This is a genomic window from Planctobacterium sp. R6 (assembly GCF_055755215.1).
Window position 1 is genome coordinate 1 of the sequence record NZ_JBVTQY010000027.1, and the last position, 57,671, is coordinate 57,671.

The following is a 57,671-nucleotide window of genomic DNA, read 5'->3' on the forward strand; positions in this document are numbered from 1 at the left end:
CATAATTCTTAGTTATGCTTACTTAAGAGATAGCTTTCCTCTGACGTTTGCTGCAGTCACTTTCTCCTGCAGAATATTGTCACTTACGTGGGTATAGATTTCGGTTGTAGAGATGCTGCTGTGACCCAGCAGTCTTTGTACAAAACGTATATCAAGGCCTGAATCGAGCAGTTCACAAGCAGCGCTATGGCGTAGCATGTGCGGTGTCACCTTCTGGCTTATCTTAGCTTTTTCTGCAATATTTTTGATGAGCTTGCGTAAGAACTGAGTTGAAGCTGGTTTACTTCTGCTATTAATGAGGAAATTGTCTGTATCGGGGTTTAACTCTTGCCGCAATATAATATAGGTTTGCAACAATTGGTTGAGTTCGTCATCGGGTATGTATACGTAGCGCTCACGACTGCCTTTTCCTAAGATTTTAATTTTCTGCTTTGGGAAACTGATGTCAGCTATTTTTAAGCGGCTTAATTCGCCTACGCGGACACCAGTAGCGAGCATTACTTCAAGAGCGACTAATACGGTATAATCATTAAGCTCTCTCTTATGTAAACCTGTCAATTTTGTCTGTAACAAAGCATGATCATTTATTCTCAGTAAAGGACAGCGACGCCTGGCTGTAGAGATCATCTGTATAAGGTTATTGGCTTCGACATTTTTGGGAAGCAACCTTGGCAGTTTGATTTCGAGTTTAACCTTATGAAAGGGATTGGCTTCTATTGCCTCCTCCAATTCCAACCATCTGAACATGGCTTTGACGCAAGCGAGTTTTCTTTTGATCGACGTAGGGGAAAGTTCAAGTTCAATTAGCCAAATATGAAAACGTTTAATTTGCTCTTTGCCTATTGCTATTGTTAGTGCGTTGCTACCGATGCATGCTTTGAACTGTGCGAGATCAATTTCGTAGGCTTTCAGTGTGTGGGCGGATAGGTTTTTTTGCTTTTCACAGACTTTTAGAAACTGACTGCAGACACAGTTTAACGTTTTCATAGGTGATAGTGTTTTATAGAAAAACGCTATATTACTGTTTATTAAGAAGATTTTTCCAGTTTATAATTGTTGGGTCTGATAATTTACCGGTTTGTGGGGTTGCATTGGCAAAATGGCCGTCGTTGTTCTGAGAAGTTATTGATGGAGCAGTAACGCTATATCAGAAAGGCTTCCTGAAAGACATGCTGGAAACCTTTCATCAAGGTGTTTCAGATATCATTCAATATTCTGAATTTGCTCGCGCATCTGTTCGATTAGAACCTTAAGCTCAACTGCCGATTGCGTGATATCGGCGTTGATGGATTTTGAACCCAGGGTGTTTGATTCGCGGTTGAATTCCTGCATCATAAAATCCAGGCGTCGGCCACAGGCACCGCCTTTTTTCATGATTTTTTGGGTTTCTGCTACGTGAGCTTTCAGGCGATCCAGTTCTTCTGCAACGTCCAACTTTTGGGCCAGCATTACCATTTCCTGCTCTACGCGGGTTTCTTCCAGCTCTACTTTGGCCTCTTCAAAGCGAGCGATAAGTTTATCCTTTTGCCACTGGATCACTTCTGGCATGTGATTGCCGACTTTATCTACTTCCACCAAAATGGCATCAAGGCGCTGATTGATCATGGCGTCAATGGCTTTACCTTCACTGGCGCGAGCTTGCAGGAAATCTTGTAAAGCGTCATCCAGCCCTTGCAATAGCGTGTTTTGGATGGTGTCCATGTCTGCTTCTTCGGTGGCTACCACGCCGGGCCAACGCAAAATGTCTACGGGATTGACGCCGGTAGATTGACCGTGAGACTGCACCCAGTCAGCGGCTTTTAACAGTTGTTGCGCCAGGTCTTTATTCAGAGTGACATTGTTGACTGTAGCATCTTCGGTGCTGAAGCGCAGCGCACATTCTACCTTTCCGCGTGCCAGTTTGGCGCGAAAGCGTTCCCTTAAGATGGGTTCCAGTCCCCGAAACTGTTCGGGCAGGCGAAAATAGGTTTCCAGAAAACGCTGATTCACAGAACGAATTTCCCAAACTGCGGTGCCCCAGTCGGCTTTAATTTCTTTACGGGCGAAGGCGGTCATACTGTGGATCATGAGCTGAGTTCTTTACTGAATTGGAAAGCAGTCATGGTAACGTAAAGCGCTCTGCAGGCAAAGAGCTATTTTATGGAAGCCCTTGTTTTACAAGCTCTGCGGAGAAATGTCCTAATTTTTATAAAGGGTGTCTTTTTATTGTTATCCGTTGTCTGTACCATTGCGCTAGATTAAGGAATCATATCTATTTATACAGGAGTTTTGCTATGCGAAAGGGAATATATACAGGGATCGTGCTATTAATTCTGGCGTTGTCTCATCAGGTCATGGCGGTCTCGCCCGGGGACTTTGCCCGAGGGAATCAATATTATTCCGCAAAAGTTTCGCCAGACGGCAAGTATCTCGCCGTGGGAGTTCTGGAAGACACAGAGCGCAAGTTACTGGTACTGGATACTCAAACCTTTAAAGTAGTTGGCGGCGCCAACCTTCCATACCCCCGCCAGGTCGGCCCTTTTTATTGGGTAAACAATGAGCGCCTGGTCATCAAAATCCTGCAAGCCCGCACATGGGAAAGTGAACCACTCTATTATGGTGAGCTGTTTGCGGTGAATTACGACGGTGACAAGGCCAAAAACATTTATGGCTACGACGTAATAGAAAAGGCGGCAGGCAGCAATATTCGGCGCGGTACTGCCACCCGCGGCTGGGCGGAAATAGTCTACTTTTTACCGGATGATGAAGATCACATTCTGATCAGTTCAACACCCGCCTCGAAAGATTCGTCTCGTCCCCCTGAGCTGCGCAAACTCAATATCTACAATGGCAAACTAAGTTCGAAAATTGCGCGTTCTCCTCTCCCGGCAGGTGTTTTTGATGTCGACAGGGCAGGGCAGTTGCGTTTTGTCACAGGCGTGACCGAAGAAGGCGAAAAACAATTTTTCAGCTATGATGCGGAATCGCAAGAATGGCAAACCAACAGCGACATCAATATTGGTGACGGTTTTGCTACTTACAGTTTTGACGCAAACAATGAACACTTGTTTTATGTAAATGACGCCGATACCGACAAACAAGGGGTGTTTAAATACAACCTGAAAACCGGTGAGTCCAGTAAGGTTTATGTCGATCAAAAGGTGGATATTACCGGTGTTGCCATCACCGATGATAAAAGTGCCGTATATGGCATTCGCATCGACAATGGCTATCCTGAATATATTTTGTTTAACGATCAGGAAGATGACGTAGCGGTCTTTAAATCCTTGCTGGCGACATTTGTCGGGCAAGAAGTGACTATTGTTAGCAAAAGTCGCGATGAAAAATTCTGGGTGGTGTTTGTTAAATCTGATACATCTGCAGGAACCTACTATTTATTTGACCGCGAAAATGTGGCAATTCAGATATTGTTTGACGTATTCAATGCGGTGCCCAAAGAGCAAATGGCCAGCACGCAGCCAATCTGGTTTGAAGCTTCAGATGGTGTCGAGATTCCGGGTTACCTGACGTTACCTAAAAAGGCCTCGGGTAAAGTACCTTTGGTTACGTTAGTGCACGGCGGCCCGCATGGTCCAAGAGACTACTGGGGCTTTGACCCTGAAGTACAGATGTTAGCTAATCAGGGCTACGCGGTATTGCGTGTCAATTTTCGCGGTTCAGGTGGTTACGGGCAGGACTTTGAAAAGGCCGGACACCGCCAGTGGGGTGACCGCATCCAGAAAGACATCATTGAAGGAACTCGCTGGGCAATGGCGTTGGAACAGGTCGATCCGGAGAAAGTTTGTATTATGGGAGCCAGCTTTGGAGGCTATTCAGCCGTTCAGTCGGCCACGCTGGCCCCCGAATTATTTGACTGTGTGGTTGCTACCGCCGGGGTCTTTGATTTGCAAATGATGTTTGACGAGGGGGATATCCCGGAATTGTTTTTTGGTGAAAGTTTTCTGGAAAAAGTACTGGGTGAAGACGAAGCTGAATTAAAAGCCTTTTCTCCGGTCAATCGGGTTACTCATTTGCAGGCGCCGGTATTAATTGCCCATGGCAAGAAAGACCGACGGGTTCCAATTGAACAGGCCGAACAATTGCGAGATGCCCTGGAAGAGCACGATAAGCCCTATGAATGGTTTGTTCGTTCCAGCGAAACACATGGATTCTTTGATGAAGACAATCGTGCCGAGTATTTTGAGACCGTTGCAGGCTTTTTGCGGCAGTATCTGAAATAAGCTGCAACAAGTGGGCTAATTCATAATATTATGGCCGCTGCTTTTTGAACGTAAAAAGGAATATTTATCGTGCGGCTACTATTGTGTTTATGGGTGTTTTCTTCAGGTTTGCTGGCGGCCGAGCCTGTAAGACCTTCGGATTTTGCTAAAGACTACACAGTTTCCAACGTCAAAATATCACCGGATGGTGAACATCTTGCCGTTCGGGGAATTTTTGCGGGTGAGAGACAACTTGCCATGCTGAATAGCCAAACTATGGAAAAAGTAGGCTATCTCAAATTTCCCGAACCTCATCAGGTGGGCGAGTTTTTCTGGGTTAACAATGAACGCTTGTTAATCAAGGTGTTAGCTACATCGGTGGCCCAAGAGGAGCCGCTCTACTACGGTGAGTTATATGGCATCAACGTTGATGGCAGCAAGGGCGACCTGTTATATGGCTACCGCTTAAAGGGGGGCGCCGGTTCACTTAAGCTTACAGTCAAACGCAAGACACGAGGCTGGGCTGATTTAGTTCACATACTGCCAGATGATGACAAGCATGTACTGATATCTTCCGAACCATACTCCGATGATGGTTCCAGATTCGCTACTGTGCACAAGTTAAATGTATACAGCGGTAAAACCAGCGGAAATCTGGCCAGGTCACCTGTGCCAGGCGCGACATTCTTTTCAGATAGCACGGGGGCTGTGCGCTTTGTTCAGGGCACAAGTGAATCTAATGTCAGTGAGTTTTATCAGTGGCATGACGCTGAAGAAGACTGGCAGTTGATGCCACAATTTAGCGGAGATAACGCCTTTTTCCCGTTAGCCTTTGCTGGGGATGATCAGCGATTTTTCTACTTAAGCGAGGGTGACAGAAGTTCTCAGGGAATTTACCAGTGGGATACTAAAACCCAAACCAGCGCGCATTTGTTTACTGATAAGGATGTCGATATTACCCAGGTAATGTTTGCCAAGGACATGAGTTCGGTATACGAGTTGCGCGTGGACGTAAGTTACCCGGAGTACATCATTTTCGATAGCGAAGCGCAAGATGCCGCCATGTTTCGGGCGTTGTTGGGGGCGTTCCAGGGACAGAATGTTTCAGTGACCAGTCGCACCAGAGACAGCAAACTTTGGGTTCTGCGGGTCAGCTCTGATGTTTCTCCGGGAAGCTTCTATCTGTTCGACAAATCGAAGAAGAGCCTGAAAAAAATCTTTTCGATGTTTGATGCGGTACCTGCTGACGTGATGTCTCCGATGGAGTACATCACGTTCAATGCCTCTGATGGGCAAAAGATACACGGTTATCTGACTATTCCGGCTAAATCTGACAAACCTCCTCCACTGGTGACCCTGGTTCATGGTGGGCCTCATGGTGTCAGGGATTACTGGGGATTCGACCGGGAAGTACAGATGCTGGCAAACCAGGGGTATGCGGTCTTGCAGCTAAACTACCGTGGCTCAGGTGGCTATGGAACCGCATTTCAGGAATCAGGCTATAAAGAGTGGGGCAGACGCGTACAGCAAGATATCATTGAAGGTACGCAGTGGGCTTTGGCTCAGCCAGAAATAGATAATGATCGGGTCTGTATTATGGGAGCCAGCTTTGGCGGTTATAGTGCGGCACAGGCCGCTACGCTTGCTCCTGATTTATTTGATTGTGTAATCGCAACTTCAGGCGTATTTGATCTGAATATGATGTTTGAAGAAGGGGATATTCCAGAGCAATATTTTGGAGAAGAATTCTTAAAAATGGTGTTGGGGCTGGATAAATCGCTGCTCGATAGTTTTTCTCCGGCAAAAAGAGCGGCACTGATTAAGGCTCCGGTATTGATTGCGCATGGCGAAAAAGACCGACGCGTCCCGTTTGAGCAGGCTGAAGCATTCAAAACGGCGCTCACCCAATCCGGAAAAGAATTTCAGTGGTTTGTCAGAGCCACTGAGACCCATGGCTTTTACGGCGAAGACAACCGGGGCATGTATTTTGAAAAAGTTGCCTCGTTTTTAGAGCAACACTTAAAGTAGCACTTTCTGCTTTAAATATTCATAATTGACTGATCAAAGGGTAAACTACCTGTTCGAGGGCGAGTTTACCCTTTTTTATATTTACCTCTTAATAAACAGGAGCTTTTCAATGCGTCCAGGTGGCAGAACCGCGGGTCAAATCCGACCCATCACCATTACCCGTAACTTTACATGTCATGCCGAAGGGTCGGTACTGATTGAAGTTGGCAATACCAAGGTATTGTGTAACGCCACTGTGGAAGAAGGTGTGCCACGTTTTATGAAGGGCGAAGGCCGCGGTTGGGTAACAGCGGAATACAGTATGTTGCCACGAGCTACCCATACCCGTTCACAGCGTGAAGCTGCACGCGGTAAACAAGGTGGTCGCACCATGGAAATCCAACGTTTGATCGCCAGAGCACTGCGTGCTGCCGTGGATTTAAAAATGTTGGGTGAAAATACCATCACAGTGGATTGTGACGTGATTCAGGCTGATGGTGGTACCCGTACTGCTTCTATCACCGGTGCCTGTGTGGCAATTGCGGATGCACTGAGCTGGATGCGCAAAAAAGGCATCATCAATAACAACCCAATGAAATGCATGATTGGGGCGATCTCAGTAGGTGTTTACAAAGGTGAGCCGGTTGCCGATTTGGAATACATCGAAGATTCAGCCGCGGAAACCGATATGAATGTGGTCATGACGGATACCGGCAAACTGATAGAAGTGCAGGGCACTGCCGAAGGTGAACCATTCAGCTTTGAAGAAATGAACCAAATGCTGACCCTGGCGAAACAAGGCCTGGTGGAAGTATTTGATGCTCAGAAAAAAGCGTTAGCTTAATTTTCCGGAGGTCGATTAAATGCAAGCCTATCAAAAAGCCTTTATTGAGTTTGCTCTGGAGCGCAATGTGTTGCGTTTCGGTGAATTTACGCTGAAATCGGGCCGTAAAAGCCCTTATTTTTTTAACGCCGGGCTGTTTAATACCGGCCGTGATCTCGCCAAATTAGGTCAATACTATGCCGAGGCGCTGCTGGCTGCCAACATAGAATTTGATGTGCTGTTTGGTCCGGCTTATAAGGGTATTCCCATTGCAACGACCACGGCTGTGGCGCTGGCAGAAAAGCATGAGATTGATACGCCTTATTGCTTTAATCGCAAAGAGAAAAAAGAGCACGGCGAGGGCGGTAATCTGGTGGGCAGTCCACTGGAAGGTCGCGTAATGCTGGTGGACGATGTGATTACCGCAGGTACGGCAATTCGCGAGTCTATGGCGCTACTGGACGAATGCGGTGCGTCGTTAGCAGGCGTGCTGATTGCACTGGATCGTCAGGAAAAAGGTAAAGGTGAGTTGTCTGCAATTCAGGAAGTCGAGCGGGATTTCAATACTCAGGTGGTATCTATCGTCAGCCTGGCTGATCTGATTGAGTACCTGAAAGACAAGCCTGAGATGGCGCAGCATCTGGAAAATATCACTCAATACCGTGCCAGCTATGGTATCTGAAGTTCAACCAGCGCAGCTAACGGAAGCGCACAGTCAGAACGCCACTAAACACCTGGATGCGTTGGGGCTAAGATGTCCTGAGCCGGTAATGATGGTGCGTCTGGAGATCCGCAATATGCAGGACGGTCAAACCTTGCTGATCGATGCTGATGATCCGGCTACCAAACGCGATATCCCCAGTTTTTGCCGGTTTATGGACCACACTCTGGTGGCCCAACAAACTGAGCAAATGCCTTATCAGTTTCTCATTCAAAAAGGCCACGTCCAGGCATAATTATCAAGGGGGCAGCGTTGTGGCTACCTGTTCAACATTGCTGGCTCCCTGAAGGTTGTGACCCTGTGTTAAATGCCGGATAAAGGCGTTGACACTGTGGTTGTGGGTTTTTGGTTTAGTCACCAACAGAACGCCTACTGACAAAGCTAAATCTGTCATCTTAATTTCCGCAATTTCGCCGCTATCCAACTGAGACTGCACGGAGATTTTGCTGATCGCGGCGATACCGGTGCCACCTGCCACGCAGGCTTTTATTGCCTCGATACTGGTAAATTCAATCAAGGTACCGGTCATTGCACCGGCCTGAATCAGGGCTTTTTCAAATCGGTTGCGGTAATAACAACCCTGTTCGGTGAGTAGCAGGGTTTCTCCCGCTAAATCTGCCAGTGACACGTCGGCTTTGCCTACCAGCGGGTGTTTGGGGGAGGCCACCACTACGACAGGCTCTTCACCCAGAGCCTGTTGCTTTAACCCCGCCAGCTGATGGGTGGCACTGACATCCGTATCATCAAAGATCAGGGCAACGTCTATTGCTTCGTTCAAAACTAATTGCCTCAATTGTTTTACGGCAACAGGTTGCACCTGAATATGGGTATTGGGGTGAGTTTGATGAAAATTCCGGATAACCTCGGGCAATCGATAAGTCAGCAAGGTTTCGTAGCCGGCGATACGCACTACCGGTTTAACGACAGAATCGCCTTTGACTGCCAGTGTTGCTTCGTCCCGAAGGTTAAACAGCTTTTCGCAATACTGCTGTAGTTTTAGTCCGGCCTCGGTAAGGGCGACACCGCGTCCGGTGCGTTTGAACAGGCGGGTCTGTAATTCGTCTTCCAAAGCTTTAATCTGATTGGTAACCGCTGACTGCACATAGCCCAGATGAGCCGACGCATCGCTAAAGTTCTGAAACTGTGCGGCAGCTCTGAAAGTACGAAGTTTCTTAAAATCCACTATTGTTCGCCAATTTGTAATCTCTAAAAATGATATCTGACTTTATAAGATATTAATATAAATAAAATATGGGTTAGGTAATAATGCTTTAGCTCATCTAATAACGGGATCAGGATAATAATGTCAGACAGGCTTCAGGCGGCAATATTTGCCTCACTATGTGTTTTGTTGTGGGGACTTATCCCGGTTGTGGCAAAGACCGGGCAAATCGGGCTAACCAGTGAGCAGTTTCTGTTTTTTTCCAGTTTAACTTCCTTTCTGGTGATGTCAGGCGTGGCATTGCTTAGCGGGAAATGGCATCAGGTAAAGGTACTGAGGATAAATGACGGACTAAAAATAGTCGCCAACGGCCTATTAGGTACCTGGTTGTATTACTGGTTGTTGTATCAGGGATATTCGTTGGCTGATGGGATGGAAGTGCTGGTGACCCAATATACCTGGCCGGTCACCATCTGTGTTCTGTCGGTGCTGATCTTAAAAGAACAATGGCACAGGTATAAAAGTCTTGCCGTTATTTTTGGGTTTAGTTCCGTGGTGTTGGTTTTAACTAAGGGGAATTTAAACAGTGTTACAGTGAGCGAGCCGGTGGCAATCTTCTGGGTGTTTGTGGGTGCCAGTAGTTTTGCCCTGTTTTCCGTGCTCAGTAAATATTTTCACTATGAACCGATAACATTAACCACTCTCTACTTTGCCGTTGCGACAATCGCATCCGGGGTGCAGTTAAGTGTAACTGGCCAATGGGCATGGCCTGCTTCAGAAGGCTTGTTGCCGATAATTGTTAACGGGGCATTGGTCAATGGGATCTCATATCTGTTGTGGATATGGGCCATTAAAAAGGCCGATATGAGTTTCGCCACCACCTTCACTTTTGCCACACCCTTGATTTCGCTGCTATATCTGGTGCTGTTCTTCAATGAAGCTTTTTTAGCGGTTTATGGCATTGCATTCATACTGGCAACCCTGGCCGGCTTTTTTGCCAATAAAGGGCCGCCAACTCTACCAAAAAGCTCCTGACAAGCTACGTCAGGCTTTTTTTGACTGCAGTGCTACGACTTCGGCTTTTTCTTCTTTTAGCAGGGCGTCAGCTTCAACACCCTTAAACAACTTATTCAGATTGTCTTTGTTTTTTGACAGGGTGATAGATAAATCTTCCATCTGGCTTTCTTCCAGCTTGATACCTTTGGCTTCCAGATAAATGGCGAGATTGTCGGCCACTTCCAACATCTTGTCGTACTTATCCGCTTCTTTTTTGTCAGTCGTAACCAACTTTTCCACCCCTTTGTGCTCCACTACATATTTAGTGATTACCGCCATAGGTAAACCTCAACTTTGATACTGTTAATATATACAGTTATCAGTATGACCTTTAAGCAGATTTTTGCAAGTCTTTCTCTGATTGTTGATTTACTTTAAATTGTTCCCGATACCTGGTGGGGGTGATATTTACCAGGTTGCGAAAATGGTGGCGCAGTGTCATGGCATTGTCGAAACCGGCAAACTGCGCCACGCGCTCGATATTGTGCTGGGTTTCTTCCAGAAGTTGTTTAGCTAATGCTACACGCTGTTCAATTAACCAGGCGTTGGCGCTCATATTAAATGTAGCGCGAAATTTTCGGTCGAAGGTGCGCCGCGACATGCTGGCCTGTTGTGCCAGGGTATCAATGTCGAGTTTTTGGTCCAGGTTGGCGATGGCCCAATCCAGCGTTTCACTGAACAGGTTACGGCCCCGGTGTACCGGTTTATCCACGTATTGCGATTGACCGCCACTGCGGTGGGCTGCCAGTACCAGGCGGCGGGCGACTTTATTGGCAATATCATGACCATAATCCTGGCGGATCACTTCGATACCCAGATCAATGGCGGCAGAACTACCGGCTGAGCAGCCTATTTCACCATCGTATTGATACAGCACGTCGTCCACATACTCACAGTCGGGAAACCGGGACTGAAAAGCCGCTTTATACATCCAGTGAGTGGTGGCTTTGCGACCACGCAGCAGACCTAATTCAGCCAGTAAAAACGCACCGGAACAGAAGGTAAGTAATCGTTTACCCTGGTAATGCAGCTTCATGATGGCGCTTTTGAGCTCCGGGGAAATCTCTCTGGGCTGACTGCTCCAGGAAGGGATCACCAACATATCATAACCGTCCAGGTGGGTGACATGTTGGCTTTGCAGTAAGATGCCACCTGTAGCCAGCAATGGGCCCGATTCAAAACTAACGATATCCGTTTGATACCAGTTTTCAATATCGGGCCTGGGCAAGGCGAAAAGCTCTGTGGCACAGCCTAATTCAAATAATGCCTGACGACTGAAGGTTAAAATGGCTACGCGCTTCATAACAATTCCCACTAAGTGTTTGGCCAGATATTAACGAACTATTGTATATAAGCCAATTTTAATTTGTACGGTTTTTACTCATACTTTCCCGGTGTTTTTATCAAAGGAGAAATACCATGGCATCACCGGTAGCCAGAATACCTGCGGCTTCTTCCAATCGAGCGTTGGCGCACTTTGAGGCCTTACTGGAGTTTGAAACTGATTGTTGGGATGTGCACTTCGCCATGAGCAATCAGCGTCAGGACTTTGTTTTACTGGATGTCAGGGCCGAAAGTGTGTTTCAGTCCGGGCACATCAAAGGCGCGGTAAATCTGCCTCATGGCAAAATTAATGAACAGAACATAGCGGCTTATCCCGCTGAAACCCTGTTTGTCGTTTATTGTGCCGGTCCTCACTGCAACGCCACTGAAAAGGCTGCCATCAGGTTGGCAAAACTGGAGCGGCCGGTGAAGAAAATGATCGGGGGTGTTACGGGTTGGGTAGATGAAGGCTTTCAGCTACACACTTGTTGAGTGAACAGATAATGCTCATCCATAACTGTCACAAACCGTGCTGAGAAAGTGTTTCAGACTACACTGAGCGCTGGTGGTAAATGACTGGTCGGTAAGCTGAATATCGCTAAACCGGTCAAAGCGAAAATTGCGATAATTGTTGCGCAGTTCACACCAGGCCAGCAGTGTCCACTTGCCAAACCAACCGATAATGCCCAAAGGCCAGAGAATGCGTTCGCTCGTCTGGCCTTGTTGATCCTGATAGGTAACGGCAATTTTGAGCTGAACTTCGCAAGCCTTTCGCAGCAATGCATGAGTCTCACGGTAAGGGGCGTCTTCTTCAAAAATTGGGATGCAGTAAGGCTGTCGCTCTAATAGCAGTTTCGTGGATTCGGGTAAGACGGCTTTGAACTTGTCGGTGGCTTTCTGGGCAGCCAATGCCAGACTGGGATCGGTAAAGGCCTGAGTCATCTGACTTCCCACTAACAGCGCCAGCGCTTCTTCCGGGGTAAACATCAGTGGCGCCAGCTGATTCTGTCGCCCCAGCAAATAGCCAATGCCGGGTTCACCTTCAACATTGACTCCGGCAATTTGTAGCGAGCGGATATCTCTGTATACCGTGCGGATGGAGGTTTCCATCACATCGGCGATGGCCTCTGCGGTAATGGCGGTACGGCGGCTGGCTAGTAGTGTAAAGAGACTAAATAGACGTTCTGCTTTTTTCATGTGAGACGCTATGTTTCGACCTGTTGCGCAGAATCATACCTGGTTTGCGGTCAGAAATTGTCAGTAGTGTGTTTTGGTTAGTCATTTAGCACAATATCGAATTGAATGGCTGCCTGTCCCTGCCATTGAGATTCTGATTTAGTCACATTACCCTGCACCTGAAAATGGGCCAGTGTACCTTTAATCAGGCCAACCGCCAGATCTTCAAAGTGCCGGGAAGACTGGTAATACATTCGCAGATGCGTGTCCGATAGCTGTTCATGAAAAAACTTAGGAAGCTCTGCATCCGGATAAAGTTTTAATACTTCGACGTGAATGTAGCCGTCAATGTTGGACAAAAAGTCAAATGCGTCTCTGGCGTCAGCAAAGAACTGTGGATAGCCTTTCACAAACTGGCCCAGCAGGTGATTGCCAAACGCTTCCAATAACTCAGGTACAGCGATGTTGGTTTGTTCGCTCAGGGCCACCACCAGGCGCACAATTTCTTCATGATCATAAGTCCCTACGGTGGTGTAGGCTCCATCATTGGGGAGTTCTGCAGCATCGATAATGTCATCCAGTACTTCATCTGAGAATACCTCTTCCACCATATCCATGAACTCGGTAAAAACCACACCTTTCACTTTTGGCTCTCCTTACGCTTGTGTTGCGTTGATAAATGGCATTTCTTCATGGCCTTTCATTTGATGATATGCGGTAAAAAGTGCACAAGTTGTTTGCGCCACCAGGGCCAGTCGTGGTCAACATCATGACCCCAAAAATCCACCCAGGCATCTACCTGTTTTGCCGCCAGAATTGATTTCATTGTAGCGGTATCATCCATCATTTCATCTTCCCAGGCTCCCTGGCCGACACAAATGATGATTTTACTGTTCTGGTATTTGCCCAGGTACCAGGGGTCGTTCATATTGGGCAGATAATCCAGCGGAGAATTGAAATAAAGTTGTTCGGTGCCGTAATTGCGCCCCAGCACTTTTTTGATGTTGTACACACCGCTGAATGCCAGCACCGCATCAAAAATCCCCGGCTCTTTGAAAAAGAAATTTGCAGCATGATAAGCGCCCAAACTGCAGCCGTGGGTGGCGATGGCAATTTTGCCGCCGCATAGTTGCCAGATAAAGGGCACAACTTCGTCGGTCACGTAGCGATGAAATGCTTCATGTCGGCCACCGATGTGCTCATCGCTGGCTTGCTTATTCAGCCAGGTGTCTTTGTCTATGCTGTCAATGCAGATGAACTTAACCTCGCCGTTGTTGATAAACTCCGAGGCAGCAGCAATCATTTTGAAATCTTCAAATTCGTGAAATCGCCCGCCAGAGCTGGGAAATACCAACACCGGTTTACCATAATGGCCATATACCTTGAGTTCCATTTCCCGGCCAAGTCGTTCGCTGTACCACTTGTGATATTCAATATGCATGATGCTTAAACCTTCTCTAACATGGTGTGACAAATGGCCAGCATTTCTTCTTTTTCATGACAACAGAAAATATAGCAGTACTGTCCCATAGCGCGAGAAAATACCTGAGGGACATCGCCCTGATAGCGGATCAGGTGGCCAAATTTTTGCTGAATGTCCTGGTGACTTAGTGAATATTGATAGTGATGCTTGCGACCCACATAAGCACAATAATGATTAATGCTCAGGTGTTGCGTGGGGGCGTTATGACACAGGGCATTAGCCCATTCATCATAGAGATTTGCATCCATGGCGAAGTTAAACATATCCATCGCCCGTCCACCGGGCGGGCGCATGTTTACTTCCAGACAAATTAACTTATTGTCTTTGTAGCGCCGGAAAAACTCAAAGTGGAAAAACTGCATTCTGAGGTCGTATTCCTGCAGCACTTTTTTGCCTTCGACAATGAGGTCGTCGGGTATCTGGCGATCGTAATAGTAGTAAATGTCCAGATCTTTATTAACGATATCCATTACCCCAGAGGAATAGGTGCAGGACATTAAAAACAGTGGATTGCCATTGTAGTCCACCATGCCATCAAAGGTATAAATATCGCCTTCTACAAATTCTTCAAAAAAGAAGATTGCATCGCCTTTGATACGCAAAAATTCTTCCAGATCGCCGTGATTACTGATTCGATAGGTGCCCGATGCGCCCACACCTTTATCCGGTTTGGCCACCAGGGGATAGCCAAATTTTTCCACGAACGCATGGGCCTGTGCTGCACTGGCCACTACCGCCCCTTCAACAACGGAGCAGCCAGCCTGCCTGAAACGGCGTTTCATATCAGATTTATTTTTGACATCCGGCAGTATGCTTTGATTGATGCCAGGTATATTAAAATCGGTTCTTAAATGAGCTTCCAGTTCCAGCCAGTGCTCATTGTGAGCGTTAATCTGGTGAATGCGGCCATGTTTGTGAATGAGGGCGGCAACGGCGCGATAAACCTCGTCGTATTTTTCCAGCGAACTGACCTTATAGTAATCTGACAGGTTGGCTACCAACTGAGGTGGTAGACTTTCAAACGGCGCATCCGATAAACCGATCACATTGACGCCGCGTTTTTTAAGGCCTTCGCAGAATAAATAATAGTTAGGTGGAAATTGCGGAGACAGAAAAATAAAATTCATTGTAACCCCTCAGGTTCCGGTTAGACCTTGTGTTATTTGTGTTTGCCGAACATAAACGTGAGCGGTCGCCAGACGCGTTTTGCCCAGGCCGCTTCGTTATGCCATGCGCCTTCTTCTTTAAACCACATTAGATTATTTCCTTCCCGATAGCCACGTTCCTGCAACACTTTAAGCATGTTCAGACAGCCGGGCATCAGTTTGCGCTCTAAATCTTGTGTGCCGTTGTCCAGATACAAGCGGGCATTGAGCTTGTGTTTTGGGTTCGCCTTTACCATTTGCCAGGCGTTCACTACAACCGTGGTTTTGCCCCAAAATAGCGGTGACAGGCAGGCGGCATGACCAAATACAGATGGATAATACCAGGCAGCTAAAAAGGAAATGAGTCCACCCATGGATGAACCCATAACCGCTGTGTGCTTTTTGCTTTTTAGCGTGCGATAGCTGGCGTCAATCATGGGCTTTATTTCTTCTACGATAAACCGCAGGTAGTCCCGGCCTTTCTGGTTGTCGGCGTATTCTTCCAGTCTGTCTTCGGTGTTGTACAGGCCGACTATAATCGGTGGTGTGATTTGCCCCTGAGCGGCTAACGATTCAATGGTTTCATCCATGCGCCAATCGCTGTGTAAAAATGCGGTATTGGGGTCCACCAGGTTTTGCCCATCGTGCATATACAACACCGGGAACTTCCTGGTGGGGTTGTTTAAATAAGCGGTGGGCAGCCAGACAATCACTTCCCGCTCGCGAAAGCCCTTGCCGCTGATATGCCCCAGATAATCTACCTTGCCGAGTATGTGATCCTGCATAGGAGGCGGATTGTTGTGCCAATGATTTACCGATAAGTGTAGTTCCATATCGTCATTGGCTACTACCCGAAAGTTCTGTTTTGCGGCAATTTCGTTAAGAATGGCTTCATTTTCCCAGGTACCGTCGGTGATCTTGAATTCCAGGCCGGTGCCCCTGGGTACTTTCAGGCTATTTTTCCAGATGCCATTGTGATTGTGCAGTGGTAAACCTTCCGGTTGCCAGTTGCCAATACTGTGGTGATTACCGGTTACCCAGAGTGCAGGCCCCGGGTGTTCGGCCTCGACGGCAAAATTAATGGTGCTGGTGGCTGTCATTAAGCTATGCGGTTTCTTATTGATTGTGTATTGCATCATACTGATAATCAGCGCCGAACCAAGCACTCAAATGTCATTTAGCGATGATTGTCATTGATCCATTGTTGTATCAATTGTCGGTAGTGAGAAATAAATTGCTCCTGTTCATGTGCTGGAAATGTCTGCTGCACCGTGGATACGATAATCTGATCAAATTCCCCGGAGCGGGTAAAATGCCACATGACTTCGTCGAGATCCTTAAGCGCACTGTGACGAAACTCCCAATAGCGCTCGGTTTCCAGGTGTTGATCCGCCAGTTTGGCATATTCCCGCAGTTTCTCTTTGAAACTGCGCTCTGAGTCGGCAATCTCGTAATAGGGTTTAATATCCATAGTGACATGCATCGGCCGCTCAGTGGCGATGCAGAACATAGACCAGGCGTACAATGATGAAATCGCCCAGGGAAAATAATAATGCAGGCTGGTGAGGGCGATATCCGGGCAGGCATTGGCAAAATCCATCGGCCAGAGTTGCCCGTCTTTGTATATGGCTTCACAGGAATTAAAGTCCCAGCGGAAAAAGGCGTTGATCACTTTGGTGGTGAGCAGCGCTTCCTCATTGGTGTCATCATCCACCACCTTATCCGTCAACACATAGCGCAGATGTTGTGGTTGCGCCGGGTCGTATTTGAAGCTGCGCACATCGGGACCAATACCCAGGCAGCGCACAAACACATCAAAATTATCCAGCCCTTTTTGAATGTGCATCAACTCTTTCTCTGATGCGTGATATGCCGCCATCAATTCCTCTTCGTTATCCACCCGGGTAACCCCGCGCCAGCCTCCGCCATCGAAGGGCTTCATAAATATCGGATAACCGATATTTCGGGCAATCTCTGGTAAATCAAACAGATCGTGATAACGGGCGGCGGTGGCCGTGTATTTCTTGTTATCCGGACCCACTTTGGGGGGTAAAAACCAGGTTTCAGGGACATTAAAGCCCAGCCGCATCATGGTGCAGTAGGCACTGTGTTTTTCCATACTCTGAAAGGTAAACGGATTGTTGAGCAGGTACAGGTCGTTCATCAGCGCGGCTTTTTTCAGCCACTCTCTGGGCGTAAAGTGCCAATACGCCAGTCGGTCTATGACCAGATTGTAACTGGTACCGTGTTGCAGGCTAAAAGGATGTATACGCACCCGTTCAACGTCGATTGCGGTTTCCTTACCCTGCCAGTTACACTTTTGCCCCATCCAGCGCGAGAGTCCTTCGAACGCGTTGGGCCAGTCTTCCTCATCGCCTAACAAGAGTCCTAATTTTTTATGGGTCATATCCTGCTCACCGTGGCTGTGGTTATTCGATAAAGGTGTAGACGCTATTTAGGGGGATAGCAAACTGCAAACCGGATTTGTGGTACTGACTGTGCAAATAATAATCATGGACTGGTGACGACAGTTTCCCTTTACGTAAACTGAATGTCGCTGCAGCCTTTAAACTGTAAGGGATTGCCCCGTTAAAAAAGCGTTAACAAATGAAAAAATTGTGCGTATAGTCAAATTACCTTTGTTGTTGTGCGGCGCCTTTTTAAGCGAGTGCTGAGGCCTGAGAAAACACAACCAATGATTGCTGTTAAGTATTTGGTACGCATTAAAATCAGAGAAACAAGGAGGCTGGGATGGGCCAGCATGAAGTCAGTATAAATCGTTCCGCAGATGCGATTCGTTTGTTTATGCGGCATTTGCTCAGGGATATCCAGGCGCTGGAACAAATGCTGGAAAACGACATGTTCGAAAAGGACAAAAGTCGGATTGGTGCGGAGCAGGAATTTTTCCTGGTTGATTCTCATATGCGCCCGGCATCGGTGGGGCATGATTTATTGACCGCGCTGGATTCGGACTATTTTACGCCAGAGTTAGCCTTATTTAATCTGGAGGCCAACCTGGATCCGCAAGAGTTTGATGCGCTGAGTCTCAGACGCATTGAGACCCAGCTTAAAGATCTGACCCAAAAAATCCGTGATAAAGCCAATGAAATGGGCGCTTATGTTGCCCAGACCGGTATTTTACCCACCATCAGCAAGTCTGACCTCAATCTCAACAACATTACCCCTAAACCCCGCTATCGCATGATAAATGAGGTGCTTTGCGGTATGCGCGGTGAAGACAGCCGTCTGAATATTGAAGGCCTGGATGAATTGATGTTCACCCACGACAATGTCCTTATCGAAGCCTGTAATACCAGTTTTCAATTGCATTTTCAGGTAACACCGGAAGATTTTGCCACCTATTACAATATTGCCCAGGCCATCAGCGGCCCCTTGCTGGCACTGGCGGCAAACAGCCCCATATTGATGGGCAAACGGTTGTGGCATGAAACCCGAATCGCCCTGTTCCAACAGGCAATCGATACCCGCTCCGCCAACAAAGCCAATCGCGAGCAGGAACCCAGAGTCTGGTTTGGCAATCATTGGGTTAAAGAATCGGTGCTGGAATTGTTTCAGGAAGACATTGCCCGCTTTCGGGTGCTGTTTGCACAGGATATTGATTGCGATCCGTTCGATGCGCTGGAGCGCGGTGAAGTCCCTAAATTACAGGCATTGTGTCTGCACAACGGCACCGTTTATCGCTGGAATCGCGCCTGTTACGGGATCAGCAATGGCAAGCCACATTTGCGCATAGAAAACCGGATATTACCGGCAGGGCCAACACCGCTGGATACCATGGCAAACAGTGCCTTTTATCTGGGGCTGTTGTGTGGCTACAGCAAGGAAGTCGGGGACATCTCTAAATGTATGGATTTCTCCGATGCCAAACTGAATTTCAACAATGCCGCCAAGCATTCAATGGACACGGACTTTCACTGGTTTAAAGGCAAAAAATACGGATTTGAAGATCTGGTGTTGCAGGAGCTGTTGCCATTGGCGAAAGAAGGCCTGAGAGACAGGGGCATTGATTCCGGCGATATCGACAGATATTTGGGCGTGATCGAAGAGCGCACCAGACACAACCAAAATGGTGCCATCTGGATGTTGCGCAATTACAACACCATTCTGGATAAGGGGCTGAAAAAAGAAAACGCCTGCCGGGTACTGACCGCATCTATGCTGAACCGGCAATCATCCGGCGACCCGGTGCACACCTGGAACGACATTACGCCACCTGAGATTAGCGCCATCAAGCAACATAACCAGCTGGTGGAACAGGTGATGTCTACCGACATCTTTACCGTGCACCCTGATGACCTCATTGATTTAGCAGCGAAGATCATGCACTGGAATCATATTCGCCATGTTGCAGTGGAAGACAACGGCAAGCTGATCGGCGTTGTGTCCTATCGCAGTATTCTGCAGATTTATGGCAAATACGCCGCCCGCGGTGATGTGCATCTTGTGCCGGTACAGGAAGTGATGAGTAAAGAGCCTATTACTATTACGCCCACCCATACCATTGACGAGGCAATGTATCTGATGCGCACCCATAAAGTGGGGTGTTTACCTGTGTTGTCGAAAGACGGCCTGGTGGGCATGTTGACCGAAGCGGAATTGATGGATGAATTTTCCAAGTGGTTAGAAAAGGGCGGTTGAACAACACAACCCGGTACGGTTGACAGTCCGGTGAAAAACTGGACTTTTTTCCGGTTCATTTTTTCATCTGTCACGGTATGATGGCAGCAGTTTGAACATCAGGGAAAGATATGAAAAACACAAAATTGATTGCCCGCAAAGTGGCATTTGTTTGCTGCCTACTTGTTGCGATTCTGCTGATTGCCAGAGCCAGTTGGGCAGCGTTTGGACAAGGTATCAGCTTGATCATCCATCCGGAATACGTGTCTGGTTTGTTGCTGTTAATTGTCAGCCAGTTTCTTGCTCCGCCGGAAGCCACATCTGTAAAAAGTGATTAAGCTATTTTTTCAGCTATTGCAGGTCGTTTACTGATAAACTCCCATCTTCACAGAGGATGATGTTGGATATGTTGGAGTTTTTTTGGAACGGGTTTTCGCGGAATTAGATAGCGGTCAGCCAGGCCCCTTGATTATAGTGGTTGCCGCACTTCATGGTAACGAGCACGTTGGTTTTCGGGCCATGGAACGATTGGCCGTCACACTAAAAGCAACAGATTTTATTGGTAAAATTGTCGGGATAACCGGAAATCTTATCGCCGCAAATCGCAATGAGCGATTTATTGAGCGGGATCTCAACCGATTTTTTGTGTCTGACTACCTCAATGCCGCCCATTCAGATGTGCCCGAATGGCACGAAGCGCGACATCTTATCGATCATATTAATGGCTTTATCGATGCGCATCCTAAAGACCAGGAAGTGTATTTGCTGGACATGCATTCTATGTCTGGTCATGGCACACCTTTTACCTGTTTTCCGCATACTCAAAACAATGAACAGCTTGCCCAGCAATTGCCACTGCCGGCCATCGCTGATCTTGTGGAAATTTTACCCGGTACATTAACCGCTTATTATGCTGACAAAGTGACCAGTACCATAGTGGTGGAATGCGGTCAGCACAATGCCGAAATAACGCAGGTGGTGGGAGAAAACGCGCTGGCCTGTTTTTTACGGGTAACTGGCTGCCTGATCAATCCCGAGCGGTACCGCGATGCCGATGCTTTTTTACGTTTTCACACACAAGGCGCAGCTCAGATCTTTACCCGGGTGAAATACCGTTATCACATTGCGCATCAGGGCTTTTTTGAGATGTTGCCAGGCTTTGAAAACCTGCAGGTGATCGCGCAGCAACAATTGCTGGCCAATGACAAAGGCGATGAGGTGCGGGCTCCCTTTAATGGTCGCATGGTATTGCCCAGCTATCAAAAGCAAGGTGATGACGGTTTTTTTATTGCTGTTGATGACGTCTGAAACACGCCCTGAGGATATGCTGTTTATCGCAAAAATCAGGACATTAACAGCAATGCTATTGCCTGAAACCGTACAACTATTATAGTCGCGGAGCTAATCAAAGTTTTAAAAAATATAACGAAAAGGCGAATAAATGAAACGGAAAACAAACTTGTGGTGCATGCTGCTGATAGCGTTAGGTAGCCTGCAGGCAAATACCATTTTTGCCGGTGAAAGTGAGCAAAAAACAATACCTGACCCCGTCGTCTCTGTTACTCAGCATCAGGGGAAGTTTAACGGCGTACGTATGGACTATACAGCGACCGCTGGTGAAACCCCGTTAAAGAACAAAGAGGGTGACGTTACCGCCCAGATATTTTCAGTCAGTTACGTGAAAGATGACGTGAAAGATACGTCTAAGCGCCCGGTTGCCTTTATCTTTAACGGTGGTCCGGGATCGGCTTCCGTGTGGCTGCACATGGGCGTATTTGGCCCAAAGAAAATCGTTATTCCCAGTGATGCTGAAGATGATGGTGCTGCCCCTTTTAATTTGCAGGACAACCCGGACACTGTGTTGGACGTAACTGATCTGGTGTTTATTGATCCGGTTGGAACCGGATTTAGTCGGGTTGTGGGCAAAGGCGAAACAAAAGACTATTGGGGCGTAAAAGAAGATGCTAAATCCATCGCGCAGTTTATTCGCATTTGGTTAAGAGAAAATGGTCGTTGGAACAGTCCCAAATACATTGGCGGTGAAAGTTACGGGACAACCCGTTCAGCCGCGTTAATTGAAGAACTGGAAGGGCGTTGGGACGATGTTTCCATTAACGGTATTCTTCTGATATCAACAATCCTGGATTTTACTATTGATACCTACGACCAGGGTAATGAACTGCCATATATGGTGCAGTTGCCGACAATGGCCGCCACGGCCTGGTATCACAAACAGGTGGAAACTAACCTTTCGCTGGTGCAATGGGTCGATGCCGCCCGTAATTTTGCCTTAAGAGAGTATGCGCCCGCATTATTACTTGGCTCTTCCTTGCAGGGCGAGCAACGGGATAATATCCGAAGCAAGCTGGCTCAGTTTACCGGACTATCAGAATCTTATCTGGAACGGACCAATCTCAGAGTCAATTATCAGCGCTTTAACAAAGAGTTGTTGCGTGATGAGGGGCTTGCTTTGGGGCGGCTGGACAGTCGTTTCAAAGGTGTTGAGTACGATGATGCCGGTGAATACCCGGAAACCGATCCTTCATTTTACGGCATAGATGGCAGTTACACGGCGGCACTAAATCACTGGGTGCGGGAGGGATTGCAGTTTAATCCTGAGCGCGAATACACCATTATCGGAGGCGTTACTCAATGGAACTGGTCATTGCAGGGTGAAGGCAAGCGCCAGCCGTACCTCAATGTTGCTCCCTACATTGGCAAGGCAATGCGTGGCAATAAAGATTTGAGAGTGTTTAACGCAGCCGGATATTACGACTTTGCAACGCCATTGTTGGGGGCCGAATACGCCCTGGACCGCAACGGCATTGACCCTCAGCGGGTAACTTACAAATACTATGAAGCGGGCCATATGATGTATATTCATCATCCCAGCTTTCAACAGTTCTTAACGGATGTGCGTGACTTTATTCAGGCCCGATAAGATCTGATTTGCTGGCAGGCCTCCCATAGGAAGGCCTGCTGCATATCTTTGATAATGCTCAGAGTTATTATTTAAACAATACCGTCACGGCCGTTCCCTGGGCCACAATACTTCCTGAAACCACCGGGCCATTGGCCTGATAGCCTTCACCATTTTGCATAGCGACCTGCCAGTTGCCAGCCGGTAAACTGTAGCTGTAATTATCAGCACTGTTGTAAATCACCAGTATTTCAGACCAGCTGTCGCCATTGGCCTGAGCATCAATGTGATTCACGACAACGCCGTAGCGGGGCAGGGTTGTCGTGATGTGATTGTTCACTTCATCCCAGGTGTTCATTCTGAAACCCGGATGGGCATTGCGCATACTGATCACACTGGCGTAATAATCTACGATATCCTGATGATCCTGTTTCCATTGCCATTGATATTTGTTGATGGCATCTCCGGCATTGTAGCTGTTGTGAACTCCCTGTTTGTCTCGCAGCATTTCCACGCCGCCGTGCAAAAACGGGATCCCCTGACTGGTAAGCACAATGCCGTTAGCAAAATTCTGAATGCGTTTTAAATAGGCTGAGCTATGGGAAACGCCATTGAGTGTCGCCCATTCCAGAATTTTGTCCCGCAAGGTGAGGTTGTCGTGGGCTGACACATAGTTGATGCTTTGTTCCGGATCCATGGCAAACATGGCATCCCAGGTGTCAATTACTGCATTGGCATCCTTATTGAAGCGAATCGCTCCGCGACTGCCCACTTCGATACGCCAGGTGTCGGGATTGGCGTTGAAGGCGTAACAATCTCCGGAATTACAATCACCGTTATCATTCTGCCCCTTGATGGCTTCCCGAAACTTGGGATTAAACACGCCCACATGAGAATCGTGTACCCGGCCTATGGTGCCCAATCTGACTCTGGAGTCTTCCCGTTCATCAACACAACCAAAACAGCCTGGCCAGGGTTCGCCATACATCAGGATATTTCGACCGGGCAGAACGGATTCCAGATGCTCGCCCCAGTCGCCAAAGTTCTGATAGCTAAACACGCCCACTAAATCAAAGCGAAAACCATCAATTTTGTATTCAGTGGCCCAGTATTCCAGCGAGTCACGAATCATACGGTTTACCATAGGCACACCGTCATCAATGGTATTGCCCACCACCAGATTCTGATGATAGAAGTACTGGTTGCTGATGTTCTCAAACATTTCATTGCCGTAGGTGTGGTTGTACACCACGTCCATAATGACCCGGATACCCGCTTTGTGAAATTCGTTGATCATGTTTTTAAACTCTTTGACCCGGTTTTCGTAGTCAGTTGGGGTCAGAGAATAACGCTCTTCGGGAATGTTGTAGTTGCGTGGATCGTAGCCCCAGTTGTAACAATCATTGCTGTCCGGCAATCCATCACAGGTGGCAAAGTCGTAAACCGGTAACAGCTGAACGTGGGTAACGCCCAGTTCTTTCAGATGATCGATACCGGTTTTTAAGCCGTTGAACTCGGTGCCGGATTGCACCATGCCCAGATACTTGCCTTTTTTATTGGCATCAACACCAGAGCTACTGTCGATGGTGAAGTCTCTGACATGCACTTCATAGATTACGGTATCTTCTCGCTCAACTAATGTCGGAGCGCCTGCCCAACCCCCATCTGGCTGTAATCGGGACATATCCAAAACGATATTGGTGTGGCTTTGTGGTTCAATCATCTTTCCGTAAGGATCTCTGACCTCAATGCCATTGATAAGAAAGGTATATTCGGCCAAATGTAGATCACCGCTGACGGTTACCTGGTAAACATCGCTGTATCCATTGAAGTTGGACACAAGCGTAAGCGGGTATAGCTGGCCGTTTACCTGCACTTTAACGTCGCTGTGATCCGGTGACCAGATGGAAAACACCGTTTGTGTCGGGCTGTATTCGGCGCCTAAAAAGTCCACCGGCTGTGCACAGTTTTGACTACAGGTGCTGGCTTCTGACAGGCTGTATGCCAGGGTTTGGTCGTTGACCGTGACCAGGTAGCTACCATTTACCGAAGTATAAATATCTGCGCCACTTAGCTCGAGAACACCATTGCTGTCACTGTCGCCATAATTTTGTGACCAGTCGCCGGAAATATCCAGTTTAAAGCGCTGATTGGCCTGACCGTCAAAAACCACCTGGGTTTGCCAGGTATTATCCGCCACCAATTGCATGGCAGAGGTTCCCCATCCATTAGCGGTGCCCCGAAAATACAGCTGCGTAAAATTGCTGCTGTATCCGGAGCCGGTGCAACTGCTTACCGGGTTTGCTGCAATGGCTTTGCTGGTGGCGTTAAACTCAATGTGGTAGCTGGACTGACCGGCGACAGTATAATCGCTGGTGGGGTAGTTTTCGCCCCAGTCGCCATAACGGTCTATTTTAAATCTGGGGCCACCACTGGCATCACCAGCGTCGAAGCTTTGGCAGGTGGTGAAAATATTGTTGCCCTGGTCCGTCAAAGCCGTGGTGTTCCAGTTATTGGGTGTACCGCGGAAATACCAGTCGGCACTAACACTGCCGGACACTGCACTTAGCAGCATGAAAAAAGTGAGTTTGTTCATTGTTGTTTGCTCATAGGTTAGCCCCGATAGTGCCAGTAGCACTGTCGGGGCGAGTGGGTTATTTCAGATACAGGCCGTCGCTGCCAATTTTACCAGGGCCATTTAACACCCAGATCCGCGCTGAATAAGCCGGTACTGAGAATTGCAGGCTGCCGTTACTGGTTGAGAGGCTGGTGCCGCTCACAACATCCGTGTAGGTGCCGTTTTGTATTCCTGAGACGGTGATGTTTTGTGGTGATGAAGCCGCCAGGCCCACCACTGCATAACTGCCTTCAGAAGATAAATCGCGGACAAAACTCATACCTGCGCTCCATTCATTCACCTGACTCATCGGGGCTTTTTGCAGTGCCGGGATCCCTTTGCGGATCTGATTGAGACGCTTGATGTGTTGATACAAAGGATGGGACTGCGTGGTACTGAGATCGTCCAGGTGAGGACCAAAATAGGCCCGGCCGGTTTGGTCTATAGTGTCATTCGCACTGGCGATGTCTTGCGGCAGGCCAGCCTGAAACATGATTTCTTCGCCGTAATACAGTGAAGGTATGCCGCGTACCGTCCACAGCAGGTTATAAACCAATGCGGCGTGGGCCTGGTCACCTCCAAAGCGATATTTGAAGTCGTTGTCTGGGCCAACATCATGGTTTTGGAAAAAGGTCACCAGCTTGGTGGCATCACCATAGATCCAGTCCATGCTGAATATCCCGCCAACGCCGCTAAGATTACCGCGGGTGACATTGTCTCTGAAGGTGGAGAACAGCGAAAAGTCCAGTACGGCTAAACCTGAATCGCCACCGCCATTGGGATTAGCCGGGTCCTGCGTGGTACGGGTATACCACCAGGGACGGATGATCGCAGAAGCATTGTCATTCGCGATTTCTGAACCCCATCCGGTGCCTTTTACCAGGTTTTCACCAAATACAAACAGACCGGGTTTATGGCTTTGCCAGTTGTATATGTAGGTCAGTAGTTCATCGCGCTCAACGTGCTTTACTGTATCCAGACGAATGGCGTCCACGCCCATATCCAGATACATCTGAATCGCACCATTGAGATAATCTTTAACGTTTTGGTTGCCGGTAGCCAGGTCAATGGTATCGCCAGCCATGTGCTTTTTCTGCAATGCGGTGGGGTTTTCCCAGTCTCCGCCGGCCATAAAGCCATCCAGGTGATACCAATTGGGATCTAATCCCTGAGCATCGATACCGAAAAAGCGATTGGCATCGTAACCCGGACTGGGAACTGTGACACCGGTTTTAGGGTCCACCAGGGGCACCAGTCCATCGGGATCTGAATTATGGCGATCCCGGAACCACTGCGGGGCCACCGGGTTGTCGTTATCATCGCGATTCAGGCGGTTATAATCTCCCAGATTGCCCTGATAGGGGCCGTTATCCACATCACCTTGCTCTGCGCCTGTCGGGACATAGTATTTAATGGGTAAGTGATCAATCCAGACCTCGCCGCGCAAACCATATTGACCAGAGTGATTTACCACCACATCCTGTACTACTTTCAGTCCTTTGCTGTGAGCGGCATTGATAAAGTCCTGATAACTGGCATCGGGTGATTCCAGTCGAGGATCTACCTGGTAAAAGTCATAGGCATGATAGCCGTGGTAATCCAGGCCAGAACGATTCTCAACTGGTGGGGTTACCCAGATGGCGGTAAACCCCAGATCTTTGATGTAATCCAGTTGCTGGATCAGACCTTTAAAATCGCCGCGCCAGTGTGGGTCGCCTGCTTTTATGCGATCCCGGTTGTAGTAGTTGTTGCTAGTGTCACCATCGTAAAAGCGCGCAGTCATGACAAAGTAGATGGTTTCGCTACGAAAATCGCCACTGTCCGGCAAGGCGCCTATCTGATAACTGAAGGTCTGTATCTGTTGATTATTATCCGCATCAACTGCCAGAGTTTTGATCACCAAATCTGTGCCTGTTCCGACATCTGACGCTGTGATGTTCTGTCCGGAATATAACGCTGAGCTGCTGGTGGGCGTGCTGCCATCCGTGGTGTAATAAAGTTGTGGTGTGCTGTCCTGGTTATCTGTGATAGCCAGTGTTATCGATTGAGTATCCTGGTAGGAACCCGCCGATGGGGTGGCCGTTGCTACCGGCGGCTGGGTATCAGTGCCAACAACTTCTGTGGCATCGATGCTGCTATCACTAGTGTCAAAACAGATGTCATAGGTGCTGTTGGGATTTACCAGATAATCGCTGCCTGGATAGCTCTCAGTCCAGTCGCCATAATGATCAACTTTAAATCTGGGATTGTTGGCGGCAAAGGATTGTTGGGTGCAAAACACCAGGCCATCGGACGTGGTCATGACCGTGGTTGCCCAGTTGTTAGGCGTACCCCGGAAATACCAGCTGTCGCCGCTTACTTCTGATACGTTAATAGTTACCGTGTCCGTATCCGAACCGCCCTGATCATCGGTGACTGTCAGCTGTACGCTGAAACTACCCGGTGTGGAGGTATCAATGCTGATGGACTCAGTCGTCTCGCCAGTGCTCCAGCTGTATTGGCTGATAATGCCATCTTGATCGGATGAATCTAAACCGCTCAGTTCCAGGTTATCATTTACCGCCACTGAGATGCTGCCCCCAGGTGAAATAACCGCTACGGGGAGCAGATTAGAGGAAGTGATGGGGACTACCGAGTAGGCAAGAGTGGCATCGTTTACTGTGATACGGTAAGTGGCAACACCCTGTACATAGATGTCGCCACCGGATGATTCCAGGATGTTATCACTGTTGCTGTCGCCGTAGTTTTGTGACCAGTCTCCCTGAACATCCAGTTTAAAGCGCTGATTGGTCTGACCGTCAAAGGCCACATCTAACTGCCAGGTATTATTGTCCACCAGAGCCATGGCATCCGCATTCCAGTTGTTTGCTGTGCCCCTGAAAAACAGCTGAGCAAACTGCTGGCTGAAACCCGGCTGGTTGTTGCAATCTGCGACGGCGGTGGTGTTGATATTTTTGCTGATGGCATCAAAGTTAATTTGATAACTTTGGTTGCTATTTACCTGCACATCTGCGCCAGGGTAGCTTTCCTGCCAGTCTCCAAATCGGTCGATTTTAAAGCGTGGCCCACCTCCGGCATCACCGGAGCCAAAGCTCTGGCAGGTGGAATATTGGTTATTACCCTGGGCGCTGAGTTCGGTGGCATTCCAGTTATTGGCTGTGCCACGAAAAAACCAGTCTGCATAGGCGTGACCAGATAACACCAGGCTGCAGCCGACTGAAATAATTTTCCAGTTCATATGAGATTCCTGTTACTTGTTGTTTCTGATGCGAGAACATCAGTGTGTGATTAATGGTTATTGGTTTTATGCAGGCACAAGGAGGCTGACTCGTATTCAATTGAATACAAGGATCTTTCTCGTCTAATTCTCTTTTTATTAGTATCTCAGGGGCAGGTTATCCCGAACCGGTACAGCGGCGTTGCACCGCTGTTAAAGCATTTCCAAAATGGAAGGGCCCCTGTTGTGCACTTTTAGGTGTATGTTCACCTATTCGATTGTTAACAATTAATTAACAAGGGTGTAGTTAAGAATAGGTAAATAAAATAATCAAATGAATACGTATGCAGCTAATAAATATGAATTTCATTCTATTTATCTCCTTCGTCTGGTACTCATGCTGCAGTATCAGCGGCAACTCGACAGAGCGGCTAAACCTAACCAAAGTCTGATACCAATTATTTTGGTTAAGTCTTAATTCATCGATACTGAACCACTCAACCTATTTACAGGCTCCAAGGCAGACTTTTTTCGGCTCCGCTGTTTAGTTCAACCGCTATCATTTGATTGAAACCATTGTCGGGGCGCCGACTGCGCCTTAAGGTGACCGGGCTGCGCCCCCCTTAAGAATCCCCCGCAGCCCCTGACGCGCAACAACATAAACTTCGCCATCAGTACAACGACGACCATCAATGACAGCACATCCCTGTGCTGGGCATTGATTGAGGTATCATCCCTGATACCGCTCATCGTTGTTTTAACTGATGTCGCAGTTTATTGCGCGTAAAGGGAGATTAGGTTAAGCACTCCGAACAAATATTGGCGTAATCGAACCTGTAAAGGAATCTGTTTTGCTTTATCTCTCAATGAAATTTATTAATTTCTGGACACTACAGTCATTAAATTAACATTCATGCTCTCGTCCTGCCTTCGTCTGGCACACATGCTGCAGTATCAGCGACAACACAACAGCGTGGCTCAACCAGGTAATAAGGAGTTATCACCATGATAGTGTCGCAGGCAGATTATGATCGATGGCAGAACATGTATGGCAATGGCAGGACTGCCGGGCAAGATTCAGCAACAGCGCAAGGCGCTACAACACCGCTGACCGATCCCTTGGCACAACCAGAAAGCAGGCAAAAATCTGCCCAGGATGGCAACCAAAGTGGAACGGACAGGACATCAATTGCCGCTTCTGAGGAGCCAAAGAGTTTTCTGGAAAAGGCGCTTGAACGGCTTACACTCAATCGACTGGGAATCGATCAGGAAAAAATGGACGAGCTGAAAGAGGAAATTGAAAAAACGGAATCCGCAATTGACGCTCTGAGTGATCAGAAACCCCACACTCAGGCACAACAGAAAGAGCTGAGTTTTCTTAAAGACAAACTGGAAAAACTGAAAGAAGCGCTGGAAGAGCTGGTTAAGCAAGCCAATGAGCGAACAAATGGGGAAGATATTGCCGGCCAGAAAAATGCCGAAAACTCGGTAAATCAGTATAAATCCATCGCATCTTTGAGTTGATTCGGGTTCTCTGAACACTCTGTACGTTAAATGCGTATGGGTGTTGTGTTCTATACGCTCTTAACGTACATTTGTGAGAATGAAAAGCGTATTTGTCGAATCATCCATTTTTGCAAAGTATCGGGAAATCTATCTCAGCGAGGAGGAGTATAGACTTTTTCAGGCTGACTTGATGGTAAATCCCAGATAAGGCGATGTGATTCAGGGGACTGGCGGTTTGCGTAAAGTCCGAGTGGCAAGTAAAGGAAAAGGTAAACGTGATGGTTCGCGTGTCATTTATTATTATCTGGATGAAAGAAGACGTTTTTATTTGCTAACCATTTATGGCAAAAACGAAATGTCAGACTTAACTGCAGATCAAAAGAAACAGCTAAAAGCTTTTATGGAGGCGTGGTGTCATGAGCAATCGTAATCTTTTTGCCGAACTAAGTTCAGCTTTAACTGAAGCTAAAGCGCATTCAGAAGGCAAGTTAACGTTAAAAACTCACAAGGTTGATGAAATTGTCGAGTTGAAAATCTCGCCTAATGAAATCGTCAATATCCGAGAACAGTTTAATATGTCTCGTGGGGTGTTTGCTCAACTTCTACACACGTCTTCCCGTACACTGGAGAATTGGGAGCAAGGTCGAAGTGTGCCAAATGGTCAGGCTGTAACGCTTCTTAAGCTAGTTCAGCGGCACCCTGAAACCCTGGCTCATATAGCTGAGTTATAAACGCAATGAATACTGAAATTGCAGTAAATAATTTGTAGAAGTCGGCATCTGATCTGACGAATACCAGTTTTTGGTTAGGTGTCTCGTCAGATTAGTTTGCGCTCAGATTCCTCTCAGCCCAAACCAGTTTTCCATCAATGAGTGTTTCCATTGGCGTTCTGCCACAGCATATTTTGCCTCGATTACTTAAATTATTAAAGATTCTCGTGTTAATGTATAAACACTGTAGTCAATCTCTTCAATTCGTTCGAAAATCAGTTTTACTTTTCAGGCTCGTAAATCAATAACCAATAACATGCCCAAAATGTTTGATGATGTGTTGTTTCCAGGCTGGCCAGTCGTGCATGGATTCGGCTCCCCAGATATCACACACCACATTGAGACCTTTGTGGCGCATAATTTCGCTTAACTGCACGGTTTCTTCCAGACAACCGCCTTCGTAAGCGCCCTGGCCGCAGGTTAAGATAAACTCACATTGCGATTGTACCTGCTGTAATACCTCACCGTGCATGTTGGACAGGTAGGCGATAGGGTTGTTGAAGTAGATATCGTCGTTGCTAAAGCCATGTGTTAAACCTGTTATCTCATAACGACCACTCATGGCAAAACAGGTGTTAAAGATATGGGGATATTTTAAGGTGTGGTTTACCGCGTAATACGCCCCGAGACTCACACCGGTAGTAACCAGGGGAAGTTTATCCATTCTGCAGTCATGATATATCCAGGGCACGATGTGGTTGATAATGTAATGTTCGTAGGCCTGATGGGCTTTGATGTAATCCGCCGGGTGGCTTTGTTTGCTATTCCATGTTTTTGCTACGTTACTTTCCGGACAATAGAGCTTTACTTTGCCGTCATTGATCAAGGGCGCCAGCAGGTTGATCATTCCGGCATCTTCCCATTCATGTGCCATGCCGGATGAGGAGGGAAACACCAGTACGGGTTGCCCGTAGTGACCGTAACTCCACAGATAAAATTCTCGTCCCATAAAGTCATTTGGAAACCGATGAAAACTCTTATGCATGGGGCACTCCACAGAAGGTTATCAAATGTTAACTTACACTATGAATCACAAGTGAGGATTGCGCCAATTTGCGATACACAATATTCTGTGGCCGGAAGTAAAAAATAAATAAGGATTAAATCATGTTGTTCGCGATGTTTGCTATGGTGGTGTTGACGCTGCTGGTGGGACTGTTCACCCTGTCCAGTCGTATGAAAAGCGTTAAAGCCGGAGAAGTAAAAGCCAGATACTACAAGTTGATGCAAGGCCAGGAATTGCCCGAATATGTGGCTAAAACCGGGCGCAATTTTAACAATCAGTTTGAAGTGCCGGTATTGTTTTACGCCGCCGCGATTTTGCATATTGTGATGCAGGCTGAAAGTGGATTGGGTTTGATTTTAGCCTGGGTTTTTGTGGTGCTGCGCTATGTACACGCCTTTATTCACATAACCTACAACCATATTTTGCATCGTATGCTGGTGTTTTTTGCTTCATTTTTTGTGGTGGTGGCCATGTGGGGCAATCTGCTAGTGGTGGCGATGTAAAGAAGCGCGCTCTGCTGAGCTGCAGAGCGCTAAAATGATGCCTTAGGGATTTTGTTGTTTGAATACTTTGCCGTCTTTCATCACAAAAATCACCTTGCCCATAGCGTTGATGTCCCGAAGTGGGTCACCGGATACGGCAATGATATCCGCCAGCTTTCCGGCTTCGATGGAGCCCAATTGTTCGCTGACGTTCAGTAGTGCTGCACCGTGCCAGGTGGCACTGCGAATGGCATCCAGTGGTGGCATTCCGGCCTCAACCATATAGACAAATTCCTGCCAGTTGTCGCCATGGGCAGAAACACCGGAATCTGTACCGTAAGCGATTTTTACGCCAGCCCGAAACGCGTTACCGAAGGTATTTTGAATCAGCGGACCAATTGCTGCCGCTTTAGGGCGTACTACATCCGGAAAGAAACCATCGATTTGGGCTTTTTCTTCTACCCATTTGCCGGCTAATACCGTGGGTACATAGTAGGTTCCGTATTGCTTCATCAACTCCATGGTAGTGTCATCCATGTAGGTGCCGTGTTCGATAGACGATACGCCAGCCCGGATAGCCCGCTCCATGCCTTCTTTTCCGTGTGCATGTACCGCGACAGTCATACCATAGTCTTTGGCTGTGGCAACGATGGCCTGCAACTCGTCGTCCATGAACTGCGGGTTTTGACCGTTTTTCGCCAGGCTTAACACACCGCCGGTAGCGGTGATTTTTATCAGATCAGCGCCGTCTTTATAACGTTGCCTGACAGCTTTTCTGGCGTCAGCAATGCCGTTTATCACACCCTCTCTTGGACCCGGATCGCCCATGATGTCCTGATTACTGCCGTTACTGGGATCAGCATGTCCCCCAGTTGTTGCAATGCTTTTAGCCGCTGTATAAATTCTCGGACCGACAATATCACCGGCATTGATGGCGCGTTTCAGGGCTACCGATTCGTTGTAGCGATCGCCTAAATTACGCACTGTGGTGAACCCGGACATCAGTGTCAGTTCTGCGTACTTAACACTTTTAAGTGCGAAGTCTGCTTCGTTTTTGGTAAAGCGTTCAATGTAAGCGCCAGGACCCTGTTGAGAAGAGATATGCACATGCATATCCATCAAGCCAGGCATAACGGTGGCGTCTTTCAGGTCGATGAGGGTGTCGTCGAAATCCGGTGTAGAATAACCGCTTTCTACGGCGACAATTTTATTGTTATCCACGATAATCGTGGAGCGAAATAGGATCTCATCGGAATTGGCCGGAATGATCTTCCCGGCGTGTATATAGGTGGATGCCATCACATCTGTGTTGCAAAGCAAGATAACACTGCTGATAAGCGTGCTTAGTATTCGACTTTTCAAAACCCGAACCTCCAATTTAGTGCGGTTAGCGTATATAAATCGTTTTCTTTTTTAGTTTGGCAATCTGCCACATCAGTAGTAGCAAGAATAATATAAAAATGACTAAAAAGGTTTGATGTAACAAGGGATCTTCTAAATTTTCTACTAATGGCTCATCGACAGGGAAACGCATCAGCACTTCTGTGGCCGCCGGTAGGAGATGGAACAATAAAGTACTACTCATTAAGGTCAACTGCACATACGGGGTGATGGTGCCAAACACCTTAAACAAAGAGAGTACAATCGCGCCCAGCAGCGCTGCTAACGTTAAAACAGCCAGTATATGAGCAGGGTCGAGTCCACCATGATTAAAAATAAACAGCGAAGTGCCGGCAGTGATCGCGGTAAACAGTGCGTAGAGTTTCCCCATCGGATGATTGAGCAAAATCCGCTGGTGCTTTGCAATGAGTACCATGGCCAGAATAAGTGCCAATAAGCCAAATAAGGTATGAACTACACCTGGTAAAGATAACGACACTTACAGCTCCGGGGGGTGATTGGGGTTGTCTGAGTAGCACGTTGAGCAACACAGGAATTTGCGCAACGTTAGCAACTAGCCGCCAATAAAGCAAATTAGCACGATATTGAACGCCGCTGAAACTGTGCAATTGCATCCCCTGGATGGTGTTCCAGGTAGGTTTCCAGGGCGCTAAAAAGTTGCTGCTCCGGGCTTAAAAATAGTTGTTTCAGTATTTGGTCAATGTCTTCAAACTGATTAATTTCAACGTCGGAAAAGGCATCCCTGTAACCCAACAACTGGTATACAAACTGCTTATTTGTGGTTTCATCTGTACTGCCATAATCCAGTTGAGCTGCGAGCCGAAACAAAAATTCTGTGCCGACCTGTTGGCGGGTATTTTCGGTCACTAAAATATGTGTGCCCAGTTGTTTATTGAGTTGTTCCAGTTGCTCAGCAATGTCTACGGCTGCGCCTATTATGGTGAATGAGCGGTTGGTTTTGGTGCCGATATTACCGACAATAATTTCGCCGCTGGCAACACCAATGCGAATGTCAATATCGGGTAAACCTTTGCGAATACCCACTAAGTTTGGCAGAGCAAGGCGCAAATGGTGTAGTTGTTCTACCTGTTTAAGTGCCCCGCGACATGCCAGTCTGGCGCAGCTTTGGCTTTCCGTAAACGGGGGGCTCCAAAAAGCCACAATGGCATCACCGATGTATTTGTCCACCACGCCGTCAATCTGCAATATGGCCTGACCGGCGAGATTGTAATATTCATTGATTACAGCCACTAACGATTCCGGTGACAGGGTCTCACTGAGTTTGCTGAATTGTGCAATATCTGAGAAAAGTACACTGGCATGGTGTCTCGCACCTTTTACCTCTTCGGGATGTTCGGTGAGCAGTTTAACAACCCTGGGGTCCAGGTATTCCTGCATGGAGGCCCTCAGCGTTTCTTTCGTCTCCACCTGTTGCATTAAATGATTGAATGAGGTGGTCAGTTCGCCGATTTCATCATTACTGATCACGGGTATTTGGTGGCGGTAATTTTCTCTTAGTAATTCATCTGAACCCCGGATCAGGGCTTTGAGGGGAGCTGTCACCCGTCTGGATGCATAGGCTGCGACAATAATGCCAACCAGCAGCGCCGCTACTGAAATACTTATATTGAAGGTCAGCAGGTTGTCGTCCTGTCGCTGAATTTTTTGAATACCGGCCTGGGTGATCCCGAATAAATTGTGCTGCAGTCTGGCGATGCGCTGATTAAACAGGGTTTCATGGCGTTGCAACTGTTCAGTCATTAATTGACTTCTGAGGTTATCGCGCGATTGCACCGCGTTGATTATCTCCTGATACAGGGTTTGCATTTGCCATTGATCTTCAGCCAACATGCGCAAATCCGGAGTGACGCGCGCCAGCGCAATCGTATCTTGCAATATGCGCGTAGCATAGGCGGCTTGCTCGGCCAGAGACTGAGTCTCATGAATTTGCTTCATGATTTGTTCCTGTCGTACAAGCAATGCCTGCTGTTCTGTCGCCAGGGCACCCTGCGGAGTTGGTATGGTCTGATTCAGCCTCAGTAACCGCTCAAACAGAATTTCCTGTTCTAACGTGTGGATATAGATTTGTGTTATGTGTTTATTGATGGGCGAAATGAACTGTGCAATATCCCTGACTTCCTCCTTGACTGTGGTCATACGCATATAGTTACCAATGGCAACGACTAACACAAAACTCAACATCAACAGGCTGATCGCGTAAATCTTAAGGCTTAGTGGCAGATAGAGTCTGGATTTCATTTTTGCGCTATCTCCCAATAGAAGGTATCGGCAGGGGGGTCCAGGCCGTTTTGCCACTGCTGGCAGAGCGCAAGGTATTTTTTCGCGGCAATATCCTCAGGCTGAGAAGTCAGATATTCCTGAAACAGCGATGTGGCCTCGGGGAGTTGCCGTGATTCGAATAAGCGCAAGCCTTCAACATAACTGTCCAGTTGCGCCAGTGAGTGGGGAGAGTAGTCTTTTCGATAGCCCATCAGATGAAAGACTTTGATGGGGTCATCTTTACCTGGCACTTTAACCCAGCCTAATGGTCGTATGATGAACGCCTCATCCAGAGAGCCGACAACATCCTCACTGAGCACCAGATTTACTTTGAAAAATCGCGCAACCCCCTTGAGTCGGCTGGCGGCATTGACTTCGTCGCCGATTACCGTGAATGAGCGCGCTCCAGAGGGCCCCATGTTAGCAACAACCAGTTCACCGCTGGCTAAGCCTGCGCGAAACTGCATGGCATTATCAGTAACGCTGTTTGGGTACTGCTTTTGCACAATCTGAGTGAACTGTGCAACCCCTGTTAACTGAGACAACAGCATATGACAGGCGAGGTTGTTTTGGGTGTGCTGCTCGGAAAAGGGATGAGTCCAGAAGCTTAAAATCTCCGTCAACGAAAAATTGAGAATGCCGCGGAACTCACGACTGATACCCAATTGGATGTCCAGGTATTGATTGAGCAACCTGATAAATTGTTCCGCTGAGAGGTTATTGGCAAGTGCATCAACGCCTTCCAGATTAGATAAAATCACGGTAACACACTGACGCTCGCCGGCAACGTTGTAATCAAGGGTGCGTTGCTCTAATTGCTCAATCAATTGCGGATCCAGATACAAGCCAAACACGTCTTTAAGGTGCTCTGCACGGCGCAGGGTATCGAGCGCCAGGTTAAACCTTTGAGTCAGCACGGCCACCTCATCGTGACTTCTTGCCTGTACCTGGGACAGCTGTTCCTGCGCCAGTAAATGGTTTATTTGTTGATTGAGTTCAGTGACCGGCCTGCTTAACTTTTTCGACAGAATAGCGGCATACACCATCCCGGTAATAAGGGTGATAAGGGTTAACAGGGTATGTTGAAGCAGTACCGATTCCTGATGTAGTTGTGCTCGTTGTGAAGTGGTTATGGCATAATTTTGCAATTGACTGAGCGCATCTTCGGCGATCCGGTTCAGGGCGTTCTCTTCCTGACTCAGTGTCTGCCCGGGTAGGTGTTTTTCGCTGCTGGCGGTATTTTGCGCGTCTTCCTGTAACAACGCCCTGGTATGCGCATAGTATCGTTGGTTTGCGCTTCTGATTTGTTCTACTGCGCGAAGAATCGCACTGTCGGGTGCCGTGTGCAGGGAGGCCGGTACCCGGTTGTCTGCCAGTGTCAGTTGCTTAACAGCTTCTGCTAATAGCCTGTCTGCCTGATTATATTGTTGATGCCACAGCGCCTTTTCTGCGTCGACTAAGTGGGATTGCCGGACGGGTTGCTGTTGCCACCTCAAAATGCGTTCGACGTGAATTTCCTGTTCCAACATGGCAATCGTGGCATCGTCAATCAGCTGCACCACGGGAATGATGTACCGGGCCAGGTAATTGATTTCAGCATTAACACTGCGGATCTTGTGATGGGTATTGGCAGCGATAAGCAGCAACAGTAACAATACACTGGCGGCTATAGCGAACACTTTTTGGGTGATACCCGGGGTATATTTCATGGCGAGGTTGTAGCTTTAGTCCAGGGCCTGAAAGGGCATGCTAGCGGGTTTTTCGGACACTGACAAACACTCAATCGCTGGGCGCGAAATAAGGATTAAAGATAACCTAATTGTGCGGCGTAATCGCCACTGTTGACCTGTAATACCTGTTTTCCGGTCACCGGACAACGGGTTTGCTGTGCTTCACTGTGATCGGTAAGTTGGTAAAGAACATTCTGATGCAGCCTTGCCCACAGGTTACGTCTGATTAAAACATAGGGCAACCAGGTTTCATGTGCCGGGTGATATCTGAGTTCGACAGGGTTTTGCTGGCTCGCTACGACTTCGTCATCAAGGGAGGTGGTGAGTACCAGATAACCGTCTTCGTTGCGCCACTGGGTAATAATAAAAGGAACATCCTCAACCTGAATGCCCACTTTTTCAACTGGGGTAACCAGGAAGTAAACCTGTTCTTCGCGTTTCAGCACTCCGGAAAACAGCTTTACCAGCGCTTGGCGGCCAATGGGTGTACCCATATAAAACCATTGGCCATCTTGTTTTATTTGCAGATCTATATCGCCGCAAAAATCTGGGTTCCACTGCTCAACCGGGGGTAATTTACCCTTGCCCGAAAGGCTTTTTTGCAGTGAGGCCAGGTCCATCGCAGGCTGGTCCTACTGATCTAGCAGTGCTTTGATTTCCCTAAGCTTGGCTTTGATAACACGCATATTTTCCGGACCCGTGCGCAATAATTGTTTTTGTGGAGCGGTTAAATCTTCCACCTGATCAATGCGATATTTGTACATTACACTGTCGGTGTATACTTCTACCGGAACCGGGATTTCCGGCGTATCCAGCAGATGGTCTATGGCATCCATCAGGCGATAATCAAAATCCTCATCGGGGTTGCCAATTTCCGCAAAAATTTCAGAAATGGTGGGTTTGTAGACCTCATAAAGATCCAGCAAATCTTCTGCTTCAATACTATCCAGCGCATTGACATAAGCGCTGTAGCGTTGATAACTGGAGGAGTCTATCCATTCTTTTCCGGCCTGACGGTAAACCCGAAAGCTATTTTCTGGCGCCCGCAACAGGTGGTGTCTGGCGGCCAGTTGCTCATTGGCCAGGTTTTCAGTAAATACCACAAAGCGGCGTAACAGATCTTCATCTACCAGGAATCTGGCCAGTGTCGGCATTTCTGCCAGACTCACAATGGCCGTTTTTACGGCGGCATCACTGATATCGATGGGCTCAGGCTCGGGTTCGGGCGTTGGTTCAGGCATGGGCACCGGCTCTGGCAATACCTCTTCCGGCTCTGGCTCAGGTTCGGGCAGGGTAACTGGCTCTGGATCCGGTTCAGTAACAATGGGCACTTCCACCGGTTGTGGTTGTTCCGACTGCTCAGCGTCGCCAGAGAATAGCAGATAAATAACGACCAACAGTATCACAACGCCAGCAGCGAGGGCGAAATAGAAGGCCGGGGACTTCGCTGTATTTGGGGTATTTTCGTTATCTGTCATAACCGTACCGGATTCCTGTAAAATTAACTTTAAAAGTAATGCAAGCCTGCTTAATTTGCACGTAAAAACTCATAATTTCTTGTGCTGATCTTTGGTGCAAAAGCCCTTTTTTCAAGCTAAATCATGACATTAGTTCAATTAATTTAAACTGAATTTGAGATTGTTGAACTTTGGTGCATGAAATTTGTGCCGGACAGACCCGTTTTAAGTGCAAAACAGCACATGGGCTCGAATCGACGTGACAAAGAACAACAGGCACTGCAATGTACCACAGTTATTGCAATGCCTGATAAATATCGCAGTGGATTAATGTTTCTGAGCAGATGTCAGTATGACAAAATCAGGTATTTTGTAACGCGACGGTATTTAACTCCTGTATGGCAATTGCGATATCAGCGTCTTCTGTTTGCCAGTTGCTCAATGCTGCGCGAATAATATGTTGTCCCTGCCATTGACCGGGGCTAAAGAATACCTTCCCACGGCGATTTATCTGATGCAGTATCTCGCTGCAACTGACCGATGCCAGGTGCTTCTCATCAGGTCGAAATAACACCACGTTCAGAGCGCAGGGATGAACCAACTGCCAATGGTTGCTGGCGTCCAGGTAATCAGCGAGAATCGCTGCCTGACGACAGTTTTTCTCCACCCAAAAGCGGATGCCGGCCTGACCATAGGCCTTGATTGTCATCCAGACGGGTAATGCCCGAAATCGTCTGGAATTCTCTATGCCCAGCGACATAAAGTCAGGGGTGGTTGTTGATTGCACCAGATACGGGGCTGCCACATGACAACTTTCAACCAGCAAACGCTGATGGCGGGTAAAGAAAAAGCCGCAATCATAGGGAACGTTCAGCCACTTGTGCCCATCAAGGGTAATGGAGTCTGCCAGTTCCAGGCCGTCACTGAGGTGCTTTTTAGCCGGTATGAGGCGGGCAAAAATTCCAAACGCAGCGTCCACATGAAGCCAGGCTGCATGGGCCTGACAAAGTCCCGCTATGGTTTGTAAATCGTCGAAACTGGTGCCGGTTACTGTGGCTGCACTGCTGATCACAATTTTACTGCGCGCCTGACTGTTATTCAGTTGCCGCTCGAGGTCTTTCGGGTTCATGGCTTCCGAATCCGGCAGCGTTTTTATATAGCGAACATTATCCTGGCCGAATCCTGCCAGACCCAGGGTTTTTATCATACTGGCATGAGGGCAGGCACTGAAAATCTCGACATCAAGGTGCTTCATACCCTGTTTTGCGATGTCAATCTGCTGTTGCTCTCCGGCATATTGTCGGGCGGTGACAGCAGCCAGAAAGTTGGACGCTGTGGCACCTGTGGTGCACAGGCCGGTGAAACTATCAGGTAAATCAAACAGTGCCACTAGCCATTTAATGGCTTGCTGCTCCACCTGCGTGGCAATGGAGTCGCCACCTTTTGACACATTCTGATCCAACATTGCTACCAACCAGTCAGCATAGGTAGCAACCGGGGTTGCTCCACCGGTGACAAACCCCCAGTATCGCGGACCACGACTGCCGGACATCTGAGGGATCAATTCAGACTCAACCAGTTTTGCCGTGACTTCTGAACCCAATCCTTGTTCCGGGAGTGCCGTTTCTGGTAAATGCGGCGTCAGATTGGCCACGGGAAAGTGCTCAATATTTTGCAGAAATTGCAGCGACTGTTGCGCAAAGTGGCTGATAAGCTCCTGCCACTCAGTGTTATTGGGTGAGCAGAAAGTGTTGTTGGGTGTATTGTTGAGCATGGTGTTGATCATGGTTTTTTGCCTCCGGTTGACGAGTACAGAGACTTTAAATGATTCAAAAATAGAGTACAGATACAAAAAATAACAAATAAAAGTATACAGATTGTGTTGTTAACGATAGTTTTTGTCTAACGCTTAGTCTGTCTGTAAACGGGAATATGATTCAGTATAAAACGCTAGCTAATCAGCTGATGGCAGAAATAGACAGCGGCTCAATGGTTGCCGGGCAACGGTTATTGTCTGTGCGGGATTTTAGCCGTCAGCAACAAGTGAGTATGACAACGGCACTGAACTGCTACAACTTTCTGGTGGAACGGGGTTATGCAAGCACGCGTCCACGGGCAGGTTATTTTGCGCAAAAACCGGTTCTGAATCTCAGAACAATCCCACTACAGCAGTTTTCGCCTGAGCCTCAGGTTGCCACTCAGCCTCCTCTGATTCACAGCCAACATCCGTTGGCGACAGCGCAGATGGCCGAATCTCTGCTGCCCCTGCAACAACTGGGCAATGCGGCCCGATCGGTTTTTAAACGAGCTCATGCACAGGGATTACATTATGGCGACAGCAATGGTCACCCTTTTTTGCATCGGGCATTGGCCGCTCATTACGCCGAAGCCGGTTTTACCCTCAATGCCGGTAATATTGTCATCGGGCATGGTTGCTTAGACAGTGTCCGGCTGGCCCTTGAAGTTACCACACAACCTGAGGACGTAGTGGTGGTCGCGTCGCCGTGTTTTAATGGTCTGCTGGATATTTTGCGTAGTATGAACAGACGAATTCTGGAAATTCCCAGTACGCGTCAGGGCATAGATTTAGTGTATCTGGAAGATATTATTCGCTCGGGCAGTGCCACTGCACTGTTACTCACCGCCAACTTTCAGAATCCGCTGGGGCATCAGTTTAGCAATGCTCACAAAGCCGCAATTGCTGAACTGGCCAATCGCTATCAGTTTCCGGTTATTGAGGATGATGTTTACCAGGAATTGAGTTTTAACGGCGTGTTACCCCTACCAATTAAACATTGGGATACTGACGGCAATGTGTTGTGGTGCAGTTCCTTCTCCAAAACACTGTGCGCCAGTTATCGGCTTGGCTGGTGTGAGCCGGGGCGATTTTATCCCTTGTTTGCTGCCCGGCGGCGGGCAGAATCTATGGGGGTGAACATGCCACTACAAGCCATCCTGGCGGATTTTATTGCCAGTGGCAATTATCGCAAACACATCAGGAAATTGTTGCCTCAGCTGAGTCAGCAGGTACGTGATTACCGCCACTATTTGCTTACCAATACCCGGGACGATCTGGCTGTGTCTGAGCCTCAGGGGGGCATGGTGCTGTGGTGCCAGGTTCCCCGGTTGAACAGCGAGCAACTGGCCGCAGATTTAGATACTGAGCAGGTTGCCATCAGACCTGGCAATCTGTTTTCTTCTCGCCATTATTATCATGATTATTTTCGCATAAATTGCGGTTGGCCTCTTGATGACGAGCGAAAGCGCGAGCTGGATATATTGCTGCAAAAGATTGAAAGAAATCGCACTGGTGAGGTTGAAACAGCGTAACAGCAGTGTCAGGGATTGAAAATGTAGCCCGGTGAACGGAGCCGGGCCACTAAAATGACAATCAGCGTCAGCTTTAAGGAAACTCTACTTCCAGCAGCTTACCGGATTCACGGAAGGTCAGGGTTTTCAGGCTTTTGTTGCCATTGATGTTACCTTCGATGTTTACCGTATTGATTTGCTCAGACCAGATATCCTGCAGGGCACTGTGTTTCACAGAAATTTTGTTTACCGAGTCTGGTAATGGATAATCCTGATAAACCCACAGGAATTTACCGTCAATTTCGTAGCCAACCTGATTCAGGGTAACGGTTTTTTCGTCCAGCACCAGCTGAAAGCGTTCAACTACGTAGTCGGCAAATGTTTGCTGGGTTTTGGGATTGCTCAGAATATCCGCGCTACCATCTCCCATGACACTGACGGCGTGCTCAGCATCATGCAGGTAAAAGCGATGCATCACTTCCAGATTTCTGCTGTTTTCGTTGAATAAAACCGTTGTAATCGCGGATTTAATCTGATGAGCGAAAGAGGGCGCCGTAAAGGCGCCCAGCATTAATAAGACGATAAGAATGCGCATTGCTTAGTGCAACTCCTTATTGCTCGTCTTTGTTGTCTTCGTCATCGTCTGTCTTTAGCTCAGTTTTGATATCCTGCATGATATCGCGACGGGCGTTACCGGTGCGTGCCTTGGCTTTGTAGGCTTCGATACGCGATTCGATGATCTTACGCGGGAAATGGTTATTGGTGACATCCACATCGGCAGTTTCCCAACGCGGATCGACTTCAACACTTACCAGTTCTTTGTCTTTTGGTGTCACCAGCAGTTTCTCAACATGCTTAGGACTGCGACGCCAGATTTCAGCAGGGTAGTAATGGCGCTCTTTGCTGCCATCCGCAAAGGTGGCTTCAATGATGATAGGCATAACCAGGCCACCGATGTTGCTGAATTCCATAACATAGTAATTCTGATCTTCGCTGACGGCGCGCTCAAATGCAGTGCGCTCCCAGTCTTCCAGTCCATCCAGGAATTTCTTGTAGGCATTGCGTTCTTTGTTGGTAACGGTCCAGCGGTCGTTTTCATCATAGAAGTCACGTACATCCGGGTTGCGTTCTACCCAGGTTTTGCCTTCCTGCATGTTGCGCTCTACGGTTACCGGCATTGGCTTGTCTGACTCTTCCTGGCGATCGCGATCAAAATCGATATCCGGATCTTCGGTGTCGATGCGCAGTTTAGAGACTTTATCGATAGAGATATCTACGTGGTCTGTGCTGTAAAACCAGCCGCGCCAGAACCAGTCCAGATCAACCCCGCTGGCTTCTTCTAAAGTGCGGAAAAAATCGGAAGGGGTAGGACGCTTGAACTTCCAGCGCTGTGCGTATTCGCGCAAAGCGAAGTCAAACAATTCACGGCCCAAAATGGTTTCCCGCAGAATTTTATAGGCGGCAGCAGGTTTTGTGTAGGCGTTAGGACCAAACTTAAGGATGCTGTCTGATTGCGTCATGATCGGTACCTGCACCGAACTTTTCATATAGCCGGTAATATCTCTGGGTTCAACGCCCCAAGGAATATCCGGATCCCATTCCTGGCCGGCAACCCCGTCGAGGAAGCTGTTAATACCTTCATCCATCCAGGTCCACTGACGCTCGTCGCTGTTGACCACCATCGGGAAGTAAATGTGACCGATTTCGTGAATTACTACGCCAATCAAAAAGCGCTTTTCAGCGAGGGTATAGGTACGGGAACCATCATCCTGCAACGTCGTACGTGGACCATTGAAGGTGATCATGGGGTATTCCATGCCGCCTACAGGACCATTTACCGACTGTGCGGTAGGGTAAGGATAATCAAAAGAAAAGCGCGAGTAGACTTCCATGGTGTGTACTACCGATTCTGTGGAGTACTTCTTCCACAGATCGCCACCTTCTTTAGGATAGAATGACATGGCCATGACGAAAGGCTGCTCTTCGCCGCCCTGCTCATAACCTTTAGCGTCCCACATAAATTTACGCGAGGTAGCCCAGGCAAAATCTCTGACGTTTTCGGCTTTAAAGCGCCATGTTTTGCTGTCATCGGTGCCTGCTTTTTCGTTTTCAAGTGCTTCTTCGGCGGTAACTACAAATACCGGGCGCTCAGCGCTTTCAGCTTCCTTCAGACGCTCTCTTTGTTCTTTCGTCAATACGTCCTTCGGGTTTTGCAGTACACCGGTAGACGAGACTATGTGGTCGGCAGGCACGGTCATCTCGACTTCGTAATCACCAAATTCCAGGGTGAACTCGCCGCGACCCAGAAACTCTTTGTTGGTCCAGGCTTCGTAGTCGGTGTAGGCGGCTAAGCGCGGGAACCATTGGGCAAACAGGAAGATGTCGTTACCACCTTCGCGCTCATCATCCGGGAAGTGCTCGTAGCCAGAACGGGCTGATACGGCGTTTTCTTCCAGTACATTAAAGGCAAAGTTCAATGAAAACGCAGTGCTTTGGCCTGGCTTTAACGGCTGATTCAAATCCACCCGCATCAGTGTGCCAACAATGGTGTGCTTCAGCGGGTTGCCGTTGCCATCTTTAACATTGCTGATATCAAAACCCAGTGGCGTGTCAGCGAATGCCTGCTCCTGACGCAGGAAGTCCAGAGTCATTTTCGCTGGTGCTGAATCCGTAGCTGAGTTGGTTACCGGGCCACGGGTGCCCATGCCACCAAAAGTCTGTGTCATACGGGCCATGGAATCGTCTTTGAAACGGTTCTGATCCAGATAAACCCACAGATATTTCAGCGTATCAGGTGAATTGTTGGTATAGACAATGTCTTCGGTGGCCGTAACCCGACGCTTGTCCTCGTCCAGCGATGCGCTGATTTTATAATCGACTTTTTGCTGCCAATATTGATGGCCCGGCTCACCGGCGGCATTACGGTATACATTGGGTGTCGGTAACGATTCGTCCAGTTGTCTGAACTTGTCTTCAAAGTCACCTTTTGTTTGTTTGATGGCTGCGTGGGCAGCACTGAAACTTAGCATCATCGACGAAGCGATGACGAGCAGAGTGCGTCTGTTCATTAGATGTTCCTGGCGGGTTCTTGTCGTTAGTTTATTTATCGCTGTTAGGTTATAACATAAGTGGCTCGCCATTGTCATCGTACCTGCGCAGATAAGCGGGGCGGATAGCGCCAGAGAAACTTGCCAGTTACATTTCTCAGTATTTTTCAAATTAAGCATCGCTAATAACCAAATAGCCTTGTACAAAAGCGGGTTTTTTGCCAATCTCGCGGGTTCGATAATTTCTTTAATTTTCCGGATTCAAAGAGAGCGGTATGGCGGAGTTTCAGTGGCAAAGAGCCGTAATTAAAATAGGTAGTGCATTAATCGCACCTGATGGTCAGCGTTGTAGTGCTCAGTATCTGTTAGCAATCGCTAAATTTATCACTGAAAGTCGACTTCAGGGTAAAGAAGTTGTGCTGGTATCATCCGGTAGTGTCGCCGCCGGGCGCAGCCAGGTGCCGGTGACTCATCTGCCCACGATTGCGGAAAAGCAGGCTATGGCGGCCATTGGGCAGTCGCAGATGATGGCTAACTGGGCGCGCTTTTTTGATTTTCCCTGTGCTCAGATTTTGCTGACTTATGACGATCTGCGGGATCGCACCCGGTATGTTAATATCAAAAACACCCTTCGGGAATTGTTAAAACATCAGGCTCTGCCCATAGTGAACGAGAACGACAGTGTCGCTGTCAATGAGATTAAAGTGGGAGACAATGACAACCTGGCGGCCTATACCGCACTGGTGGCTCAGGCCGATACCCTGATAGTCTGTTCTGACATTGATGGTCTTTTTGACGCGGATCCACGTAAGAACCCACAAGCCAAACTGATCCCGGAAGTGCTGGCTATTACTCCGGAGATCCACGCGCTGGCTGGTGGCGCAGGCAGCAAAGTAGGCACCGGTGGCATGGTGACCAAATTGCAGGCGGCTGAGAAGTGTGCTCAAAGTGGTATTCAAACTCTGATTGTCAATGGTCGAAAAACAGAGGTTTTCGACGCATTGCTCAAAGGACAATGCCCAGGCACCTTGTTTCGGGCGGGCGCATCCCCGGAAGGCGCGCGGGCACAATGGCTGCGCCACACCTTATCGACAAAAGGTGATATTGAAGTGGATGCCGGTGCGGCGAATGCACTGTTGCATAAAGGGGCATCCCTGTTGCCGTCAGGCATTATCTCTGTGGCGGGCAAGTTTAGCTCAGGCGAAGCGGTGCAGGTAACACATAACGGAAAGCCCATCGCCAAAGGGTTGGCGCTTTACAGTGCAGACGATTTGAGGCTGATAGCCGGGCAAAAGAGTCAGCAAATTGAAGCCATTTTAGGCTATACACTGAATGAAGCGGCGATCCATCGCGATGATTTAATTCTTTCACGTAACAACTAATTCAGGTGAAACATGACATTTTCTGTATCTGAGGCTGCGAAAGCGGCAAAACTGGCAGCCAGAAGCACTGCCAAATTAACCGATAAACAAAAAGCCGCCGCGTTACATGCAATAGCTGCGCATATTCTTAGCAGTGAAGATGCGATAATAAAAGCTAACAAACTGGACCTGGAGCAAGGTGAAGCCAATGGCCTGAGTGCAGCGATGTTGGATCGCCTGGCGCTGGATTCGTCGCGTCTGCAAAACATCGCCAATGCGGTAAAAGATATTGCCGACCAACCGGACCCGGTGGGCAGTACCAGTGGCTCTCATAAATTACCGTCGGGCATTGAAGTCAGTAAAATGCGTATCCCACTGGGTGTCATTGCCATGGTGTATGAATCCCGTCCAAACGTGACCATTGATGCTGCTGCCTTGTGCTTTAAAGCCGGAAATGCGGTTATTTTGCGCGGTGGTAAAGAGGCGCTGAATTCTAATCTGGCACTGGCTACCTGTATCCATCAGGCCTTTGCTGAGCAGGGTATTGATGCCGCGGCGGTGACGGTGATACCGGATCCGGACAGAGCCATAATGAGTGAACTACTCACTTTGAGTGATGACATTGATTTAGTGATCCCTCGTGGTGGTGAAGGCTTGATACGCTTTGTTACCGACAATAGTCGTATTCCCGTGATTCAGCATTTTAAAGGGGTATGTCACCTTTATGTGGATGTTGCCGCTGATTTGCACAAAGCCATTAGCATTCTGGAAAATGGTAAGACCCAACGCACCGGTGTCTGCAATGCCCTGGAAACTTTGCTGGTGCACAAGGATATCGCCAGTGAGTTCATGCCACAGGTAGCGACTCTGTTTAAACAACACGGTGTCACAGTGCACGCCTGTCCAGCCTCGCTTGAATATTTTGCAGAGGCAACTGCCGCTACAGAGGAAGACTGGCACGCCGAATATCTTGCGCTGGAAATAGCGGTGAAGATTGTCGATGATTTTGACGGCGCGGTGGAGCATATCGCCAACTATGGCTCCGGCCATACCGAAGTTATCGTGACTCAGGATATCAGTACTGCAAAGCGCTTTACCCGAGAAATTAATTCATCGGTGGTGATGGTAAATGCTTCTTCGCGTTTTTCTGACGGAGGAGAACTGGGGCTTGGCGCAGAAATAGGCATATCCACCAGTAAACTTCACGCTTACGGACCTATGGGGGCTGAATCCCTGACCACAGAAAAGTTTGTGGTTATGGGAGACGGGGAAATTCGCTCCTGACCGTTTTTTGCCTGTGACACTGTAGATTCAAATAATACAGTTCTGTTTTGCAAGGAAACTGCAAATGTCTAATGGATTATTGTTTTGTTTGTGTGCCCTGATTTGGGGCACCACCTGGTACGCTATTACCTTCCAGCATTCTGAAATGGCGCTGATCTATTCGGTGGGGATACGCTTTTTTCTGGCCGCCTTAATGCTGGGGCTTTGGTGTTTGTGGCACCGGTTGTCTTTGCGCTTTGGCTGGCAGGCTCACTTAAAAATGTTGGCGGTGGGGTTTAGTTTATACACCCTGGACTATGTGTTTTTGTATCTGGCACAACAGTATATTGTTAGTGCTTTGTTGGCAGTTTTGAGCGCCAGCGTGGTGTATTTTACCGTGTTTTTACGCCGTGTTATGTTGGGCAAGGCAATACGCAGCGAAGTTCTGTTCGGAGCTGGCATCAGTGTTATTGGCTTGTATTTGTTGTTTGCGCCGCAACTCAGTGGCGTCAATACTGGCACGGCATTGCAGACCGGATTGATTTTGGCGGCCATATCCTTTTTCTTTGCGGCGGTCGGTAATGTGATTTCTGAAAATGCCTTGTCGGAAGATGTGCCCGTGGTGCAGTTTAATTTTGGTGCCATGAGCTACAGTCTGATATTTACCTTCGGTTACGGTTTTTTCAGCAACGCGCCATTTGTACTGCCAACTTCAGCGGATTACTGGGGTTCGCTGCTGTATCTGGCTTTGTTTGGTTCCGTACTGGCGTTTGGTGCTTACATGAAACTGGTGAAGCATCTTGGCGCGGATAAATCGTCAAATGTGATATTAGTTTATCCGGTGGTTGCACTGCTGGTGTCTACCTTATTTGAAGGTTATCAATGGACCCTTTTGGGGTTAGTCGGTGTGCTGGCTATTATGCTGGGCAATGCCATAGCCATGGATAAAATTACCTTGAATGGCCTTGCCCGTTCATGGCGCTTTGTAAAATTATCGTTAGTCAGAAAATAAGTATTGGCCCGGGAGAAAGTTGCTCTCCCGGACATGGTTTAGCCCTTGCAAATCTGACGTGCGATATCGTCCAGACACACCATGATTTCACGGCTGGCGTCTTCCATCTTATTCAGGTGGGCAGAAGCACCTTGCCTGTCATCCTTTTTAATATATTCCAGCGCTTTAACGCCATTGTCATGCAGATCGCGATGCGGCCGTTCAAGGCGTTGGAATGCCTGAAGCTTACCGTATTTGTCTCTGCCGGTACCACTCATCCAACGTCCCAGACGACAGGATGCCTGGTCTGCCACCGCTGATGCGGACTTGTCGCTGGTACCAAATGCCATGGCATAGATGTCGCCCTTCCAGACAATGTGGTCCAGCTTAACGGTCTGAATAAAAGAGCGAATGGCAGAATCCTGAATAGCGCTCTTCATTTGATTGGTTTGTTCAACAATGGAGCCGTAGAACTCGTTAAGTTTTTCAACGCCGTCCGACAGTGTCTGATTATTGCTCTGAATATCATCGACTGTTTTGACGGTTTCGCTGGTGGAGCTGATGATTTGCCGAACCAGCTCTGCCACTTCATTTGCCGACTCATTGGTATTGTTGGCCAAAGAGCGAACTTCATCGGCGACCACACTGAAGCCCCGACCGGCATCACCGGCTCTGGCGGCTTCGATGGCGGCGTTAAGGGCCAGTAAATTGGTTTGGTCTGAAATTGAAGATATGGTGGTGACAAAGGAATTAATATTGTCTGCCATTTCCGACAGCCCGGTGATATTAGTGGTCATATTCGACATTTTGTCGGTGAGCCCGGTCATGCCGGATACAATATTGTTCAGCGCACCGCTGGAGACGTCAAACAGTTGGTTGATTTCTTCTACTGCGTGACTTTCAGATTCAATCTTTTCGAAGGATGCCAGCACTGTTTCCCGAATACCTTCCACCTGAGCAATACATTCAATGGCAGAGCGCAAAATGGCCTCGTTGTGGTTTTCCTGCGTCTGAATGGCACCTGATGCCAGGTCTGATTTAAGTTCTTCCAGTTCCTGACGCAATCTTTCGTTATCGTCTAATGTGGATTGCAATTCTTTATGCAGCTGCGCTTTTTCCAAAGCCAGTTGATCATAATTGGATTTCAGTACCAGCATGTATAGTCTCGTGTGATCTAAAAGTCTTAAAGATAGTTCAAATTAGCACTAATTGTGAAAGTCTGTCGATGATAAATTCCTTTCACCATCGACCTGCTCATCACTATGACAAATTTTTTATTTTTTGATCCAGTTCCCAACGCGGATCCGTGACAATTTTTTCCAGGATTTCGATGCGCTCCCGCAACTCCTGATATTCCTTGTTTTTGCGTTTTTCACGTTTCGACTGCAGGCCCAGGTCTGATTTAAAAGGCGAGCTAACCTCCATATTCATCCAGCCCATCACCTGAGTATTAAACTTGTGATCCAACCAATAGCCCAATCCACACACTGTGCTGATACCCGCAAATAGTAAAACAAAAATAACTAGTTCCATGACTAACTCCTGATGTTGAGGTTCAGCTATGCAGTGTTGCCACGCGGGAAAATATTACAAAAATATTTTTTCAGATATTTGTAATAAAGTTGGAAACCTGGATACTGATCAGGAAAGTAATAACCCCTGTTAAGAGTGACAAGTTGCCGTTGAACATCGAACAAATCCTGAAGGACTATGGCGCGCTGTTTAGCCGTCTGGCGGGCAGTTATGAAAGTAACTTAGCCTTGCGCCAGGAGTTAACTCAGGAGATTGCGCTGCATGTCTGGCAGTCACTGAAGCAGTTCAGGGGAGACAGTCAACTGAAAACGTACGTTTTAAAGATCGCGCATAACCGATGCGTACAGCATGTGGTTTCAGAGAGTAAAAAACCCAGAACTGAAGATATAAGTGATGATTACTGCCTGCATGCTTCAGCACCATTGCAGGCCGAGCAGGAACTGATGTTGCAGGGCCTGTTGGCCGAAGTGCGTAAGTTACCACTGAAACAGAGGCAATTGATCACTCTCCATCTGGAAGGTATGCAATATACCGAAATTGCAGAAATATGTGGTATGACGGTTTCTCATGTCGGTGTTTCTATCAATCGTATCCGAAAACACTTAGCCGAGGTGTTGCAATATGAATAAGCAAAACGATCCCTTGTCGCAGCTTTGGCAAAGCCAGCCTGTGCAAACCGTGAATCCTGAAGAACTGCAATTGCAGTGGAAAAAGAACCGTCGTAAGCAATGGTTATGGGTATTGTCAGACATCCTTGGGCTGATAGTTGGGGTTGCCGTTTGTGGTTATCTTTTATTTCACGAAGAAAATTTGTTGCGCCAGATTTGGTCTTTCACCTTTATCATTCTGCTGCTGGCAATGACTCCCTATTTGGTTAAATTGCGGCTGGGTAGTTTAGGGTCCAATATCCCGACCAATGAATATCTGTCGCGGCTTATTCAGCAAAAACTGAATAATATCCGCATTGCCAGAATGACCAACTGGATTATGGTGAGTATTACCCTTTTTTTTGCTGTCTGGTCGATGGCCTTTTACCTGTATTATCAACCCAATCCCGATGTGTACCTCATTAAAGTGCTGAAACGTACCGGCTTTATCCTGCTCGTGTCGGGCATCATGGCCTTGTGGGCAAGGCGTGAAATCAGGAAAAATAGTGAAGAGTTGATCCGTTTTCAGAAAATGCAATAGAGTAGAGTCAGACTAACGCAACGAGCAATGGGGTTTAACGATGAGTAACAGCAACCGGAATGAGCCGGCAATGTCGGTTGGCGGCAGCGTCGTTGAAACCCACCAGGTGTTTAATCAACCCCAACCTTTAGAGAACTTCAACGCGTTCAGCTCTGACAAAATCTTACAGCATTGGCTGAGTGTTTTTGCCGGCACCGTCGATACCAGTATCCTGACCGGTTATGGCCATCAGGTGGGCCATGAACTTTTGTCTGCAGGGTTTGAAGCCAATACCCATAAACCCGAATTTGTTTCCCACGACAGGTTTGGGCGGCGCATTGATCTGGTTAAATTTCACCCTGCTTATCACCAGTTAATGGATAGGGCAATTCAGGCGGGCATTCACGCCATACCGTGGGCGGGCAATCCATCCTGCGGACACGCGCTAAGAGCCGCCATGGAATATATGCATAATCAGGCGGATTCGGGGTCCGGGTGCCCGCTTACCATGACTTTTGCCTGCGTGCCGACCATTTCACACAGCCCGGATGTAGCCGCACAATGGTTGCCGAAAATAACGGCCCGCCAATACGACGAGAGAAATATCCCTTATTTTGAGAAAAACGGTTTAACCATTGGTATGGCAATGACCGAGAAGCAGGGCGGCTCTGATGTGCGTGCTAACACCACATGGGCCAGGCCCGTAGCTGAACCTGGCAATGGTGCCGCGTACCGGATCACTGGTCACAAGTGGTTTTGTTCGGCCCCTATGTGTGATGGCTTTCTGGTGTTGGCTCAGACCGGGAGCGGATTATCCTGTTTTCTGCTGCCCAGGTGGTGTCCTGATGGCAGTAAAAATACACTGTTTATACAACGCTTAAAAAACAAGTTGGGGAATTGTTCAAACGCGTCTTCAGAGGTGGAATTTCGCGAAGCTTTTGCCTGGTTGATTGGCGAGGAAGGACGAGGGGTACCTACTATTATTGAAATGGTTTCCCTGACCCGATTTGATTGTATGGTGGGCTCGTCAGCTCTGATGCGTGCAGCCACTGCACAAGCCCTGCATCACACGTCTGGGCGCAGCGTTTTTGGTAAAGGTTTACACCAGCAACCGCTGATGTGTAACGTGTTGGCAGATTTGGCAATCGAAGCTGAAGCGGCGCTGGCTTTATCAATGCGGGTAGCCTACGCACTGGACAATATTGATGACGAACAGCAAAAGTTATTTGCGCGGGTGGCAACGGCAATTGGTAAGTACTGGATTTGTAAGCGCGTGCCCAATCATGCCTATGAAGCAATGGAATGTATCGGAGAGGTGGGGTATGTGGAAGATAACCTGCTGCCGCGTATCTATCGCGAAGCGCCGGTGAATGCGATTTGGGAAGGTTCGGGCAACGTACAATGCCTTGATGTATTAAGGGCTTTTCAAAAAGAGCCACAAAGCTTACAGGTGATTTTATCTGAGATCAGCGAAGCCGCAGCATTAGACACCCGAATGGCGAATTTTGTCAGCGAGCTTCATAAGGAGCTGAACAATCTTGATTCGGCAGAACTTAAAGCCCGGCGTATCGTGGAAAAGCTGGCATTGGCACTGCAAGCCAGCCTGTTGTTGCAGTCTGGCGATAGCGATGTTGCTGAGGCGTTTGTTTCCTCGCGCATCGCCGCTGACAGCGGTTTAAATTATGGCACCCTCAACTGCGCTGAAGCGCTTTATCAGCGCATAATGCAAAGGGCGCGACCGGATCTCAATGGCGCCTAATGCTTGGGAATTTTAAGGTTTCGTAACTTAAGCCTGATTTGCAGTGATCGCGTAGTCAGGAAAATCTCTCGCAAGGAAAACATCAGTGCCATTATCAGTACCATAAGTGCACCAATAAATATGGCTGAAATCAGTACCGACAACTGAATAGTGTAAATATGACTGATAAACAACACAGTAATGACCACACAAAGCAGCAGTGCTGTGAGTGTGTATAAGCTGTAAGCTTTGTTTATCAGGGAAATACGTTTCCACAGGTAACGCAATTCTTCGGTTTGTACCTTTTTGCTTTGGATGTCCTGTACATCAGGAATGCTATTTTCCAGTTCTCTGGAGCGGTCCATGATGCGCATCAGACGATTTGAGGCGACACCCAGTAGTGCCGCGATGCCGGTGATAAGGAAAACCGGGGCTACAGCTGCCTGTATCACCTGACCAATGTGAATGATTTCAAGTACGTCACCTGACATGCAATTACCTCAATGATAAAAACGCGCAAATTTAAACGGGAGGCATAAATCTAAGATTCAGCCCCCAACTGAATGGCGCGCTTTTGTCTGTTTTCAAGATCTACGTCAGCGGAATCATGCCATTGTTTGATTTCTGCGGAAACCAGCGATACCAGTAAATTTATGTGACTTTCATCACTATTCAGACATTCGATGTATTCATAGCGTTCTCCGCCGGCTTCCAGAAAGTAGTCGCGATTTTCAACGCCTATTTCTTCGATAGTCTCCAGGCAGTCAGCAGAAAATCCGGGACACACCACCTGCACTGATTTTACTCCTTGCCCGGCTAATTCCTGCAGGGTGTGATCGGTATAGGGTTTCAACCATTCTTCCCGGCCAAAACGCGACTGAAATGTGGTGAGATACTGGTCTGGTTGCAATCCTAAATAATCGGCAATCAGTCGCGACGTTGTATAACACTCGCAATGGTAAGGATCACCATTGAGCAAATAGCGTTTTGGGATACCGTGGTAGGAAAAAATGAGTTTATCTGCGCTCCCCTGCTTTTCCCGGTGGGCTTTGATCTTTTCGGCTACAGCCGCGATGTAGTCGCGATTGTCGTGGTAATGGCTGATAAATTTAAAATCCGGCAACCAGCGTCGCTGCATAAAATCCTGGGCGAGTGCATCAAACGTGCTACCGGTGGTGGAAGCACAATACTGGGGGTAGAGCGGCAAAATCACCAGTTTGCGTACGCCCTGTTGCATCATAGAGTCCAGGACATCGGCTATTGCAGGCTTGCCATAGCGCATGGCAAAGTCCACCACCACGTCATCGCCATACTGGGCTTTTAGCTGCTGCTGTAGGGCTGCAGCCTGATTTTGAGTATGCACCATGAGTGGGGAGCCTTGTTCGGTCCATACCGTCTTATAAGCCCTGGCACTTCGGGTCGGACGAAAATTCAGGATCACCAGATTCAGAATACACCACCAAATCAGGCGAGGCACTTCCACTACTCTGGGATCAGACAAAAACTCCTTCAGATAGGGTTTTAGTGCCTGTCTGGTGGGCGCTTCCGGAGTCCCCAGATTAGTGATCAGGACGCCTGTTTTATCGCCCTGAGCGTGGTTAAAGTGAGTACTGTTTTTATACTTCATACCTGTTTCATATCAGTTTTGTTACAGAGGTTACGCAGAGAACAGACGATTGGTTTTATGTTGATGAAAAAAGACGAAGGTAAAACCTTCGTCTTCCATCGTGTTATGGGTTGTAGTAGGTTGCTGCTCCTGGCCCCACTGGCATACCCAGTAAGAATACCCACACATAGAACAGGATTGTCCAGCCAACAATATAGACCATCGAATAAGGCAGCATGGTGGCTATCAGCGTGCCCATCCCCAAATCTTTCTTATAGCGGGCAGCAACCGCCAAAATCAAACCAAAGTAGCTCATCATTGGGGTAATGATGTTAGTGGACGAATCACCAATTCGATACGCTGCCTGAATTACCTCAGGAGAATATCCAATCAGCATTAACATAGGCACAAAAATTGGCGCCGTTACGGCCCACTGCGCTGACGCGCTGCCTAAAGACAGATTCACCATGGCACACATCAGGATGAACAGGACAAATACCGAAGGACCGTCCAGTCCCACTGCCTGCAGGAATGCCGCACCTTTGACTGCCAATACTGTGCCCAGATTGGTCCATTTAAAGAAGGCCACAAATTGCGCTGCAAAGAACACCAGGGTGATGTATAAGCCCAATGAACTCATACTTTTAGCCATGGCGTTGATCACATCCCGGTCGTTTTTCATGGTGCCTGCGACGCGTCCATATACAAAGCCTGGGATGGCAAAAGAAATAAAGATAAATGCCACAATACCTTTCAGGAAAGGAGAGCCCGCTACTTCCCCGGTTTCAGGGTGACGCAACACGCCGTTTTCCGGCACTATGGTTAAGGCCAGCACTACGCAAACGGCAACAAACGCCAGTCCTGCCATTTTCAGGGCTTTCTTTTCCTGAGCTGTCGGTTGCTCAATTTTAGGTTGTTCCAGTTCAATGGCTGCTTCGCTGGGGTCGTATTTGCCCAGTCGAGGCTCAACAATTTTTTCTGTGACGAAAGCCCCCATAAAGGCCACCACAAACGTACTGATAAACATAAAGTACCAGTTTACCTCCGGCCCAACGGTATAGCCCGGATCAATCATATGGGCGGCTGCTTCTGTTATTCCTGATAACAGAGGATCAACGGTGCCCAGCAGTAAATTGGCACTATAGCCACCTGATACCCCGGCAAAAGCCGCCGCGAGTCCGGCTAACGGGTGCCTGCCCAGGGAGTGGAATATCATGGCTGCCAGCGGGATTAAAACCACGTACCCCAGTTCGGATGCGGTATTGGAAATTATTCCGGCAAACACGATTACCACGGTAACCATTCTGGGGGAGGCGTTAACCACCATAGAGCGCATCGCGGTTTGCAGTAAGCCACTGTGTTCCGCCACGGACACGCCCAGTAAGGCCACCAACACCGTGCCCAATGGAGCAAAACCCGTGAAATTGGTAACAAGCCCGGTGACGATGCGCTGCAAACCCTCGGCATTCATCAGGGAAATCACTTCAATTACGCCATCGGCTTCACGACCTTTTGCACCTTCAGGTCGCGGGTCTAAAACACTGACATCGAAGTAGCCTAAAACGCCGCTCAGCAGCACAATGAATAAGGCAAACATGGCGAACAGGGTCACAGGGTGGGGAAGCAGGTTCCCGAGCCACTCGACGGTGGCTAAAAATCTGGCAAACGCGCCAGATTGAGTCTCATTTCCGGATTGTGATAACGATGAGTTATTTTCCGGTTGAGTGGTGTCGTTAGATGTACTCAAATCTTATCCTCGTAGCTTATTGTCGGGATTATTTTGACCGACAAAGTTACTCTTATATTTTTTAAGGCACGAGGTTAAGCATTTTTAGGCATCACGTCCAGTTTAGAGCGTGAATTCGGGGCGTCAAAAATACGCCAAATGGCCAGTTTTTGGCGGTATTTAGTGAGACTATTAGCCAGCTAAATGGCATAGTTTGCATCTGAATGGTGGTCAGTCAAATCTGGCAAAGTATTGCCCTGCAACAGAATTTTATTGCCGGTTTGTGGTAGCTGATAAGGTCGCTGTTAGTTGCGGGCTTTCATTTTGATCGCCAAATTAAAATATTTTTAGGGCGGTGAATGAAATTTGTCGTCTTCACAGGTTTTCCAGTATTTCTGGCGTAAATTATGCTTTAAAAACCCAGATAACCGTTAATGCACAAAAATTTGTCGGCCCTTGCCGATATTTGAGATTTTGCCAATCTGGCCGATAGTCAAATTATCGGTAAAGAGAAATTAACCATGAAACAGATTTTATTATTAATGCTTTGCTGCTTTTCAGTCCTGACCCAGGCGCAGTCGCACTCGCAGATTAAAGCCGTACAGTTGTATAGTCAGGATGAATTGCTCAATCTGATCAATCGCAATGAACACTTATCGCGGGTAGTGTTGGATGATTGCCAGTTGGTGCAGGATATCGAGGCTCGCGCGGAGACCTTACGGGTTCCGGCGTATCAGTTTCTTTGGGGAGATATGTTGGCCTGGGGAGTTTGTGTTGAAGCCGATCCCGAGCGCGGGGTGCCACTGATGGA

51 protein-coding genes (1 of these 51 running past the window's edge) are annotated in these 57,671 nt (G+C 48.0%); 23 read left to right on the forward strand and 28 right to left on the reverse strand.

The window, feature by feature from the left end:
* Window positions 1-18: 18 nt before the first annotated feature.
* The gene (locus AC0J20_RS15775; protein ID WP_229531347.1) at window positions 19-987 is read right to left on the reverse strand and encodes a tyrosine-type recombinase/integrase; all 969 of its coding nucleotides are present in this window, start codon (window positions 985-987) and stop codon (window positions 19-21) included.
* A 216-nt stretch (window positions 988-1,203) separates the two neighbouring features.
* Window positions 1,204-2,067: a YicC/YloC family endoribonuclease gene (locus AC0J20_RS15780; RefSeq protein WP_229531348.1), complete on the reverse strand. Its 864-nt coding sequence runs from the start codon at window positions 2,065-2,067 to the stop codon at window positions 1,204-1,206.
* A gap of 206 nt (window positions 2,068-2,273) precedes the next feature.
* Here AC0J20_RS15780 and AC0J20_RS15785 point away from each other — a divergent pair, with 206 nt between their 5' ends.
* From AC0J20_RS15785 to tusA, 5 genes are all read left to right on the forward strand, one after another.
* The gene (locus AC0J20_RS15785; RefSeq protein WP_473022437.1) at window positions 2,274-4,220 is read left to right on the forward strand and encodes an alpha/beta hydrolase family protein; all 1,947 of its coding nucleotides are present in this window, start codon (window positions 2,274-2,276) and stop codon (window positions 4,218-4,220) included.
* Window positions 4,221-4,289: 69 nt separating this feature from the next.
* Entirely contained in the window at window positions 4,290-6,227 is a 1,938-nt protein-coding gene (locus AC0J20_RS15790) for an alpha/beta hydrolase family protein (protein ID WP_473022438.1), read from the forward strand.
* A 109-nt stretch (window positions 6,228-6,336) separates the two neighbouring features.
* Window positions 6,337-7,050, forward strand: coding sequence for a ribonuclease PH (gene rph, locus AC0J20_RS15795; protein WP_229531351.1), 714 nt, complete (start codon window positions 6,337-6,339; stop codon window positions 7,048-7,050).
* Window positions 7,051-7,069: 19 nt separating this feature from the next.
* Entirely contained in the window at window positions 7,070-7,711 is a 642-nt protein-coding gene (gene pyrE, locus AC0J20_RS15800; RefSeq protein WP_473022439.1) for an orotate phosphoribosyltransferase, read from the forward strand.
* Window positions 7,701-7,985, forward strand: coding sequence for a sulfurtransferase TusA (gene tusA / locus AC0J20_RS15805; RefSeq protein ID WP_377307083.1), 285 nt, complete (start codon window positions 7,701-7,703; stop codon window positions 7,983-7,985). Before pyrE ends, tusA begins: the two co-directional genes overlap by 11 nt.
* A gap of 3 nt (window positions 7,986-7,988) precedes the next feature.
* Here tusA and AC0J20_RS15810 read toward each other — a convergent pair whose 3' ends face one another.
* Complete coding sequence (locus AC0J20_RS15810; protein ID WP_473022440.1) at window positions 7,989-8,933, reverse strand: LysR family transcriptional regulator; 945 nt, start codon at window positions 8,931-8,933, stop codon at window positions 7,989-7,991.
* A 120-nt stretch (window positions 8,934-9,053) separates the two neighbouring features.
* On the opposite strand from AC0J20_RS15810, the gene AC0J20_RS15815 reads away from it, so the two are divergent.
* Window positions 9,054-9,947, forward strand: coding sequence for a DMT family transporter (locus AC0J20_RS15815; protein WP_473022442.1), 894 nt, complete (start codon window positions 9,054-9,056; stop codon window positions 9,945-9,947).
* A gap of 9 nt (window positions 9,948-9,956) precedes the next feature.
* Here AC0J20_RS15815 and AC0J20_RS15820 read toward each other — a convergent pair whose 3' ends face one another.
* Window positions 9,957-10,247 (reverse strand): YebG family protein, encoded by a 291-nt coding sequence (locus AC0J20_RS15820; RefSeq protein WP_473022443.1) that lies wholly within the window; start codon window positions 10,245-10,247, stop codon window positions 9,957-9,959.
* Window positions 10,248-10,299: 52 nt separating this feature from the next.
* Entirely contained in the window at window positions 10,300-11,271 is a 972-nt protein-coding gene (locus AC0J20_RS15825; RefSeq protein WP_473022444.1) for a helix-turn-helix domain-containing protein, read from the reverse strand.
* Window positions 11,272-11,387: 116 nt separating this feature from the next.
* Here AC0J20_RS15825 and AC0J20_RS15830 point away from each other — a divergent pair, with 116 nt between their 5' ends.
* Window positions 11,388-11,783 (forward strand): rhodanese-like domain-containing protein, encoded by a 396-nt coding sequence (locus AC0J20_RS15830; RefSeq protein ID WP_473022445.1) that lies wholly within the window; start codon window positions 11,388-11,390, stop codon window positions 11,781-11,783.
* A 15-nt stretch (window positions 11,784-11,798) separates the two neighbouring features.
* Here the strand turns inward: AC0J20_RS15830 and AC0J20_RS15835 are convergent, their stop codons facing one another.
* The 6 genes from AC0J20_RS15835 to AC0J20_RS15860 all read right to left on the reverse strand — a co-directional run bounded on the left by AC0J20_RS15835 (window position 11,799) and on the right by AC0J20_RS15860 (window position 17,502).
* Entirely contained in the window at window positions 11,799-12,488 is a 690-nt protein-coding gene (locus AC0J20_RS15835) for a helix-turn-helix transcriptional regulator (RefSeq protein WP_473022446.1), read from the reverse strand.
* Between the two features lie 77 nt (window positions 12,489-12,565).
* Window positions 12,566-13,111 (reverse strand): heme NO-binding domain-containing protein, encoded by a 546-nt coding sequence (locus tag AC0J20_RS15840; RefSeq protein ID WP_473022447.1) that lies wholly within the window; start codon window positions 13,109-13,111, stop codon window positions 12,566-12,568.
* 56 nt (window positions 13,112-13,167) lie between these two features.
* Window positions 13,168-13,908, reverse strand: a complete 741-nt coding sequence (locus AC0J20_RS15845; protein ID WP_473022448.1) for an esterase family protein — start codon at window positions 13,906-13,908, stop codon at window positions 13,168-13,170.
* 5 nt (window positions 13,909-13,913) lie between these two features.
* Window positions 13,914-15,077 carry an ATP-grasp domain-containing protein gene (locus tag AC0J20_RS15850; protein ID WP_473022449.1) on the reverse strand — a complete coding sequence of 388 codons (1,164 nt, stop codon included), beginning with the start codon at window positions 15,075-15,077 and terminating at the stop codon, window positions 13,914-13,916.
* Window positions 15,078-15,109: 32 nt separating this feature from the next.
* Entirely contained in the window at window positions 15,110-16,195 is a 1,086-nt protein-coding gene (locus tag AC0J20_RS15855; protein WP_473022450.1) for an alpha/beta hydrolase-fold protein, read from the reverse strand.
* 77 nt (window positions 16,196-16,272) lie between these two features.
* On the reverse strand, window positions 16,273-17,502 hold the full coding sequence (locus tag AC0J20_RS15860) for an ATP-grasp domain-containing protein (protein WP_473022451.1): 1,230 nt from the start codon (window positions 17,500-17,502) through the stop codon (window positions 16,273-16,275).
* Between the two features lie 344 nt (window positions 17,503-17,846).
* Between AC0J20_RS15860 and AC0J20_RS15865 the strand changes: the two genes are divergently transcribed.
* From AC0J20_RS15865 to AC0J20_RS15880, 4 genes are all read left to right on the forward strand, one after another.
* Complete coding sequence (locus AC0J20_RS15865; protein ID WP_229531365.1) at window positions 17,847-19,754, forward strand: CBS domain-containing protein; 1,908 nt, start codon at window positions 17,847-17,849, stop codon at window positions 19,752-19,754.
* A 110-nt stretch (window positions 19,755-19,864) separates the two neighbouring features.
* Entirely contained in the window at window positions 19,865-20,071 is a 207-nt protein-coding gene (locus tag AC0J20_RS15870; RefSeq protein WP_473022452.1) for a hypothetical protein, read from the forward strand.
* Between the two features lie 82 nt (window positions 20,072-20,153).
* Window positions 20,154-21,041, forward strand: a complete 888-nt coding sequence (locus AC0J20_RS15875; RefSeq protein WP_473022453.1) for a M14 family metallopeptidase — start codon at window positions 20,154-20,156, stop codon at window positions 21,039-21,041.
* 133 nt (window positions 21,042-21,174) lie between these two features.
* On the forward strand, window positions 21,175-22,674 hold the full coding sequence (locus tag AC0J20_RS15880) for a S10 family peptidase (protein WP_473022454.1): 1,500 nt from the start codon (window positions 21,175-21,177) through the stop codon (window positions 22,672-22,674).
* Between the two features lie 67 nt (window positions 22,675-22,741).
* Here AC0J20_RS15880 and AC0J20_RS15885 read toward each other — a convergent pair whose 3' ends face one another.
* Both AC0J20_RS15885 and AC0J20_RS15890 read right to left on the reverse strand, forming a co-directional pair.
* A complete protein-coding gene (locus AC0J20_RS15885; RefSeq protein WP_473022455.1) occupies window positions 22,742-25,249 on the reverse strand; it encodes an alpha-amylase family glycosyl hydrolase in 2,508 nt (835 codons plus the stop codon).
* 58 nt (window positions 25,250-25,307) lie between these two features.
* Window positions 25,308-28,508, reverse strand: coding sequence for an alpha-amylase family glycosyl hydrolase (locus AC0J20_RS15890; RefSeq protein WP_473022456.1), 3,201 nt, complete (start codon window positions 28,506-28,508; stop codon window positions 25,308-25,310).
* Between the two features lie 984 nt (window positions 28,509-29,492).
* Here AC0J20_RS15890 and AC0J20_RS15895 point away from each other — a divergent pair.
* The 3 genes from AC0J20_RS15895 to AC0J20_RS15905 all read left to right on the forward strand — a co-directional run bounded on the left by AC0J20_RS15895 (window position 29,493) and on the right by AC0J20_RS15905 (window position 30,724).
* Window positions 29,493-30,011 carry a hypothetical protein gene (locus tag AC0J20_RS15895; protein ID WP_473022457.1) on the forward strand — a complete coding sequence of 173 codons (519 nt, stop codon included), beginning with the start codon at window positions 29,493-29,495 and terminating at the stop codon, window positions 30,009-30,011.
* 217 nt (window positions 30,012-30,228) lie between these two features.
* Window positions 30,229-30,423, forward strand: coding sequence for a type II toxin-antitoxin system RelE/ParE family toxin (locus tag AC0J20_RS15900; RefSeq protein ID WP_473022458.1), 195 nt, complete (start codon window positions 30,229-30,231; stop codon window positions 30,421-30,423).
* Complete coding sequence (locus AC0J20_RS15905) at window positions 30,410-30,724, forward strand: helix-turn-helix domain-containing protein (RefSeq protein ID WP_229531373.1); 315 nt, start codon at window positions 30,410-30,412, stop codon at window positions 30,722-30,724. The genes AC0J20_RS15900 and AC0J20_RS15905 overlap by 14 nt, the downstream gene beginning before the upstream one ends.
* A gap of 280 nt (window positions 30,725-31,004) precedes the next feature.
* Here the strand turns inward: AC0J20_RS15905 and AC0J20_RS15910 are convergent, their stop codons facing one another.
* A complete protein-coding gene (locus tag AC0J20_RS15910; RefSeq protein WP_229531374.1) occupies window positions 31,005-31,748 on the reverse strand; it encodes an alpha/beta hydrolase-fold protein in 744 nt (247 codons plus the stop codon).
* Between the two features lie 122 nt (window positions 31,749-31,870).
* On the opposite strand from AC0J20_RS15910, the gene AC0J20_RS15915 reads away from it, so the two are divergent.
* On the forward strand, window positions 31,871-32,272 hold the full coding sequence (locus AC0J20_RS15915; protein ID WP_473022459.1) for an MAPEG family protein: 402 nt from the start codon (window positions 31,871-31,873) through the stop codon (window positions 32,270-32,272).
* A gap of 42 nt (window positions 32,273-32,314) precedes the next feature.
* On the opposite strand, the gene AC0J20_RS15920 is transcribed toward AC0J20_RS15915, so the two are convergent.
* The 7 genes from AC0J20_RS15920 to AC0J20_RS15950 all read right to left on the reverse strand — a co-directional run bounded on the left by AC0J20_RS15920 (window position 32,315) and on the right by AC0J20_RS15950 (window position 40,905).
* A complete protein-coding gene (locus tag AC0J20_RS15920; protein ID WP_473022481.1) occupies window positions 32,315-33,550 on the reverse strand; it encodes a metal-dependent hydrolase family protein in 1,236 nt (411 codons plus the stop codon).
* 88 nt (window positions 33,551-33,638) lie between these two features.
* The gene (locus tag AC0J20_RS15925; protein ID WP_473022460.1) at window positions 33,639-34,130 is read right to left on the reverse strand and encodes a hypothetical protein; all 492 of its coding nucleotides are present in this window, start codon (window positions 34,128-34,130) and stop codon (window positions 33,639-33,641) included.
* Window positions 34,131-34,225: 95 nt separating this feature from the next.
* Window positions 34,226-35,911, reverse strand: coding sequence for an adenylate/guanylate cyclase domain-containing protein (locus AC0J20_RS15930; RefSeq protein ID WP_473022461.1), 1,686 nt, complete (start codon window positions 35,909-35,911; stop codon window positions 34,226-34,228).
* Window positions 35,908-37,641, reverse strand: coding sequence for an adenylate/guanylate cyclase domain-containing protein (locus AC0J20_RS15935; protein ID WP_473022462.1), 1,734 nt, complete (start codon window positions 37,639-37,641; stop codon window positions 35,908-35,910). Before AC0J20_RS15935 ends, AC0J20_RS15930 begins: the two co-directional genes overlap by 4 nt.
* A 95-nt stretch (window positions 37,642-37,736) precedes the next feature.
* Window positions 37,737-38,282, reverse strand: a complete 546-nt coding sequence (locus tag AC0J20_RS15940; protein WP_473022463.1) for a DUF1285 domain-containing protein — start codon at window positions 38,280-38,282, stop codon at window positions 37,737-37,739.
* A 12-nt stretch (window positions 38,283-38,294) separates the two neighbouring features.
* The gene (locus AC0J20_RS15945) at window positions 38,295-39,140 is read right to left on the reverse strand and encodes a DUF3014 domain-containing protein (RefSeq protein WP_473022464.1); all 846 of its coding nucleotides are present in this window, start codon (window positions 39,138-39,140) and stop codon (window positions 38,295-38,297) included.
* A 340-nt stretch (window positions 39,141-39,480) separates the two neighbouring features.
* Window positions 39,481-40,905 carry a pyridoxal phosphate-dependent decarboxylase family protein gene (locus AC0J20_RS15950; protein WP_473022465.1) on the reverse strand — a complete coding sequence of 475 codons (1,425 nt, stop codon included), beginning with the start codon at window positions 40,903-40,905 and terminating at the stop codon, window positions 39,481-39,483.
* A 179-nt stretch (window positions 40,906-41,084) separates the two neighbouring features.
* Between AC0J20_RS15950 and AC0J20_RS15955 the strand changes: the two genes are divergently transcribed.
* Entirely contained in the window at window positions 41,085-42,449 is a 1,365-nt protein-coding gene (locus AC0J20_RS15955; RefSeq protein ID WP_473022466.1) for an aminotransferase-like domain-containing protein, read from the forward strand.
* Between the two features lie 73 nt (window positions 42,450-42,522).
* Here AC0J20_RS15955 and AC0J20_RS15960 read toward each other — a convergent pair whose 3' ends face one another.
* Together AC0J20_RS15960 and AC0J20_RS15965 are read right to left on the reverse strand one after the other, a co-directional pair.
* Window positions 42,523-43,023, reverse strand: a complete 501-nt coding sequence (locus AC0J20_RS15960; protein WP_229531383.1) for a DUF6702 family protein — start codon at window positions 43,021-43,023, stop codon at window positions 42,523-42,525.
* 16 nt (window positions 43,024-43,039) lie between these two features.
* On the reverse strand, window positions 43,040-45,460 hold the full coding sequence (locus tag AC0J20_RS15965; RefSeq protein WP_473022482.1) for a M1 family metallopeptidase: 2,421 nt from the start codon (window positions 45,458-45,460) through the stop codon (window positions 43,040-43,042).
* A 290-nt stretch (window positions 45,461-45,750) separates the two neighbouring features.
* Here AC0J20_RS15965 and proB point away from each other — a divergent pair, with 290 nt between their 5' ends.
* The 3 genes from proB to AC0J20_RS15980 all read left to right on the forward strand — a co-directional run bounded on the left by proB (window position 45,751) and on the right by AC0J20_RS15980 (window position 49,111).
* Window positions 45,751-46,857, forward strand: coding sequence for a glutamate 5-kinase (gene proB / locus AC0J20_RS15970; protein WP_229531385.1), 1,107 nt, complete (start codon window positions 45,751-45,753; stop codon window positions 46,855-46,857).
* Between the two features lie 12 nt (window positions 46,858-46,869).
* A complete protein-coding gene (locus AC0J20_RS15975; RefSeq protein ID WP_473022467.1) occupies window positions 46,870-48,120 on the forward strand; it encodes a glutamate-5-semialdehyde dehydrogenase in 1,251 nt (416 codons plus the stop codon).
* A 64-nt stretch (window positions 48,121-48,184) separates the two neighbouring features.
* Window positions 48,185-49,111, forward strand: coding sequence for a DMT family transporter (locus tag AC0J20_RS15980; protein WP_473022468.1), 927 nt, complete (start codon window positions 48,185-48,187; stop codon window positions 49,109-49,111).
* Window positions 49,112-49,149: 38 nt separating this feature from the next.
* On the opposite strand, the gene AC0J20_RS15985 is transcribed toward AC0J20_RS15980, so the two are convergent.
* Window positions 49,150-50,247 carry a methyl-accepting chemotaxis protein gene (locus AC0J20_RS15985; protein ID WP_473022469.1) on the reverse strand — a complete coding sequence of 366 codons (1,098 nt, stop codon included), beginning with the start codon at window positions 50,245-50,247 and terminating at the stop codon, window positions 49,150-49,152.
* Window positions 50,248-50,350: 103 nt separating this feature from the next.
* Window positions 50,351-50,623, reverse strand: a complete 273-nt coding sequence (locus AC0J20_RS15990; RefSeq protein WP_473022470.1) for a hypothetical protein — start codon at window positions 50,621-50,623, stop codon at window positions 50,351-50,353.
* Window positions 50,624-50,772: 149 nt separating this feature from the next.
* On the opposite strand from AC0J20_RS15990, the gene AC0J20_RS15995 reads away from it, so the two are divergent.
* Genes AC0J20_RS15995 through AC0J20_RS16005 form a run of 3 tightly spaced genes read left to right on the forward strand, consistent with a single transcriptional unit; the run spans window position 50,773 to window position 53,549 of the window.
* Complete coding sequence (locus AC0J20_RS15995) at window positions 50,773-51,252, forward strand: RNA polymerase sigma factor (RefSeq protein WP_473022471.1); 480 nt, start codon at window positions 50,773-50,775, stop codon at window positions 51,250-51,252.
* Window positions 51,245-51,811 (forward strand): hypothetical protein, encoded by a 567-nt coding sequence (locus AC0J20_RS16000; protein WP_229531391.1) that lies wholly within the window; start codon window positions 51,245-51,247, stop codon window positions 51,809-51,811. The genes AC0J20_RS15995 and AC0J20_RS16000 overlap by 8 nt, the downstream gene beginning before the upstream one ends.
* Before the next feature lie 40 nt (window positions 51,812-51,851).
* Entirely contained in the window at window positions 51,852-53,549 is a 1,698-nt protein-coding gene (locus AC0J20_RS16005; RefSeq protein ID WP_473022472.1) for an acyl-CoA dehydrogenase family protein, read from the forward strand.
* On the opposite strand, the gene AC0J20_RS16010 is transcribed toward AC0J20_RS16005, so the two are convergent.
* From AC0J20_RS16010 to AC0J20_RS16020, 3 genes are all read right to left on the reverse strand, one after another.
* Window positions 53,546-54,019, reverse strand: a complete 474-nt coding sequence (locus AC0J20_RS16010) for a DUF2721 domain-containing protein (RefSeq protein ID WP_229531393.1) — start codon at window positions 54,017-54,019, stop codon at window positions 53,546-53,548. The genes AC0J20_RS16005 and AC0J20_RS16010 overlap by 4 nt on opposite strands.
* A 50-nt stretch (window positions 54,020-54,069) precedes the next feature.
* Window positions 54,070-55,155, reverse strand: a complete 1,086-nt coding sequence (gene hemH / locus AC0J20_RS16015) for a ferrochelatase (protein WP_473022473.1) — start codon at window positions 55,153-55,155, stop codon at window positions 54,070-54,072.
* A gap of 103 nt (window positions 55,156-55,258) precedes the next feature.
* Window positions 55,259-56,881 (reverse strand): AbgT family transporter, encoded by a 1,623-nt coding sequence (locus AC0J20_RS16020; RefSeq protein WP_229531395.1) that lies wholly within the window; start codon window positions 56,879-56,881, stop codon window positions 55,259-55,261.
* A gap of 521 nt (window positions 56,882-57,402) precedes the next feature.
* Here AC0J20_RS16020 and AC0J20_RS16025 point away from each other — a divergent pair.
* On the forward strand, window positions 57,403-57,671 hold the 5' portion of the coding sequence (locus AC0J20_RS16025) for a tetratricopeptide repeat protein (protein WP_473022483.1). Its footprint extends 334 nt past the window's final position; the window shows 269 of its 603 coding nt (coding positions 1-269); its start codon is at window positions 57,403-57,405; its stop codon lies beyond the right edge, outside the window.

What these genes read in the sequence shown, in the direction of transcription:
- AC0J20_RS15775 (WP_229531347.1), bottom strand. Translation starts at nt 987, where the DNA reads ATGAAAACGTTAAACTGTGTCTGCAGTCAGTTTCTAAAAGTCTGTGAA.
- AC0J20_RS15780 (WP_229531348.1), bottom strand. Translation starts at nt 2,067, where the DNA reads ATGATCCACAGTATGACCGCCTTCGCCCGTAAAGAAATTAAAGCCGAC.
- AC0J20_RS15785 (WP_473022437.1), top strand. Translation starts at nt 2,274, where the DNA reads ATGCGAAAGGGAATATATACAGGGATCGTGCTATTAATTCTGGCGTTG.
- rph (WP_229531351.1), top strand. Translation starts at nt 6,337, where the DNA reads ATGCGTCCAGGTGGCAGAACCGCGGGTCAAATCCGACCCATCACCATT.
- pyrE (WP_473022439.1), top strand. Translation starts at nt 7,070, where the DNA reads ATGCAAGCCTATCAAAAAGCCTTTATTGAGTTTGCTCTGGAGCGCAAT.
- tusA (WP_377307083.1), top strand. Translation starts at nt 7,701, where the DNA reads ATGGTATCTGAAGTTCAACCAGCGCAGCTAACGGAAGCGCACAGTCAG.
- AC0J20_RS15815 (WP_473022442.1), top strand. Translation starts at nt 9,054, where the DNA reads ATGTCAGACAGGCTTCAGGCGGCAATATTTGCCTCACTATGTGTTTTG.
- AC0J20_RS15820 (WP_473022443.1), bottom strand. Translation starts at nt 10,247, where the DNA reads ATGGCGGTAATCACTAAATATGTAGTGGAGCACAAAGGGGTGGAAAAG.
- AC0J20_RS15825 (WP_473022444.1), bottom strand. Translation starts at nt 11,271, where the DNA reads ATGAAGCGCGTAGCCATTTTAACCTTCAGTCGTCAGGCATTATTTGAA.
- AC0J20_RS15830 (WP_473022445.1), top strand. Translation starts at nt 11,388, where the DNA reads ATGGCATCACCGGTAGCCAGAATACCTGCGGCTTCTTCCAATCGAGCG.
- AC0J20_RS15835 (WP_473022446.1), bottom strand. Translation starts at nt 12,488, where the DNA reads ATGAAAAAAGCAGAACGTCTATTTAGTCTCTTTACACTACTAGCCAGC.
- AC0J20_RS15845 (WP_473022448.1), bottom strand. Translation starts at nt 13,908, where the DNA reads ATGCATATTGAATATCACAAGTGGTACAGCGAACGACTTGGCCGGGAA.
- AC0J20_RS15850 (WP_473022449.1), bottom strand. Translation starts at nt 15,077, where the DNA reads ATGAATTTTATTTTTCTGTCTCCGCAATTTCCACCTAACTATTATTTA.
- AC0J20_RS15855 (WP_473022450.1), bottom strand. Translation starts at nt 16,195, where the DNA reads ATGACAGCCACCAGCACCATTAATTTTGCCGTCGAGGCCGAACACCCG.
- AC0J20_RS15860 (WP_473022451.1), bottom strand. Translation starts at nt 17,502, where the DNA reads ATGACCCATAAAAAATTAGGACTCTTGTTAGGCGATGAGGAAGACTGG.
- AC0J20_RS15865 (WP_229531365.1), top strand. Translation starts at nt 17,847, where the DNA reads ATGGGCCAGCATGAAGTCAGTATAAATCGTTCCGCAGATGCGATTCGT.
- AC0J20_RS15870 (WP_473022452.1), top strand. Translation starts at nt 19,865, where the DNA reads ATGAAAAACACAAAATTGATTGCCCGCAAAGTGGCATTTGTTTGCTGC.
- AC0J20_RS15880 (WP_473022454.1), top strand. Translation starts at nt 21,175, where the DNA reads ATGAAACGGAAAACAAACTTGTGGTGCATGCTGCTGATAGCGTTAGGT.
- AC0J20_RS15885 (WP_473022455.1), bottom strand. Translation starts at nt 25,249, where the DNA reads ATGAACAAACTCACTTTTTTCATGCTGCTAAGTGCAGTGTCCGGCAGT.
- AC0J20_RS15890 (WP_473022456.1), bottom strand. Translation starts at nt 28,508, where the DNA reads ATGAACTGGAAAATTATTTCAGTCGGCTGCAGCCTGGTGTTATCTGGT.
- AC0J20_RS15895 (WP_473022457.1), top strand. Translation starts at nt 29,493, where the DNA reads ATGATAGTGTCGCAGGCAGATTATGATCGATGGCAGAACATGTATGGC.
- AC0J20_RS15905 (WP_229531373.1), top strand. Translation starts at nt 30,410, where the DNA reads ATGAGCAATCGTAATCTTTTTGCCGAACTAAGTTCAGCTTTAACTGAA.
- AC0J20_RS15910 (WP_229531374.1), bottom strand. Translation starts at nt 31,748, where the DNA reads ATGCATAAGAGTTTTCATCGGTTTCCAAATGACTTTATGGGACGAGAA.
- AC0J20_RS15915 (WP_473022459.1), top strand. Translation starts at nt 31,871, where the DNA reads ATGTTGTTCGCGATGTTTGCTATGGTGGTGTTGACGCTGCTGGTGGGA.
- AC0J20_RS15920 (WP_473022481.1), bottom strand. Translation starts at nt 33,550, where the DNA reads ATGGCATCCACCTATATACACGCCGGGAAGATCATTCCGGCCAATTCC.
- AC0J20_RS15930 (WP_473022461.1), bottom strand. Translation starts at nt 35,911, where the DNA reads ATGAAATCCAGACTCTATCTGCCACTAAGCCTTAAGATTTACGCGATC.
- AC0J20_RS15935 (WP_473022462.1), bottom strand. Translation starts at nt 37,641, where the DNA reads ATGAAATATACCCCGGGTATCACCCAAAAAGTGTTCGCTATAGCCGCC.
- AC0J20_RS15940 (WP_473022463.1), bottom strand. Translation starts at nt 38,282, where the DNA reads ATGGACCTGGCCTCACTGCAAAAAAGCCTTTCGGGCAAGGGTAAATTA.
- AC0J20_RS15945 (WP_473022464.1), bottom strand. Translation starts at nt 39,140, where the DNA reads ATGACAGATAACGAAAATACCCCAAATACAGCGAAGTCCCCGGCCTTC.
- AC0J20_RS15950 (WP_473022465.1), bottom strand. Translation starts at nt 40,905, where the DNA reads ATGATCAACACCATGCTCAACAATACACCCAACAACACTTTCTGCTCA.
- AC0J20_RS15955 (WP_473022466.1), top strand. Translation starts at nt 41,085, where the DNA reads ATGGCAGAAATAGACAGCGGCTCAATGGTTGCCGGGCAACGGTTATTG.
- AC0J20_RS15960 (WP_229531383.1), bottom strand. Translation starts at nt 43,023, where the DNA reads ATGCGCATTCTTATCGTCTTATTAATGCTGGGCGCCTTTACGGCGCCC.
- AC0J20_RS15965 (WP_473022482.1), bottom strand. Translation starts at nt 45,460, where the DNA reads ATGATGCTAAGTTTCAGTGCTGCCCACGCAGCCATCAAACAAACAAAA.
- proB (WP_229531385.1), top strand. Translation starts at nt 45,751, where the DNA reads ATGGCGGAGTTTCAGTGGCAAAGAGCCGTAATTAAAATAGGTAGTGCA.
- AC0J20_RS15975 (WP_473022467.1), top strand. Translation starts at nt 46,870, where the DNA reads ATGACATTTTCTGTATCTGAGGCTGCGAAAGCGGCAAAACTGGCAGCC.
- AC0J20_RS15980 (WP_473022468.1), top strand. Translation starts at nt 48,185, where the DNA reads ATGTCTAATGGATTATTGTTTTGTTTGTGTGCCCTGATTTGGGGCACC.
- AC0J20_RS15985 (WP_473022469.1), bottom strand. Translation starts at nt 50,247, where the DNA reads ATGCTGGTACTGAAATCCAATTATGATCAACTGGCTTTGGAAAAAGCG.
- AC0J20_RS15990 (WP_473022470.1), bottom strand. Translation starts at nt 50,623, where the DNA reads ATGGAACTAGTTATTTTTGTTTTACTATTTGCGGGTATCAGCACAGTG.
- AC0J20_RS16000 (WP_229531391.1), top strand. Translation starts at nt 51,245, where the DNA reads ATGAATAAGCAAAACGATCCCTTGTCGCAGCTTTGGCAAAGCCAGCCT.
- AC0J20_RS16005 (WP_473022472.1), top strand. Translation starts at nt 51,852, where the DNA reads ATGAGTAACAGCAACCGGAATGAGCCGGCAATGTCGGTTGGCGGCAGC.
- AC0J20_RS16010 (WP_229531393.1), bottom strand. Translation starts at nt 54,019, where the DNA reads ATGTCAGGTGACGTACTTGAAATCATTCACATTGGTCAGGTGATACAG.
- hemH (WP_473022473.1), bottom strand. Translation starts at nt 55,155, where the DNA reads ATGAAGTATAAAAACAGTACTCACTTTAACCACGCTCAGGGCGATAAA.